Consider the following 53622-nt stretch of genomic DNA (forward strand, 5'->3'; position numbering starts at 1 on the left):
CTCAAAGTAAATGGCACTAAAGGTCCAGCATACAGCTGTCAGAAGTGATGCAATTTCGCCAACATGCGATTGGATTGACATAGGAGATGTAGTTCGTTAATCGGATTCTATAACAAATAGAGTGCAATGTCACTTAGGTTCTAAAGTTTTTATCAGTTGTTTAGCTGCGTCATCAATTGATTTCTCACTACCAAGAAGTGAGATAAACTTACTGCCTATGATAGCGCCTGAAGATTCGTGACAAGCAGATTCAAAAGTCTCTTTATTCGATATTCCAAAACCAATCAGTCTTGGATTCTTAAGCTGCATCTTATTCACTCTCCTGAAGTAAGCAAGATTTTCATCACTAAAACTATTCCTGGCTCCGGTTACTGATGCTGATGAAACCATATAGATAAATCCGGATGTATTCTGATCTATTAACCTTATCCTCTCTTCCGATGTTTCAGGTGTGATTAGCATAATAACATGCAGTCCATACTCTTCAGCCACCGATTTATAGGATTCCATATACTCGACATATGGCAGATCCGGAATTATCAGACCATCAATTCCGCAGTTTGCAGCCTGTTTACAATAGTTCTCAAACCCAAACTGAACAATTGGATTGAGGTAACTCATCAATACGAGTGGAATAGATACCGATTCCCTGACTGTAGATAATTGATTAAACAGCACACTCAAGCTCATACCATTCTTTAACGCTTGTGATCCTGATGATTGTATAACTGGTCCATCTGCCATCGGATCACTGAAAGGGACTCCAATTTCAAGTAAATCAACTCCAAATTTTTCAAGTGATTTAATTACTTTGACTGTATCATCCAGTTCAGGATAGCCTGCAGTAAAATATACTGACAATATATTTTTTCTCTTTTCCCTGAATAGCTTATCGATTCTGTTCATATAATTTATCTGCTTACTATTTTATTTTCAATTCTATCTTCTCTATCAACCTGCTAAATTTTCAGGCTCATCTTAATTTATCAATAAAGTTTTTTATTGCTTCAATATTTTTTATTCCCGGTTGGTGTTCAAAACGACTATTTATATCTATCCCTGCAAACTTTGGATGCTGTATTGATTTTATGGCATCTGCATCTTCAGGTGAGATACCTCCACTCAAAATAAAAGGGGTTTCGCCTTTATAATTCTCCAGACTACTCCAGTTGAATTTCTCACCTGACCCACCATGAAGTTCTGTTTTTGTATCAAAGAGATAATAGTCACATTTACCCTCATATGCATTTAATTGTGCATTTGGCAAGTGGCCATCTTTATCTATCCCAAAAGACTTAATTAACTTATACCCCTCTAAACGCAGATTGATGCAATACCATGGCGGTTCACTGCCATGAAGCTGAATAGCATACAGTTGATTATCTGCAGCACGTTCACGTATGACCTGTGGGTTCTGATCTACGAACACCCCTATTTTTTTTATTTTAGCAGGAAGATATTTCACTCTCTTTCCTGCAAATCGTGGTGAATCAGGATAGAATATGAATCCAATCCAATCGATATCCAGTTGTTCCAACTGCCGGATATTCTCTTCATCACGCATTCCGCAAACTTTTATAATCATATCAAATTAGTTTACTATAGTTTATAATATTAATATCCGAACTATATATTAAACACTATTTCTTTTTAATCTGTTGAATAAATTCGTTCAGACTTTTTCCTGGTGTTCCTGACTTCATAAAATATTCACCAATCAGAAATCCTTTGTAACCTGCGTCTCTTAGTTCTTTAACAATCCCTGCATCAGAAATGCCACTTTCTGAGATCCATAATGCATTTTTTGGAAGCAGATCAGACATTCGGAACGACTTCTCCAAATCGGTCACGAAACTTCCCAGGTTTCTGTTATTAACTCCTATCAGATTGTTTAAAGGGGTGACATAATCTGTCTCCTTTTCATCATGTAATTCCAACAGCACATCCAGCTGCAACTGCCCGGCAAGCGCTGTAAATCGTTTTGACTCCTCCTTAGTTATTGCAGCTGCAATTAATAAAATTGCACTTGCTCCTGCCAGCTTAGCCTCATATATCTGATACTCATCAATAATAAACTCTTTCCTCATTACTGGAATATGAACGTTTTTTGCTGCACTCATCAAATCAGCTAGCGTACCCCCAAAATATTTCTCGTCTGTAAGTACAGATAGTGCAGCTGCTCCTGATGACTCATACTCCTTTGTAATAATATTGACGTCTGCATCCTCATGTAACCATCCCTTGCTGGGTGAGCGTCGCTTAAATTCTGATATGATACCGGTTTCAGAACTTTCAAGTGACTCTTTCAAAGAGTAGAATGGAATTTCATCTGCCTGCATAAGTTGTCTCTCTATATCTCTTAAAGAGACCAGATCTTTTTGCTTTGCAACTTCAATTCTTTTATTATCAACTATTTCGCTTAATATATCTCTCATAATCAACTCCGAATTATTCAACTGTTAATCTCAATAAATTTCTCAAGAACTTTAAGAGCCTTCTTCCCATAAAGTGAATCACGAGCAATCTCTATACACTCCTCAATGGTTTTGGTCTGATCAACAGTCTGAATTCCAAAAGCTGCGTTAACCAAAACCGCATTAGTCTGAGCTTCAGTAGCACTGGCACTAAGTACATCCCGGAAAATCTTTGAAGCATCTTCTGGGGTATCACCACCATAAAGATCCTCCTGATTCAATCTCTTAAATCCAAGATCATCTGGCATAAACAGCTGTTCTCCTCGGTTGGAAACAACTTTAAACTGACTGGTCAGCGATATCTCATCATATCCATCCATACTGTGCACTATAGTGAATTTCTTGTTTTCCTCCTGATAGATATAGCTGTATAATCTTAACATTGCAAGGTCATACACCCCAAGCATCTGAAATTCCGGCTGAACAGGATTCACAAGCGGTCCCAGCACATTAAAGAAGTTTCGCACCCCAAGACTCTTTCGCACTGGTGCAACGGCTTTAAGTGCCGGACTAAAAAGCGGTGCGTGTAGGTATGCAATATTACATTTATCCAGGCTCTTTCTGAAAAGATCATTATCTGCATGGAATTTCACTCCCTGTTGCTCAATAACATTACTGGCACCACTAATTGAGGTGGCTCCGTAATTACCATGCTTGACAACATTATAACCGGCACCTGCAACAACGAAACATGCAGTTGTTGATATATTGAATGTATTTTTTCCATCCCCTCCTGTTCCTACAATATCCAGTGGTGAGTAGTCGGATAAGTCTACCATCACTCGCATTTCAAGAAGAGCATCTCTGAATCCAAGTATTTCATCAACAGATATACTCCTCATCAAAAATGAGGTTATTAGTGAAGCAATCTGAGTTTCAGGTACACCACCCTTAACTATATCAATTAATACCTGCTTAGCCTCATCACGGGTAAGATAATTGTAGTCGAATAATTTATAAAGTATATCCTTCATATTTAGCTGTCCTCATTCTAAGAAATTATTAATAATCTTTATCCCATCTGGTGTAAGTATAGATTCGGGATGAAACTGCACACCGTGAAGATCAAGAGTTCTGTGCTTGAGAGCCATAATATCACCACTGTTATCCACTGCCGTTATTACAAGATCGGCCGGGAAGTTCTCTTTTGATACTATCCAGGAGTGGTATCGGCCTGCAGCTATCTCTTCCGGCAATCCGTTAAAAATGTAGTCGTTGCCTACAATCTTTATTGGCGTCTGCACTCCATGGAATACATTTGGTATGTTGGTCAAACCAGCGCCAAACACCTGACCTATGGCTTGGTGACCAAGGCATACGCCCAAAATACTTTTGGTTTCGGCATACTCTTTAATCAGATCAAGCATAATACCGGCCTCCTCCGGAACGCCAGGTCCCGGTGAAAGTATAATCTTATCATACTGATTTACATCTGCTAATTCTATTTTATTATTGCGCTTAACATCCACTTCACTATATCCAAGCGATTTTATTGCATGAACTAAATTATAGGTGAATGAATCGTAATTATCGAAAAGAAGTATTTTTTTTGTTTTCATCATCTGATGTTAATTTATTGAGATCTTCTGTTATGAATTATAGAGTTCCGAAGCTTTGTCAATTGCTTGCTTAAGGGCTCCGAGCTTACTCTTTACTTCGTTTAGCTCATATTCATCGTCGCTCTGTGATACTACACCTGCTCCAGCCTGATACCATAATTGGTTGTTACGACTGACGAATGTGCGAATGGTTATTGCCTGATTCAGACTGCCGTTCATTCCTATAAATCCGATACAGCCTCCATAAGCACCGCGATTATGTGACTCTATTTCTGATATCAACTGCATGGCACGTACTTTTGGTGCACCTGACAATGTACCTGCAGGGAAGGTGTCGAAGAATGCCTTAATCGGGTCAGCATCATCATTAAGTATACCACTCACACGCGACACAAGGTGAATTACATGAGAGTAAAACTGAGGTTCTCTGAAAAACTCAACCTCAACGTTGTGGGCATTGCGACTCAAATCATTTCGTGCAAGGTCAACCAGCATTACATGCTCTGCATTTTCTTTAGGATCATTCAGCAGAAATTTAACTCCTTCCATATCCTGGTTATAATTGCCTGTACGCTTTGTTGTACCGGCTATAGGATCTATGCTGATTCGCTTTCCTTCAATCTTGCAATGCGTCTCAGGCGAAGAGCCAAATATCCTGTACCCCCCAAAATCAAAGTAGAAAAGATATGGCGAAGGGTTTATAGTACGCAGTGCACGATAAACTTTAAAATCATCACCAGAGAATGGTTGTACAAATCTCCTTGAAAGCACTATCTGAAACAGATCTCCTTTTTTGCAATGCTCAACACCAAGTCTTACATACTGCTTATACTCTTCATCTGAAATGGTACTGAACTCCTCTCCCTCAGTAAAAAAATTGTAATTGGCAAAGTTACGCTGATTGATAAGCGACTCAATCTTATGAAGGTTGCTAAGTTCGTTGTCCCTCTGCAACTCAATCAGTGTGATCTCATCTGTAAAATGGTTGAAAACCAGTATATACTTATAAATTATGTACAACATATCGGGAGCATCGTTACGCTCTTCTCTGCTCTCTTTAATATTGATGTTTTCTGTATATTTCACACAGTTAAAAGTGGTATAGCCAAACAGACCGATATTACCATTTTCACTGCCTGTCACATCAAACCTTTTGATAAAACCACTCAATGCATCTGATACGGTGAAATCTCCAGTTAGACTCCTGCTCTCTTCTGTTTCATCGGGAAACCTCATTGTGCAGACACCTCTGTTTACCTCTACCCGTGCCATTGGCTTGAGTGCTATATATGAGATACTATTTTCATTGACATGGAAATCGGAACTTTCGAGAAGAGCCGACTGGGGAAATGAATCTCTCACTTTAAGGTAAATGCTTACCGGTGTGTGAAGATCTCCCATGATTTTCTTGCTGTTTGTCTTATATCTGTATTGCATATGATTGTAATTATCTGTTTAGTATCAATTACCGATTTTATTAATAATGCCCCTCATATTTGAAGTAGGTCTCAAGATCTTTGTCCCCCCTGCCAGATAGAGTTAGAACTACAATATCATCAGGCATAAATGTCACTTTCTCCAATGCAGCTAATGCATGTGCCGATTCCAAAGCTGGGATTATTCCCTCTCTTCGTGTCAGTTCAAAAGCTGCTTTAAGCGCCTCATCATCATTAACAGCCAGTACCTCAGCACGCTTCTGTTTTGCAAGATTAGCATGAATTGGCCCGATTCCCGGATAATCCAGTCCTGCTGAAATTGAGTATGGCTCAGTAATTTGTCCATCTTCTGTCTGCATTAACAATGTTCTGCATCCATGTAAAACACCTGCTGTACCTAAATGTATTGTAGCAGCTGATTCACCACTCTCAACACCTTTTCCTCCTGCTTCTGCAAGAATTATCTTAACATTGTCATTGTCAAGATATTCATAAATGGTACCTGCAGCATTACTGCCTCCACCAACACATGCAACCAGATAGTCCGGATAATCCCTGCCCTCTTTTTCGGTAAGCTGAACTTTTATCTCTTTGCTGATAACAGATTGCAAACGGGCTACCATATCGGGGTATGGGTGTGGACCAATTGTTGACCCAATTATATAATGTGTGTCTGAGGGGTGACTGCACCAGTCTCTTATGGCCTCATTTGTGGCATCTTTAAGTGTCATATTACCTGAGGTTACCGGTACAACAGTGGCACCTAACATCTCCATTTTCTTAACATTTACCTGCTGACGCTTAACATCTGTCTCACCCATATAAACAGTACAAGGCATCTGCATCAGCGCACAAACTGTTGCTGTTGCAACACCATGCTGTCCTGCACCTGTTTCAGCAATAATGCGCGTTTTCCCCATTTCGCGGGCAATCAGAATCTGACCAATTGTATTGTTAATCTTATGAGCACCTGTATGATTAAGGTCCTCACGTTTAAGATATATCTTTGCACCAAACCGTTCTGACAGTTGTCGTGAAAGGTATAATGGAGAAGGTCGTCCCACATAATCTTGTAATAGCTTATTAAAATCTTGCTGAAATTTACTGCTTTCCATTATTGGCAGATATGCTTTTTTAAGGTCAGTAACACACTTATGAAGAATTTCGGGAATAAATGCTCCTCCAAACTCACCGTAATAACCTCTCTCATCTACTGAATACTGTTTCATATTGTTTTATTTTTTTCTTTCTGCTTAAAATCTGAATACTCTCCTTTTACAATGATCCTGATCTTTTTGTTCTATAAAATGACAAAATAATATTTTAGCTTATGTATAGTGATGCCCCTAAAACTTAAAAAGCCCGTCGCAGGATTGCGACAGGCTCTTTAAATTATATTGTTTAAACTTAATTCAAGACATAGTTGCTTCTCCTTACGACTTTTTGAGTTGTAAGTTACGCCACCAATATCCGTTTAGAAGTAAATTCATAATTTCGCTATTATATCGTTGCAAAGAAATGGAATTAAATTTCAATATGCAAATATTATTTCGATTTTAACTGTTTTGATCTTTCTAAGATATTAAAACAGTTATTTTTCTTAAACAGACCAACTATTGATCCCCAAAAACGCTCCAAACCTCAACAGGATAGTCAGACTCAATAATATCCGGCTTATATACCGAGTTTTCCACCTCTCTCAAATAAGCTGCCATTCTCTGTTCCGTTGTTCTGAGTCTGTCGTGTGTAGGAGCAAAAGAAACCATGCATCTTACACCATTTGCATGCAGTTTTTCTACAATATGCCTGTTTGATTCATTAATGCTCTGACCAACATAGGCAATCATATTTTCCCATGGTACACCTGATATGTCAATATCTTCATACTCTGCTTCATTTCTGACAGCTACTGAAAGCATAATACCAGGCAGCCTGTCGTGGTAGTACCTTGCCTGTGCGCCGGTGTGAACTGTAAGCATTACATATTTCTCAGCTTTATGCTTCTGAATAAGATCCACAATCATTTGATGCGGCACATCTTTCCTGTCAAGGTTTACTACACTCTTACCTTTACACCACTCGAACACTTCTTCCAGTTTAGGTATCATTGAAGCAGTAATATTGCCTTCATGATCTTTGAGCCTGATTGATAATAGCTCCTCGTATGTGTAGTCAGACAATTTACCTGATGCATTTGTTGTTCTGTCGATAGTCTCATCATGCATCAGCACAATAACGCTATCTTTGGTTAGTCGCGGATCAACTTCAAAAAAGAGGGGAACTCTGCTCAGCGCTTGTTGAAAGCCCTCTATACTATTCTCAGGATACCCTTCCTCTTTGGTGCCTCTGTGACCACTTATAAGCAATGTGCTATCTGCTTTATAAGCAAAATACTCATGTGTATCACTAATCTTTTTGAACTTTAGATAGTTCTCCTTACCCTCTTTGGATCCACAGCCGGCAGCTGATAAAAGAAGGGCTAAAACAGCTACTGATAAGTATAATATTTTGATCACATTATCACTTTTTGAGTTCATAAATCTTTTACTTTTTTGAATCTTATAAATCATTTGTCAACTTATGCCATTACTTGCTGCAAGCATTTCTGCAACTTACTGCAGAATTATATTACAGATTATATTGCTTCAGCTTCAAATCCTGTTCTTTTAACCGTTTTCACTATATCATCGGTTGTTAAATCATCTGAATCAACAGTCAATATCTTATCCGGATTATCAATATCTACGCTCCACAACTCCTTTCCAACCTTCTTATCGAGAAATGGGGTTACTTTAGCTAAACAGTTTGAACAATTTATGTTTGTTTTAAATTTCATTGTTTTCATAATTAATTCAGTTTCTATTTATAGTGTACAGAATAATTTCAATAATTCAAATATAACATTTACTGAACGATTTTACCCAATCATCGCTGATATAATTTATCATTGGAAGAATAATCCTGTTAAGATTTATGTAAAGAAATGTAATATGGTGTAGTAAAATATGAATATTCAGATTAATTTTGATCTTAACAGTTAACAGACAGATTTATTATTTAATCGGCAATATGGCAAAAAGAGCAGACAAAAGAGGCCAGAGGCTTAAGAGCAGAAGAGAGAAAAAGAAATTGATACGACTGCTGATCATCACATTAGCAGCCATTTTAGTGATTGCACTATTCAGTCGCACCCCCACTCTTTCAGAATGGTACATTCAGAATGTTTACCCTTTTATATCCACAGCTCTTTCCTCAGTCTCAGGATTAATCCCATTTTCTGTATATGATCTGTTTATAGTAGTGGCTCTACTCTATTTACTTAAACTGATCCTATTTCTGATTATCAGACAAACAAGCTTTAAAAAATTTCTATACTTACTTTTACGATTAACGGTTGTATTGGTACTATGGTTCTATTTCGGCTGGGGAATATCATATTTCAGAAAGGATTATTATAGTCGCACCGACAATCAACAGTCACAGTACAATGCCGAAAATCTTCTGAATTTCACAAATCGTTTTATTGCTGATGCAAATAATTCATATGTTGAATTTGATGTACTGGAGAAAGAGGGGGTAAGACTTGATCTGGAAAACTCGTACAACAAGCTTAGTGAATCACTCTCCATCAACTACCCAAATGGAAAAAGAGTCCCTAAAAAGATGATATTTGAACCACTTTATTCCAAGATGGGTGTTTCCGGATACTTTGGACCATTCTTCAATGAGATCCATGTAAACAACTATGGTCTCAATTTCACATACCCTTTTACGCTGGCGCATGAGATGTCGCATCAGTTTGGCATAGCCAGTGAATCTGAGGCAAATCTTTACGCTTTCCTGGTATGTATTAACAGCGATGACGAAAGAATACGATACAGTGCTTATGTATCTATTATAGGCTATTTACTTAATGATATCTATACTCATCTGCCCGAGCAATATGAAACAATCATCAACTCTATTCGTCCCGAAATCATTGCAGACCTGCAACGCAACCGTAAACATTGGTTAGCTGCAAGAAATGCGACTCTGTCATCTGCTCAGGACAGAGCTTACAATGCATACCTCAAGAGCAACAGGGTAAGCTCGGGGACAGAGAATTATTCTGAAGTTGTAGGATTGCTTATTTCAAGTTATGATAAAATCTAAAATTAGTTGATGATTATATCCGGCCGGATGTGATCTGTACTACTCTTATTTTGGACTTATATTGTTCTTACCTCGGTCTTATGTTCTTCTTTCAGAACAGAAGAATACAAGAATAAATAAGGACAAAAGTCGCTCTCAGTTGTTATTTAATATAGAGGAAGTTGTATTAAATAAACAAAAAAGAGAATTATGAAAAAGTTACTTATTCTGATTTCTGCTTTTTCATTTTTGATAAACTGCTATGGTCCCAAAGGAGTGGTAATGATTGAACCAAACAGTAATGAAATTTCACAGGATATCGCTTCAATGGAGTTAGATACCCTCGAATATGAACTGATTGTTTTAGATCCGGGATTTGATACTTGGTATATGTTACAAAATTCACCGTCAAGATACCGTTCACAGCAATATTACGAAGGTTGGAATTTTCAATATGTAACAGCCTGGAACTCCCTGGCAAGAAGTTCGGGAAGAGGCTCTTTTTTTCAAACTATAATCGTTTATGATCCAAATACTGATTACGGTTTTGAGCTAAACCACAAACTGTTTTACTACTTTCAATATGTAGAACATAAACTGGGAATTCCAGTTTTGAGCAACCGCCCTATGGGTGTGGTATTTTAAACATCGCGTGTGATAAATCAAATCTTTTTGGTTTTTAATCTGAGACTGTTTGTAACAACACTCACGGAGCTGAGAGCCATAGCGGCACCGGCAATCATCGGATTAAGCATAAATCCGGTAAGCGGATATAGCACACCCGCTGCAACAGGGATGCCAATAACGTTGTATATAAATGCCCAGAAGAGATTTTGACGTATTGTTCTAACTGTTGCATGTGAAAGATGTATAGCCTTGGGAATCTTATTCAGGTCGGATGAGATTATAGTCATTTTTGCCACATCCATAGCAATGTCACTCCCTGCACCCATTGCAATACTTACATCAGACTGAGCAAGTGCTCCACTATCATTGATACCATCACCTACCATTGCAACCTTCCTGCCCTGTTGCTGTAAGGCTTTTACTAAGTCGGCCTTTTCCTCAGGCAAGACTCCACCTTTAAAATTTTTTATCCCAAGCTCTCCTGCAAGTGCGGCTGCCACTTTCTCATTATCGCCGGTATAAATTGCAACATCTATACCCATACTCTTTAGTGTACTTATTGCCTCTTTAGAAGTCGATTTAAGTTTATCAGTTATTCCAACCACTCCATAAGCCTCTTTCTCATCAGCAATAATGGAAATCGTATGAGCCGCATTAAGTTCCTCTTCAATTTTTTCCTGCAACTCCTGAGATATACTAATCCCTTTAGAAGAGATATACTGCTCATTACCAATATAGTATGTTTTATCTTCATAGGTACCCTCTATCCCTTTACCACTTACCTGCTCTACCGACACATTCTCTAAAAGCGTGCTGCTATCACTGAGTTCTTTTGTTATGGCGTCTGCCAGGGGGTGTTCCGACTGATGTTCTATACTATATAGGATATCCTGGTGAATTGGGAGAGAGTTTCCACTCCATGTAATTGAGGTTACCTGAGGTTTACCTTCGGTAATTGTTCCTGTTTTATCAAGTACGACAATGTCAATTTCCCTGGCCATCTCCAGACTTTCAGCATCTTTGATCAGTATTCCCTCGTTGGCCCCTTTACCAATTGCAACCATAATAGCAGTTGGTGTTGCCAATCCCAAAGCACATGGACAGGCAATTACCAGCACAGTAACCATTGCCATTAGTCCGTACACAAATCCCTCTTCACCTCCAAAAATCAACCATATAAGGAAACTGAGCAGAGCTATGCCAATAACCACGGGTACAAATATTCCGGCTATCTTGTCGACCAGTCCCTGAACAGGTGCCTTGCTCCCCTGCGCCTCGTCAACTGTTTTAATAATTTGCGCAAGAAGTGTATCCTTACCCACTTTTTTTGCTTTAAACCGGAAACTGCCTTTCTGATTGATAGTACCTGCAAAAACCTTTTCGCCCGGTTTCTTTTCTACATGAATCGGTTCACCGGAAATCATGCTTTCATCTACGAAAGAGTTACCCTCCAGCACCTCACCATCAACAGCTATTTTATCACCTGGTTTAACAAGTACTATATCATCAATTGCAACATCTGCTATTGCAATCTCTACAGGTTCTCCATCACGAAATACAACAACGGTTGAGGGTTGCAATCCCATCAGTTTTTTAATTGCATCGGAGGTGCTTCCCGTGGCTCTGGCCTCCATCAGTTTCCCAAGCAGGATAAATGCAACAATAACTCCGGCAGCTTCAAAGTAAACATGGGCTTCCAGACCTCTCATTTCCCAAAATTGGGGATAAATCATGTTGAAAAGACTAAACAGGTATGCGATACCTGTACTCAGGGCTACAAGTGTATCCATGTTAGCAGAACCATGACGGGCCTGTTTCAATGCACCTATAAAGAATCTTCTCCCGAAAATGAAAAGTATGGGAGTTGACAAGAGCAGCATAATCTCATTGGCGAATGGAATATCCATAAAGAACATCCCAATTATTGTAAGTGGTATTGCAAGTATTATTGCCCAGATTGTGTGAAGTCGCAGTTTTTTATATTTCTCCCTTTTAATATGCTCAACATTTTCAAATGATGACTCCTCTTCATCAATAAGAAGATCATAACCTATCTCCTGAAGTGAACTCTTCATATCAGAAGGTGCTGCAATTCCGGGAAGGAATTCAATATTCCCTTTACCGTTTCCGTAATTCACAGAAACGGTTATAACACCCGGAACAAATGATAAAATATTCTGTGTACTTGATGCACAAGCAGCACAGGTCATATTCAGCACTGGCTGAGAAATTTTTTCTGTTACCACCTCACCTCCTGAGTTACGTATTTCCGAAACTACATTTTGCAGTATCTCAGCAGCATCATCTTCAAGTTTCTCATCAATTGTAACAGAGACAGTATGATCCCTTTTATTATATTCTACTGAAGTGATCCCTTTTATATTTTCAATTGAACTTTTAGGCGGCAATTCCTTGCCTTTTAATTCTATTTTGTACCTATTGTTGTATATCATTACATTTACCCCTGTATTTTCATTTAAAATGTAGCTCTACGCTTTATTAAAACAGCTATTTGACATGTTATGTTTGAAAAATTTGTACTTTTGTTAATTGTACGTTAATTTTATCGATAAGAGTTTATAAAATCTATTTACATAACCGGAAAATCAAAGTTAGCCGGTAAAAAATAATTAAATTGATTATGAGTAAATCTTTCTTTCTGACAATTAGTCTACTGTTAATCACCTTTGCCATTTATTCTCAGAAAAAACAACTCGATCACTCAGTCTATGATGGATGGAAAAGTCTTTCCGATATCACCATAAGTAATGATGGCAAAATTGTCAGTTCATTAATTTCACCTCAGGAAGGTGACACTGCTCTCTTTATAAAGAATAGTGTTAATAAGATTGCTCTCACCTTCGATAGAGTCAGAAGTTATAAACTTTCGACAGATGGCAGGTGGACGGTTGGACTTCTTAAAGCTCCATTTGCTGATCGCCGCCAAGCCCGCATCGATAAAAAAACAAAGGAAGAGATGCCGGAAGACTCTCTTCTGATTATTGACAATCTAACATTTAATACTGAAAAGATCCCTGGTGTGAGGTCGTATAAAACCGCTCAGGATATGATTGTTAATGTTGCATACACAGTTGCTCTTCCTAAAGATACTACCAACAAAAAGGATGCCAGAGAAAAAGAAGTATTGATTCTCAGAAATCTGCTGACTCAAAAGGAGGATACTTTCAGAAATGCAAAAGAGTATGTCTTCAATAGGTTCGACACCAGCTTTGCTGTATCAATTCAGCCGGAAAATAAGGACACAACTGATTTTGCTCGTGTTGAACTTGTCGAAATTAGTAAGAATATAAAAAAGATTATTTCGGGTGAAGATGTAGAATATAAATCATTGACTTTTGATGAAGCGGGTGAACAAATTGTATATATCGCTACAGGTGATACTTCTAAAACTGAACAAAAGATATACGATCTGAGGTATTATAAATCCGGCCTTGACTCTGCGCTAGTTTTTGCTGATAAATCAATCACCGGAATGCCTGAACACTGGATATTCAATGAATATGCATCACCCCGCTTTAGTAAGGATGGCAGTCGTATTCTGATTGGAGCAGCTCCAAGGAAAGAGCCTAAGGATACTACCATAGTAGATTTTGAAATGGCTGAACTGGATATCTGGCACTGGAAGGATCCGATTATACAACCACAGCAGCTTGCTGAAAAAAGAAGAAGAGAAAGAGAAACCTTTACAGGAATAATTTATACAGATAATTTGAATAACTTCATACCCCTGGCAGATGAATTGAGGCCTTATGCATCAGTTTCTGATGAGGGTAATGGGCGATATGTCCTTCTCACATCTAACCTGCCATATTTGATTGAGAGTCAGTGGGACCTTTCGCCCAAGTATGATGTCTGGGTTATGGATTTAACTGACAATAGCCTGCATGAGGTTGCAAAAGCACTGAATGGCTACACTACCCTTTCTCCTAAGGGAAATTATATCTACTGGTGGGATGAAGAGAATAGGAACTGGTTTGCATATAACAACAGTAATAAGTCACTGGTAAATATGACAAAGGATATTCCGGTCAATTTCTGGGATGAAGAGAATGATGTTCCGCGACCACCAAGATCTTATGGTATAGCTGCCTGGGGAGAAAACGACGAATATATTCTTGTTAATGACATGTTTGACATATGGAAAATTGATCCTGATGGTGTAAAAAAAGCTGTTAACATAACACAGAATAGTGGTCGCAACGACTCCATAACATTCAGATATATAAACACTGATCCTGATAAACGTTTTATAGAGGCTGATGATATTTTACTACTTTCAGCTTTTAACAATGTTAGTAAAGAGTCCGGATATTACACTCTCAAACAGAAAGGACGCAATCCTCTCCAGAAAAGAGTTATGGATGGCTACACATTTTCAGGACAGATGAAAGCTAAAAATGCAGATATATTTGTATATCAGAAAAGCAATTTCAATACATCACCTGACCTCTATTTAACTAGCGACTACTGGAAGAAATCGGAAAAACTGACCGATATCAATCCTCAGATGAAGGATTATAACTGGGGTACAGCTGAAATGTTTTCATGGACATCATATACAGGTATTCCTCTGCAGGGTATTGTATATAAACCAGAGGATTTTGATCCTGAAAAAAAATATCCTGTGATTATATATTTTTATGAGAAACATTCTGATGATCTCTATTCATACTTTCCACCTGCACCCAGTCGCTCTATCATAAACATTCCTTTTTTCGTGAGTCGTGGCTATATTGTGTTCACACCCGACATACATTATACAGTTGGACAACCGGGTATGGACTCATATAATGCAGTTGTTTCGGGAGCAGAAGCACTTGCAAAAAATAGCTGGGTGGATGCAGAAAACATGGCAATTCAGGGACAAAGCTGGGGTGGATATCAGGTGGCTTATATAGTTACTCAGACTGATATGTTTAAAGCTGCAGGAGCAGGTGCACCTGTATCAAATATGACAAGTGCTTATGGTGGTATCCGATGGGAAACAGGTAGGAGCAGGCAATATCAGTATGAACAGACACAGTCACGTTTAGGTGCAACGATGAACGACTCACTACATCTCTATATAAAGAATTCACCTGTATTTTACACAGAGAATATAAAAACACCACTATTAATTATGCATAACGACAAGGATGGGGCAGTTCCCTGGTATCAGGGTATTGAGCTGTTTATGTCGATGCGTCGCCTTGGTAAACCGGTATGGTTGCTTCAGTATAATAACGAAGCACATAATCTGGTAAATCGCAGGAATAGCAAAGATCTGTCAATTCGTTTACAGCAATTCTTTGATCATTACCTTAAAGGGGATCCTGCACCTATTTGGATAAAAAGAGGATTGCCTGCTACAGAGAAAGGTAAAACCTGGGGATATGATATAGAATAGATTACTTATTTAAAGCCTCTTTGCCGTTTAGCCTCGAAAGTAATCACGGCAGTAGAAACCGAAACATTGAGCGAGTCAATCTTTCCTAACATTGGAATTTTGATTCGCTCTGTTGCATTATTTATCCAGAAGTCTGTTAACCCATCAGCCTCTGTTCCCATCACAATTGCTGATGATTTTCGGAAGTCAATATTTTGATAATACTCTGCAGCTTCAAGTTCTGCTGCATAAATATTGATTTTTTTTCTCTTAAGCCATTCTAAAGCCTCTCCTGAAGAGCATACAGCTGTTTGAACAGTAAATAGTCCACCTACCCCCGATCTAATGACATTAGGATTATAAAGATCTGTTTGAGGGTCGCATACAATAACTGCATCTACTGCCGCTGCATCTGCAGTACGAAGCACAGCACCCAGATTGCCCGGTTTTTCTACTGACTCCAACAGTATAATAAACGGAGTTTCTGAAAGTTTAAGATCTTCCAGTCTATGTGATTTCGGTCGAGCTAGTGCAACCAGTCCATCTGAATTTTCTCTGTAGGCTATCTTTTCAAAAACAGCAGGTGAGATGTCGAATAGAATGTTATCATGTAAAGAGTTAAGAACATTTGGGTATTTCGTATCTGCAAATTTCTCACGACAAACATACACAGTTTCGATCTTATAACTGCTCTGAATTGCCAGAGAGAGCTCACGTGCTCCCTCTATGACGAAAAGTTGCTGATCGCGCCTCTCTTTACTCTTGGATAGCTTTACAATATTTTTAATTGCAGGATTTTGCAGACTGGTTATCATAGATCAAATAAATTCTCTGGATCACAAGCTGGACTTTTTACTTTCCTTGAGCAGGAAAGTGTCTATAACTTCCTTGAAAGACTTTTTGGGAAGGGCGCCCATCCCCATTTGTGGTTGTTCATCCATAGGTATAAAAAGGAAAGTGGGTATGCTCCTAACACCGAACATACGTGCCAGTTCGGGCTCTTTATCTACATCAATCTTATAAATATAGACCTCCCCTCCATACTCTGCAGCCAGATCCTTAAGTATTGGAGATGTAACTCTGCAAGGACCACACCATGTAGCATAGAAGTCAACAATGGCAGGTTTATCACCATTGTATTTCCATGTATCAGGATTTTTTTCATAATCGAAAACCTTCTCAAGAAATGTGGCTTTTGTAAGCTCAATAGGCTTTGCAGTCTCTTTGATTACCGGTTCTGATGCATAAGCGGATACCACAATAAAAAGTGATATTACTATTGTTGTAAGTTTATTCATTCTTATTTAAATAATTAGTAATAGTACTGCATTTATAAACAGCCTGAAAGGAAAAATGTTTTAATATTAATATAGCATAAGAGTTGAAGTTAAAATATTACTCTGTCCTTATACTTTATTGCTTTTACTCCGGGTACTCCATACTCTCTTGCAGATATATCCTCAATCTCAACCTTCCATATCTTAACATTCTTAACAGATGGTTCGGAGTATTTAAACTCCCTTTCAGAATACTGTTGCATAATTATGTCAAGGGCCTTTACTTTTTCATCATAATCCTCTTCAAATACGACCTTACCATTGCAAATTATACTTTCTGAACGTACGCGATAACTGCAAGCCACCTCTTCATTCTGCCACACAAGTTCCGGCTCAGTACAGAAGGTTACACATACAATAGGATTATTTTTAAGTATACTTATTGATTTACCTTCCTGTGCGGAGTGCAGATATATGACATTTTCGTGAAAGCCGAAATTCATTGGCAGTACATATGGTATCCCTTCATTATCGGACATACCAACATAGCATACTTTGCATTTTTTTATAATACCTTCTATCTGCTCCTGTTCTTCCAGTGTGATGGTTCTCATATCAATAATTTAAAATTCTTTTTCATGTGTAGAAGGTCCGTCAACAATTAGACGCCCCAGTTCATCAATCCACATCTCATCTATAAACACCACTCTCTCGCTGCCTGTTTTTTCTGTTCTACCATGATATACACAGTACATTTTACTATTATCTTTTGAACGGAATACCATATTATGACCGGTTCCGGTAACCTCACCACCTTTTGAGATGTTTTTTTCAAGTACAGGATTTTCTTTCGCTTTAACAAAAGGGCCAAGAGGATTGTCCGATATAGCATATCCTACTGCATAATGTTCACCTCCAAAGTAGTTGGCAGAGTACATCATATATATTTTCCCTTTATGTTCAAAGGCAAAAGAACCCTCAGTCCATCTGCGATTAACCTCACCGTTGGTAACGGAACGACTCTCCCACTCTGTCTGAGGATTGCTCATCTCATATGGTGGTTGTAACAACAATACTGGTTCACCAATTACAGTAGTAAAGTCATTAGAAATCTCAACACCATATACCCAGCTCTCCTCTACCTCATTGAAAAGACCAACTGTACGAGCCCAGTCGGCCACTTCACTTTTTACAGGGTGTTTATAGCAGCAGCGAGAATAATAAAGATATGTCCTTCCTTCATGTCTGAGTATGTTTGCATCAATTATTGGATAACCCGGATCAAACAAAGGTTTATCGGAAACCTCTTTAAAAGGACCGGCTGGACTATCTGAAACTGCAACACCTATGCGAAAATTCTCCAGCTCATTAGTTGGATTAACCTTCCAGTCTGCACTAAAAAACATATAATACTTATTATCAATCTCATAAACTTCAGGAGCCCAATAATTTTTCAATGTCCATGAATCCGGTTCACTGCCATCATAAACCTGACCTACAAGTGTCCAGTCGGCCAGATTCTCCGAACTATAAGCAACAAATCCCTTGTCAGTACCTCCTGTACCATACATGTAGTATTTACCATCAGAAGCAGATAATATAAAAGGATCGCCAAACTCCACAGGTAATGGATTTTTGTATACTGTTGAAACCGATTTCTTGCCTGAAGCTGAATTACATCCTGTTAGTAATAAAGAAAAAATAAGTGCGAGACTTATTCTGTTAAATAATTTTCTTGTCAACATACTTTATTAATATTATCAATGTTTTTTACAAAGATAGCATTGAAATCCTCAATTTTTGCATATAAAAACAAAAAAGGAAAAATCATCAGATGATTCTTCCTTTCTGTTTCTATTCAGCAGTTGCTGATTTTATTTTACCTTATCAACAATTGCTTTAAAAGCTTCCGGATGATTCATTGCCAAATCGGCAAGAACTTTGCGGTTGATATCGATTTCATTTTTATGAAGCGCACCCATCAGGCGTGAATAAGACATACCGTTTTCACGAGCAGCAGCATTAATACGCTGTATCCATAGAGCTCTGAAGTTGCGTTTTTTGTTTTTGCGGTCACGATAGGCATAAGTAAGACCTTTTTCCCACGTGTTTTTGGCTACTGTCCACACATTCTTGCGTGCACCTATATAGCCTCTAGTTAATTTTAGGATTTTTTTCCTTCTGTTGCGCGATGCAACATGATTTACTGATCTTGGCATAATGTTACTTGTTTTGAATGATAGCGTTCCCTCTGTAAGGAGACTCTTTAGAGCTATGCATCCTGTTAATAAATCTCGTTTTGGGAAGCGTCAGAACTGACGTTTATTTCAAAGCTAATAGTGTTTTAATACTGTTTAGGTCAGCTTTGTTTACAAGGCCTGTTTTAGTAAGATTTCTCTTACGCTTCTTGCTTTTTTTAGTCAGAATGTGACTTTTAAAAGCATGCTTCCTCTTGATTTTTCCTGATCCGGTAAGGGCGAACCTCTTTTTGGCACCGGAGTTAGTCTTCATTTTTGGCATTTTGCTGTCTTGAATTTTAATTTATAACTAATTTTCGTTTTTTGTATACGAAAAAGTTTGCAAAAGTAATGATTTTATTTTCCTTACACAAGTAAAAACAGGTATTTTTATTTTAGTATTTGAATCATAACTAAAAACTTATAATAATTTTAGTCGTATGAACTAGAGCATATTAATGAATAATAACTACATTTGCTTCAAAACACAAAACTAATTAATTACCTAATTCATATAAAAACAGTCATGATGAACAGAAGAAATTTTATCAGAAATGTATCTGCACTGTCTACTCTAACCATCCTAAAGCCAAACATCGTATTTGCCTCAAATAACAATTCTGCCGTAAGAGTTGGACTCGTGGGCTGTGGATCACGTGCAAGAGGTATTCTTGGAAGTATGGCAGCAAATACAAACATTCAGATTACAGCTCTTGCTGATATTTTTGAAGACAAAGTGACCAACTGGCTTAGTTTTGCCAACGAACTTAATAGCAACAATGGTTTTGCTGCTGTTGATAAAAAGAGTTGCTACATAGGCTATGACTCTTACATGCGGTTACTTGAAAATAAAAACATTGATGCTGTAATAATAGCTTCCCCGGCTTACACACACCCTAAAATTACTGAAGATGCAGTAAAAGCTGGAAGGCATCTCTATTGCGAAAAACCAATATCGATAGATGCTGAAGGGTGTAAGCAGGTAATACGTACAGGAAAAAATATAAATGGAAGACTCTCTGCTTTTGATGGATTTCAGATTCGCTATGCTACTCCATACGTTGAGATGGCAAAGAGAATTAAGAGGGGCGACATTGGAGATATAGTTTCTGTTCAATTATACTATTTTTCATCTGGTGCCGAAATCTTACCTCATGAAGGCATGTCGTATGACGAATTGCGAATCAGAAATCATTACCATTTTCATGAAATATCAGGAGGATGTTACCTGGATCAGGCAATTCATATGATTGATGTATGCAATTGGATTTTAGGCACAAATCCTTTATACGCTATTGGTTTAGGTGGAAGAAAAGGAGGTCCTGATTTTGGAAATGCATGGACAAACTATCAGGTTATATATAAATACCCCAACGACATAAATGTTAATGTTCAATCATCAAAATTTGGGAATTACTTTGGAGATGTTTGTGCTAAATTTATTGGGACAGAAGGATACGCTGAAGCTCATTACAGCGGAGGAGTTTTTATTAATGGCAAGAACAGCTGGGACTCGGGCATTGTAAGATCTGCAAGTGATCTGACACCTGAATCTATTGCCAGGGGTGCAAGTTCCTCGTCACTGGACACAGCAGATCTCAACAAAGGCAAAGCCTTTATTGAGAGTATAGTTAGTGGGAATTATATTAATCAGCTTGAATCAGGTAGCAATTCTACTTTAACTGCTATACTTGGTAGAGAAGCCGCATCACGTCAGGAGAAGATTACATGGGATGAGCTGTTATACTCAGCACAAGAGATAGATCATGGCTTGAACTTAAAACAATTTACCGCAAAATAAAATATACCGGGGAGGTTACTCCTTCCCGGTATTCTCTTTTTTAGTACTGGATGATCCTTTTTTAGGAGTTAACATAATAGACATTCTTTTGCCTTCCATTATTGGCATATGTTCTACTTTTGCATAATCCTCAAGTTCATTGGCAAAACGCAGAAGTAACACCTCTCCCTGTTCTTTGAAAAGAATAGATCGTCCTCTGAAGAACACAAAAGCCTTAACTTTAGAACCCTCACTCAAGAAGTTCTTTGCATGTTTTAATTTAAAGTTATAATCATGATCATCTGTTTGTGGTCCAAACCTTATCTCTTTTACAGTAACCTTTACAGATTTAGCTTTTTGTTCTTTCTGCTTTTTCTTTTGTTGATATATAAACTTCTGATAATCGATTATTCTGCATACCGGAGGTTTGGCCATCGGAGCAATTTCAACAAGATCCAATTCCTGTTCATCTGCTATCCTCATTGCTTCTTTTGTGGGATAAATGCCTTCAGTTACATTTTCACCAACTAACCTGACTTCAGGTACTCTTATTCGTTCATTAATTCGATGTAGATCTTTTGAGTTATTTCTCATTCAGTACTTTTAATTTTTTCTGTTACTTAATTTTTCTTTAATAATTTATTAATCTGTTGTAGAATAAAACTTTACTCGGCGGCCCTGCCGGAATTCATCATATCTCTTACCTCTGCGAGTACTTCCTCGGCAAATGTACTTATTTTTACTGTACCTTTAACTTCACCTCCCTGTTTTCTCACTGAAACTTCCTCATTTTCTGCCTCTTTCTCACCTACAATAAGCAGATAAGGAATTCTTTTGAGCTCATTATCGCGGATTTTACGCCCTACCTTTTCGTTTCGGTCATCCACCTCAGCACGAATATCAAGTTTCTTAAGATCTTTAGCGATCTTATATGCATAGTCGTTGAACTTCTCACTAACAGGCAATACAACCGCCTGTGTTGGCGCCAGCCAGATTGGGAATTTACCAGCAGTATGCTCAATAAGCAGTGCAACAAACCTTTCCATAGAACCAAACGGAGCTCTGTGAATCATCACTGGACGATGCTTCTGGTTATCGGCGCCTGTATATTCCAGTTCAAAACGTTCGGGTAAATTATAGTCGACCTGGATAGTACCTAACTGCCAGCGTCTTCCTAAAGCATCTTTTACCATAAAGTCAAGTTTTGGACCATAGAAAGCGGCTTCACCAAGTTCAATCTTTGTTTTTAGTCCCTTTTCCTCACAAGCTTCAATAATTGCACGCTCTGCTTTTTCCCAGTTCTCATCTGTTCCTATATATTTATCTCTATTATTAGGGTCACGAAGAGATATCTGTGCTTCAAAATCTTTGAAATTTAGAGCATTAAAGATAATGAAAATAATATCAACTACCTTAAGAAACTCATCTTTTACCTGATCCGGTGTACAGAATATATGTGCATCATCCTGTGTAAAACCACGCACGCGTGTTAATCCGTGAAGCTCTCCACTCTGCTCATAACGATAAACTGTACCAAATTCAGCAAGTCGCAAAGGCAAATCTTTATATGAATGAGGAAATGTTTTATAAATTTCGCAATGATGAGGACAGTTCATTGGTTTAAGCAAGAACTCCTCTCCCTCTTCAGGTGTCTGAATAGGCTTAAATGAATCCTGACCATATTTTGCGTAGTGACCCGATGTTACATATAGCTGTTTATGACCAATATGTGGTGTTATTACCTGATCATAATCAAAATCACGCTGTATTTTTTTAAGGAAATCCTCAAGACGCAGCCTCAACTGAGTACCTTTAGGCAACCAGAGAGGAAGTCCGGAACCAACAGTTTGTGAGAATGTGAAAAGCTGCAATTCTTTGCCAATCTTTCTGTGATCACGCTTCTTAGCCTCCTCAAGTAAAACCAGATATTCATCCAGCAATTTCTTCTTGGGAAAAGTGATACCATAAAGTCGGGTCAACTGAGGACGTTTCTCATCACCACGCCAGTATGCTCCTGCTGCTGATAATACTTTTACCGCTTTAATATATGAAGTGTTAGGAAGATGTGGTCCCCTGCACAGGTCAGTAAAACTTCCCTGCGTATATGTAGTTATGGTTCCATCTTCAAGCTCATTTATCAATTCAACCTTATAGTTCTCATCACGTTCTGAGAACATTTTTACTGCCTCTGTTTTTGAGATACTCTTTCTTACTATATCCTCTTTCGCAGCAATAAGTTCCATCATCTTTTTCTCGATAATAGGAAAGTCTGCCTCCTTGATAGATACACCTTCTCCAGGATCAACATCGTAGTAGAATCCATTTTCTATTGCCGGACCAATTCCAAACTTAATCCCGGGATATAGCTCCTGAAGTGCTTCAGCCATAAGGTGAGCCGATGAGTGCCAGTACGCATGCTTGCCCTCTGCATCATCCCATGTTAAAATATTAACTTCAGAGTCATTTTCAATAGGGCGCGTCAGATCCCATGTTTCACCATTAACGCTTACTGCAAGTGCGTCCTGAGCCAGGCGACGACTAATACTCTGAGCTATCTCTAAACCTGTAATACCTTTTTCATATTCCCTTACCGAAGCATCAGGAAATGTAATCTTTATCATCTTGTTTAATTCTTATTCTTTTTTATAATACAAAAGTAGTTATTTTGTTGAAATTAATTCTATTGCATACGCTTTATTATGCTATATGATTGCACGATACCCAATTCTCCCGCTTTTCGAAGATCGTCAAGACCATTTGAAGTTTCACCAATAGCCAGTCTTGAAATACCACGATTGAAATAGGCTTCAGCAAACTGCGGTTCAATCTCTATAGCTTTTGTATAGTCGGCTATTGCAGCCCTATAATCTTTTTCTATTGTAAATATCTCTGCACGATTATAGTATGCATAAATAAAAATGGGATCTATTCTTAGAATCTCCTCATAATCTCTTAGAATTTCATCATAATGCACCGACCTCACCGATATTTCAGGTAATTTTGGTTTTCCTGTAATATCATTCAAAGCCTTTATTTGGTTATTACCGGCAACATCAGTAAAAGCAGATGATCCAGATAACTGATAATCATATTCTAGTTGCTCAGTACGTAACACTGCACGGGTAAAATATCCGATCAGCAGACCGGGATTCAACTCTAATGCCTTGCCAATATCTTTTATTGCATTTTCATAATCCTGAATCTGCATGAAATCCATTCCTCTTGCAAAGTAGAGAGAGTAATTCTCAGGATCTTTTTCAATTCTTGCAGAATAATCCTGTATGGACCTGAAATGTGTCTGTATCTGCACTTCATTTAAAGGAGCTTCATTATTGGTAGCTTTCAGGATCCAGTCAAGATTGAGACTGTTGTTAGACTTCTCAATAGACTCTGAGTAGTATACAGGACGACGAACATCGTGACTTCTCTCATAGTATGTAATCACAAATTTCGGTTCCAGTTCAACAGGAACATTCAGGTTTTGTACCCTGCCCCTGCTTTGTCTCTGATACTGGGTTGATTGTGATTTCTCCTCTCTGGATGTAACCAATAGGTTAAATTTCTCAATATCCAGATCTGTCTGATCTCGCGTCTCTTTCTTTTCTGGACCATCTGCTGATGCTGTATGTGCATTAGCCTCAAGTCTTCTCGCAAGATTGTAATCACTCTCAGCCCCTCTGAGATCATTTAACTCACGCTTAAGCTGCGAACGCATATAATAACCTGTAAAAAACTCCGGGTGAGTCTCCAAAACTATATTTAGATCATTAAGAGAACCGTCAATATTACCTATCTCGTTATTCAGAATAGCCCTGTTAAGGTAGGCAATAGTATTATCAGGCTGCAACTCAATCACCTTATCAAAATCTCTGATAGCACGATTATTATCAGCCACTTGTGCTCTCAGCAAACCTCTATTGAAACGTGCAATAAGATTATTTTCATCAAGCTCAATAACCCTATCATAATCAGCCATTGCTCCTCTCAAATCGTTCAGATAGTATTTGACCAATCCTCTGTTTATATAATTTCCTTCAAAGTAAGGATCAAGCCTTATAGCCTCATCTAAATCTGCAAGAGCCATATTATACTCCTCTTTGTGGAAGTATAGTAACCCACGTGCAGAAAAAGTCTGAGATGTATAAGGATCTATCTCGATAGCTTTATTCAGATCAGCAAGAGCTCTGGTAGTGTCGTTCATCTCCAGGTACATTTGTGAACGTGCCTGGTATCCGGGCGTATAATCAGGAAACCGACGCAGTAAAGCCTCAAAGAATTTCTCAGCAATATCATACTGCTTCATCTCAATATTTACAATACCCATATTAACCAGAGTTATCCTGTCTTCAGGAAAAAACTCCAAGCTTCGCTGGTAGTCAACCGCAGCACCTTCATAATCCTCCTGATTTTGTCTTGCAGCCCCCCTTAACTGATATGCAGCAGTATAATATGGGTTGCGAGCCAGACAAGAAGTTGCATCTGTTTCCGCTCCCTTGAAATCATCAAGCATAAATTTTGATACTGCTCTGAAATAATAAGGCTCAGCCAGGTATGGTTTTGCTGTTATAACCTGATTAAAATATTGAATTGCCAAAACATAATCTTCAAAATAGAGTGCATTTTTACCAATAATCATTACACGGTCGGTATCCACCTGCGCAATAGAAGAAAATGATGAAATCGCTAATATTAAAGCTATAAGATATTTTTTCATTCTAAAATATTTGTAATACTAATATACAATATATTATCTGATTAGATTATAGTTTTGATTCAATATGAGTGCAAAAATTCTTTTTCGTTTAAAACAGGGTATTAGATTTATCTACATTTCATCAATCATCCTGCTGCCATCTTCCGTTTCCTGTATTGAAACTCTGACAGTATTTTCAGGCAAAAGCGACTCTACCAGCTCAGGCCACTCTATCAAGCATAAATTTCCACTATAGAAGTAATCCTCGTAGCCAAAATCATACACCTCTTCAAGTTTATTTATACGATAGAAATCGAAATGATATATTGGCAAACCATTACCCCCTCTGTATTCATTAATTATTGCAAAGGTTGGACTACCCACTGTTTCTGTCACCCCAAGCTCTTCACATAGGGCTTTTATAAAAGTTGTCTTACCGGCTCCCATACTCCCATAAAAGGCGAAAACCCTGTTCTCTCCCATAATCTTCAGAAACTCACGGGCAGCAGTACTGATCTCATCTAAATTCTTTATTACAATTTTCACAATAGTCTATTTTGGTTTTAATAAAATAAAAGGCACCATCATCTCTTCCAGTGAAACTCCTCCATGTTGAAAACTGTTCTCAAAATGGGTCTCAATTTGATTATAATTATTTGGATAAACAAAAAAATCCCGATTTAGTGCAAAGATATACCTTGTACTAATATTTGGTTCAGGTAATCCATAATTGGACGGATGAATTATATCAAATACTCTCTTGGGATCATAAGCCAGATTCTTTCCAAACTTATATCTTAAATTGGTGTTTGTCTCTCTGTCACCTACCACTTTTAATCCATTCTTGACCCGTATTGAGCCATGGTCAGTTGTAAGCACAGCCTTATAACCGGCACTTGAAATTTTTTTAAGTAACGACACTATAGGAGAATGCATAAACCACGATCTTGTAAGTGAGCGATAAGATGCCTCATCAAAAGTCAACTCCTTAATCATTTTTAGTTCACTCCTGGCATGAGAAAGCAGGTCTATAAAATTATAGACGATAACATTAAGATCATACTTCTCAAGCTCCCTGAATTTATCTGATAATTTACTTCCTTCTCTTATAGTATTTACTTTGTGATAAGAAAATGAGCTTGTTAGCCCACCCCTATGTAACTGAGATTCTATAAGCAGATCCTCATAACCGTTCTTGGTGTTATCATCCGACTCATCTATCCAAAAGTCGGGGTATCTCTCTGAAATTTGTTTAGGCAGTAGCCCTGAAAAGATACTATTTCTTGCATAAGGCGTAGCAGTAGGTAAAATACTGAAATAGAGATTTTCCTCACAATCGAAATTTTCATAAACTATATCCTTAATTACCTCCCACTGGTCGAAACGGAAATTATCAATAAGTATAAAAAACAATTTCTCCCCTTTATCAAGGATAGGGAAGACATATTTTTCAAACAGGTCAGGACTGATAACCGGTCCTTCCTCACTCCCCTCTTTTTCACTTAACCACCTGTTTATCCATCGTTTGTAGTTTTCTCTTACAAACTTTGCAAATGCTATATTAGCTTCCGATTTTTGCATTTCCGGGAGCTCTTTTACAGGATAATCATATCGCTCTAGTTCAATCTCCCAGAAGACTAGTTTTCTGTACAATTCTATCCAGTCGCTGTCAGTTCTACTGCTCTTAATTGCCTCATCCAGGAGATTATATTCCTTTCTGTAGGTCTCTGAAACAGTCTCAGAAACAAGCTTCTTTTTGTCCAGTATTTTCTTGATTGAAGTAAGTACCTGAGTAGGGTTAACCGGTTTTATCAGATAGTCGGCAATTTTTTTACCAATTGCTTTATCCATAATACCCTCATCCTCACTTTTTGTAATCATTACAACAGGTACATTTGGAGACCTCTCTTTAATCTCAGCAAGAGTTTCCAATCCCGTCAACCCTGGCATGTGTTCATCCAGGAAAATCAGATCATATGACTTAGATTTGCACTTATTGATGGCGTCATGCCCATTGGTAACACATTCCGTGGTATACCCCTTTTCTTCTAAAAAAAGTATATGAGGCTTCAGGAGGTCTATTTCATCATCGACCCATAGAAATTGTGCTTTATTCATTTTTTGTTATCCCCTGGAATGCATGCATACTCATTTGGGACAAATTTATGCATTTCCAAACTTTCTCACAATCTTTTTCAGAATTTTAGTAGAGCTTCTCTTAACAGACTGATGTTTACAGGTTAACTTTTGAATCAACAGATTGAACTGTTGAATTTAATCCCTATCATTATTAATTGTAAATAAAAAGTGTATTTTTGTAAAGAGTAGTGATAAAAAAGATCTGGAGTTAATCCAACAGAAGAGCATAATCCAAAAAAGAATTCAATTAATATTACTTACTTATGAAATTATTAAACCTTTATGCAGCTTTTTTATTTTTAGCAATCTTTTTAACAGCCTGCACACAAAAATCGAATGAAATTTTTAATGGCAAAGACCTGTCAAACTGGGAGTTTGTAGTTGAAAACAATGCTGTTCATGCTGAAGAGGTCTTTTCTTTAAATGATGGCATTATCAAAATTAAAGGTGAACCATTTGGTTACATGTATACTAAAGAGAAGTATGCAGATTTCACTTTGGACCTGGAATACAGATGGGTAGGCGAAGCAACCAACAGTGGTGTTTTCTTTCTGATAGAAGAGACTAATAATCCATTCCCTAAAGGTGTTGAATGTCAACTTATGGCAGGTAAGGCAGGTGATCTGGTATTGCTCTCCGGAGCTGATTTGAATGAGTATGTACTGCCCGAAGGTGTTGAGGAGAGACCAGCATTTCCTGTAATTGAAAAACAAAATCCATCGAGTGAAAACGCTACGGGAGAGTGGAACAAGGTTCAGATAACTGTAAAAGATGGCAATATTACCGTAAAAGTAAACGGAGTACTGCAAAATATTGCTTCAAGCAATGTTAAAGAAGGGCATATCGGACTGCAAAGCGAAGGTAAAGCTATAGAATTCAGAAACCTGGTTATCAGCTAGAAGTTCTATATTCAAATTATACCAGGTGTTTTATTGTGTGAAACTAATTATTCGAGAATATGATAATATCAACACTGTCAAAGAAATATATCGATCAGGAAGAAAAATATGGTGCTCACAATTATCACCCGTTACCGGTAGTATTGGCAAGTGGAAAAGGATGCTATGTCTGGGATGTTGATGGGAAAAAGTATTATGATTTTCTATCAGCATATTCAGCAGTGAACCAGGGACATTGCCATCCCAAAATAGTTAATGCACTGAAAGAACAAGCTGAAACACTCTGCCTCACCTCACGTGCATTTTATAATGACACGCTTGGTCCATACGAAGAATATATTCATGAATACTTTGGATATGATAAAGTATTACCGATGAATACCGGTGCAGAAGGGGTTGAAACAGCTCTTAAACTGGCTCGTAAATGGGGGTATTTAAAAAAAGGGATACCCAAGAACGAAGCAATTATTGTTGTTTGTGAAGGCAATTTTCACGGCAGAACAATTACGATTGTCTCATTGTCAACCGATCCAGATGCTCGTGCGGATTATGGACCTTATACTCCCGGGATTGAAGTTATTCCATACAATAACAGTGAAGCACTCTCATCGATATTTCAGGAAAAAGGAGAGTCAATTGCCGGTTTTCTTGTAGAACCAATACAGGGTGAAGCCGGGGTGTTTGTCCCTGATGAAGGTTATCTGAAAGAGTGCTATAATCTTTGCAAAAAACATAATATCCTTTTTATTGCTGATGAAGTGCAGACTGGAATTGCTCGCACAGGCAGATTATTATGCTGTGATCATGAAGGTATCAGACCTGACATTGTAATTCTGGGTAAAGCCATTTCAGGTGGAGTATTGCCAGTCTCTGCTGTATTGGCTGATGATGATATCATGCTTACGATAGAACCTGGTCAGCATGGCTCCACTTTTGGAGGATTCCCATTAGCCTGCAAAGTTGCTACTGCCGCACTTGAAGTTGTGAAAGAGGAAAATCTTGCAGAAAAAGCTGAATATTTAGGCAGGATATTTCGACAAGAGCTTGGTAAGATAAAAAGTCCCTTTATTAAAGAGATTAGAGGAAAAGGTCTGCTCAACGCCATTGTAATTGAACCTCATAATGGAAAAGAGGCGTGGGATGTATGTTTGAAAATGGCAGAGAATGGGTTGCTTGCAAAACCAACACATGGACATATCATACGTTTTGCACCCCCTCTCATAATTACAGAAGAGGAATTAAATGATGCTATTGGAATAATAGCAAAATCATTAAAATTGCTTGAATAATAACCAGTTACTTCTCATATATATATAGATTCAATATGCAGACAACATCAAAGATTCTTATGGTACGCCCTGCACGTTTTGCCTTTAATGAAGAAACAGCAGAGAACAACTACTTTCAGATACGATCCGAGTTATCAGATCAGGAATCTGAAAAGGAAAGAATTGCAGAGGAGGCAATTAAAGAGTTTGATGCTTTCGTTAATCTACTTAGAGCAAATGATGTTGATGTCACAGTTGTACAGGACACTCCTGATCCGTATACACCTGATTCAATATTCCCGAACAACTGGTTTTCGTCTCATTTCTCTGGAGAATTGGTACTCTATCCAATGTTCGCCCCAAACCGCAGGCTGGAGCGAAAGCCACACATCATAGAACTGCTTAAAAGAAATATGAACCACAGGAAAGTGGTAGATTTTACTTTTTGGGAGAATGAAGGTGAGTATCTTGAGGGCACTGGAAGTATGGTATTTGACAGACGTAAGAAAATTGCATATTGTTGTCGTTCACCACGTACATCAGAGAAAGTACTGGCCGATTTCTGCTCCAGAATGAATTTCCAGCCTGTTATTTTTGATGCAGTTGATAAAAACAATAACAATATTTATCACACAAATGTGATGATGGCAATAGGTATGCAGGTTGCTGTAATATGTCTTGAATCGATTAAAGATGAGGATGAGCGAAAAAAAGTTATTTCACAGTTAAACTCAACAGGTAAAATAATTGTTGATATTTCATTAGAACAGGTTTCACAATTTGCCGGAAATATGATAGAAGTAAAAAGTAGAAATGGCAGTCCACTGATGATCATGTCAGCTTCTGCGCATAATTCCTTAACATCATCGCAGGAAAATATTATATCAACATATAACAGAATTGTATCTGCAGAACTAGGTACAATAGAGAAAAATGGCGGTGGTTCAGCACGTTGTATGATTGCCGAAATCTTTTATTAAGAACAACTATTTTTATTTTAAGACCTTAACAACATATATTAGAATATTTTTACTTTCTTTGCTATAAAGAGTATACAACCCTATTAATCAAAAGAACTATGTCATTTAAATCAGAACTAAAAGAATTTTTAATGCGCGGCAGTGTCGTAGATATGGCCGTGGGTATTGTAATTGGAGGAGCATTCGGAAAGATTGTTACTTCTTTTGTGAATGATATTTTAATGCCGCCACTGGGTTTACTAGGAGGACAAGGACAATTTGCCGACTTTAAACTAGTTTTAAAACAGGCTGTTATGGAAGGATCGGAAGTGATTACGCCTGCTGTAACATGGAACTATGGCTCGTTTATTCAGTCAGTTGTGGACTTTGCAATTATCGGAACAGCTATCTTCCTGGTTATTAAAGCTATGAATTCGCTAAAGAGGAAGAAAGTAGAGGAACCTGCTCCTGAAACCCCACCTGAACCTACCAAAGAAGAAGTACTTCTTACAGAGATTCGAGATTTACTAAAGAATAAATAATTATTTTGGTAAACCGCTAGAAGTCTATCGATCACAAAAAAATTTATTTAGTCCCGGCCTTTCAGTTCGGGACTATTTATATATAAACTCAAATGCACATCACGGATACATAATCCAAGGCCTCCTAATAAAAATATGTGGTAGATATGAAGATAATAGAAAAAATAGAAAGTCAGAAAAATATTTTGTTATTTTTGTAACCAATCCATCAGTGGATGAGTCCTATTTACGAAAACAAAAATATTTACATTTTAAAACAAATAATTATGGATGGTTTATGGATACCGATTGTTGCAATCATATGTACAATTGGATTGCCTATCGTTACAGGTTTAGTATTAGGATTAAGATGGATGCAGACAAGGAACGAAGAACGAATGGGGTTAATTAATCAGGGAATCATTCCTCCCGATACACCCAGAAGAAAATCAGATCCAAATAAGATGGTTTCACTCAGAAACGGAATTGTTCTAATTGCACTTGGTATTGGAATAATTGTTGGATTCTTGTGCTCAGAGTATATGGTTATAGGTATGGGTAATGAGTTTTGGGTCACCGGCGCAAGCGTGGTATTTTTCCTTGGTATAGGTTATCTGGCATATTTTATGGTAACACAGAAAATGTCAGTGAAGAATCAAAGAGAAGAGCAAGAACAGGAATAACACTTTTCAATGAACGAGAATCATTGTGTGCAACAAGTACTTTCAGGCAACACTTCCGCATTCTCTTACTTTGTTGAAACTTATCAGGATATGGCAATCACAATAGCCTATCGGATTTGTGGCAATATGCAGGATGCGGAAGATGTGGTGCAGGAGAGTTATGTAAAAGCTTATAGAAACCTGCACAGTTTTCGCTCAGAGAGTAAGTTCTCAACCTGGTTCTATCGTATAGTCTACAATACAGCTGTTTCACATACAAAATCACAGATGTGGCTCAGTACAAAGGAAACAGAGATTGAGAATGCTGTACAGATAGGTTATGATGCACTTGATATTAAGATAGAAGATGTTGAACGCAATGAAATGGTTGCCGACATCATGCAAAAGATTCCAAAAGGTGATGCACTCCTGCTAACTTTATACTACATGGAAGATAATCCTGTAAAAGAGATAGCAGGCATTACCGGATTGAATGAATCTAATGTAAAAGTGAAACTGTTCCGTGCCAGGAAATTGTTTAAGGAGTTGCTATTAAAGCATTACCGGGATGAGACGGAGAATGTGATTGTAAATTAAATAATGAAGAATGTTATAATGGAAAATAATGATAAAAATAATGCAGAAGAGATAATCAAAAAGATGATTGAATCTTCAAAAATAAAGGCTCCTGAGAATCTGAAATACAGGATTATGCATCAGATTGAGACTGAGAAAGCATTTTCTACACAAAAGATTAATGAGCAGGCATCTGATAAAAAAGCTACAGGAAATGTTTTAAAGGATCTTGCTTCTATTTTCGGGACTATGTATGCTGTTTTGGCTGTAATTATTGCAACAGCTTATTTTATAAAAGGAAGCGAATTCCTGTTTTCTATTCAGTTTTGGGGATCAATAGTTTTTGTAGCATCGATATTTAGCCTTTTATGGTTAATATCCAGACTGGATGCAAATTTAAAAGAGAAAAGATCTTCTGAAAATCTGCATGAGAAAAACAGTACTTATTAATTAAATTATACTGTTTAGTTCACTATTCGTTTTCTAACCTTACCTTCGCTTTCTCCAAAATCTCTGGTGATTCTGCTGGAGGGTAATGCAGGTCTAGTGATTTAAACAGCTCAAGTATTATTTCGCCAACAGCAACACGTGTAAAAAACTTTTTATCTGCCGGAATTACATACCATGGAGCATACTGTTTTGAAGTTTTACTAAGCATCTCTTCATAAGCGGCAGTATAGTCGTCCCACTGCGACCGTGCCTGCAAATCAGCAGAACTAAACTTCCAGTTCTTATCAGGTTCATTGATACGGTCAAGAAACCTTTGTTTTTGTTCCTCTTTTGAAATATTCAGGAAGAATTTCAATATCCTCATTCCATTATTATAGAGATGTTTCTCTATAGCGTTTATACTCTCATATCTATTATCCCAGAAGCTCTGATCTATTTTATCTACTGATCCATATCCCGGAATACGTTCATTAAGAATCCACTGTGGGTTAACTTTAGTAGCAAGTACATTTTCGTAGTGCGATCTATTGAAAATTTCTATCATTCCCCTCTGTGGTAATTCTCTGTAATGGCGCCAGAAGTAATCATGCTCAAGTTCATTTTTTGTTGGTGTCTTAAAGCTATGAACCATGCAGCCTTGTGGGTTTATACCCGACATAACATGACGAATCACTCCATCCTTTCCAGCAGCATCTCGGGCTTGCAAAATTATTAAGAGCGAGTACCTGTCATCAGCATAGAACATCTCCTGAAATTTCTTCAATTCCTTAATATTGTTCTTTATCTCCTCTTTTGCAGTTTTCTTATTATATCCACCATCCTCGAGAGTTGGGAAGTTGCTGAGCACCACCCTACTATCCTCTTTTACAAGAAGTTTGCTGTAGTTGTAATTCATCTCTTAATGTTTTGGTTAAAAAAATTCATTGGTAATATACTTATCTAAATCAGCTAATCAACCAATAGATTAATCAGCTGTTAAACTTTATACCCCTTGCAGCAACTGGTTGTAGAGCTTCTCATCAGAAATTATCTTCAGTCCTTCCAGGTAGATATCATTTTCATCATTTATAATTCTGAAGAAAGCAGATGAGTCATACAGATCTCTTGCCATCAAGGCTTTCAGTTGTACAAATATAAGATTCTGAGATTTTAAATATTCATCTTCATTCCACTCAACATCAACTTCAGCTGCAACAGTTTTTAACCTGTTTAACAAGTCATCAGAAATGTGGTACCCTTTATTAAATTCTTCTACATCAGAAAATTTACTTAAAAGAGATTTGCGGTTATTGTCAACCTCCCCAATTGCAACCCTGTTAATTACACCCCTTGCGTTTAGATTTGCATGGAACATTGTTCCGGAAGTTGTATCTATAGGTACATAATAGTCAGGCATTATACCACCCCCTCCATATACCGTACGCTCATTTATAAGAGTTTTATATTTAAGTGAATCAGGGAAATGAATACTGTCCACTTCAAACAATTCACCCTGATTATATCTGTTAATAAAATCCTGATTATATGCTTCAATGTTACCCTCCTCATATGGTTTCTGAATGCTCCTTCCCGAAGGAGTATAATATCTTGCAACAGTAAGGCGAATCATTGTTCCGTCAGGCAGTGGCAGTTGTCGCTGTACTAATCCCTTCCCAAAAGTTCTTCTACCTACAATAACCCCTCTGTCCCAATCCTGAATAGCACCAGCCAGAATTTCACTTGCAGAGGCAGAAGAGCCATTTACTAAAATTACCAGTTTTCCACCATTCAATTCATCAGTCCCAGTGGCATTCATTGTATATCTTGGCTGATTTTTACCTTCAGTATAAACAATAACTTTTCCCTCACCAAGAAACTCATCAGCAATTTCGTTGGCAGTCTGCAATATTCCTCCACCGTTATCTGTAAGATCCAACAAGAGATGCTTCATACCTTGCGATCTGAGTTTACTTTCAGCAGCTTTAAACTCATCAGCAGAGGAAATCCCAAACCTGCTCAGTCTGATGTAACCAATATTTTCTGACACCATGTATGCAGCGTCGATGCTGGTGATTGGAATCTTATCCCTAACTATCCTGAACTCAATCAAATCCTTTGACCCTCGCCTCAAGACCTTTACATTTACCGTAGTACCTTTAGGACCACGAAGCATCTTAACAACATCCTGGTTATTCATCTCAACCCCTGCAATCAGAGTATCTCCCACATATATAATCTTATCACCGGGCAATATCCCTACTTTCTGAGAAGGTCCACCTGCGATAACCTCCATCACATAAAGCGTATCTGTGAGCATATTAAATGATATACCAATACCATCAAAATTGCCCTGCAGTGGTTCATTCATTGCTTTAACCTCCTCTTCATTAAGATAGCTTGAGTGAGGGTCCAGCTCTCTCAACATAGCACGTACTGCAGATTCGGTAAGTTCTTTCGAATCAACATCATCCACATAAAGGTTTTTAATAAGTTGCAGTGTTCGCTCAAGTTTTATACCTTCTGGACTTGGTCTGAACTGTGCTGATGCACCAACAGAGGAAAGTAGAATACAAAGGAAAAGTCCGGTTATTTTTTTTAGCATCAATATGTCAAATTTTGTTGAGTAATACTACTCTATGTAAATGCAAGTTGTTATTTTATCACTTAATCAAATAATTTCATCCCTTTAGGTATAAAGCCAGTGATGTCGCGACCATACCTTAAAAGCTCCCTTACATGCGAGGAACTAATATGAGTCAGAGCCGGTTCTGTGAATAATACAAACGTTTCTATTCCGGAAATAGTTCGGTTCATATCCGCAATAGTTTTCTCATATTCAAAGTCAATTACCGATCTTATTCCCCTCAAAATATAGCGTGCTCCTACTTTCTCGGCAAATTCAATAGTTAAGGTATCATAGCTTTGCACGCTTACTCGAGGTTCATCTTTATATAATTCGCTTATCATTTCAATACGCTGCTGTAGCGAAAAATATGATTTTTTGGACTCATTGACCCCAATTGCTATTATAATCTTGTCCATCAGCTGCAGTCCCCTTCGCACAAGTGATTCATGTCCAATTGTAAATGGATCAAACGTACCTGGGAAAACAGCAATTCTGATATTATCCTGTGCCAGGTTTTCTGCTACTATTTCACTCATAATGCAAGATAATAATTAAGCTACAACATCCTCCTCTACAACAAGATTATCTATAATAAAAGCTTGTCTTTCCGGAGTATTTTTACCCATATAAAATTCGAGCAGCTCCTTTAGAAGGTCCTCTTTCTTCATTGTCACTTTATCGAGTCGGATATCTTCTCCAATGAAGTTTCTGAATTCATCAGGTGATATCTCTCCCAACCCCTTAAACCTTGTAATTTCCGGGTTAGGCCCAAGTTCATCAATAGCATTTATACGCTCTTCTTCTGAATAGCAATATATAGTTTTTTTCTTATTCCTAACCCTGAAAAGCGGAGTTTGAAAAATATAGACATGCCCCTTCTTGATCAAATCAGGGAAGAACTGAAGAAAGAATGTAAGCAAAAGAAGTCTGATATGCATACCATCGGTATCAGCATCTGTTGCAATAATAACCTTATTATATCGCAGACCATCCATATTTTCTTCAATATTCAGCGCAGCCTGAAGCAGGTTAAACTCCTCATTCTCGTATACGATCTTCTTTGTCAGACCAAAGCAGTTTAGAGGTTTGCCTCGCAGACTAAAAACAGCCTGTAGATTTGGATCTCTACTTTTAGTAATAGACCCGCTTGCCGAATCTCCCTCTGTTATAAAAATTGCCGTCTGATCACGCTGATCACCCTTTGGATCATTGTAATGAATTCTGCAATCACGAAGTTTCTTGTTATGCAGATTTGCTTTTTTTGCCCTTTCGCGAGCAAGTTTAGTAACACCTGCAATAGCTTTTCTCTCTTTCTCAGAATCCTGTATTTTTTTCTGCAGGATCTCTGCAGTATCCGGATTCTTATGAAGATAGTTATCAAGATCTCTTTTTAGGAAGTCGTTGATATACTTATTAATAGTAACACCATTAGGTTCCATATCTTTAGAACCTAGTTTGGTTTTTGTCTGCGACTCAAAAACCGGTTCTTCAACCTTTACACTAATAGCTGCTACGATACCGTTTCTTATATCTGAAAATTCATAGTTACGGTCGTAGAACTCCTTAATAACTCGTGCAGTAGCCTCACGAAAAGCTGCAAGGTGAGTACCACCCTGAGTTGTATGCTGACCATTTACAAAAGAGTAATACTCTTCGCCATATTGATTTGTATGTGTAATTGCTACCTCTATATCCTCTCCGAAAAGATGAATAATAGGATAAAGCTCCTCTGAAGTAAGATTTTCGTTAAGAAGATCCTCCAGTCCATTTTTAGAACTGTAATTTTTCCCGTTGAAGTTGATTGTGAGACCAATATTCAGGAAAACATAATTTTTTAGAAGAGGCTCAATATGTTCATCCCTATAATGATAATCTCCAAAAATTGCTCTGTCAGGTGTAAATTCCACCCTGGTGCCACTAGAGTTATTTGATGGTTCCAACTCACCGTCACTTAAAAGAGTTCCCTGTGAGAATGTTACAGTTTTGGACTGTCCATCCCTTGTGCTCACCATTGAGAAACTGGATGATAGTGCATTTACTGCTTTAATACCTACACCATTAAGACCCACAGATCTCTTAAATGACTTAGAATCGTACTTAGCTCCGGTATTCATTTTAGAACAAACATCCTTTACCTTACCAAGCGGAACCCCTCGCCCATGGTCCTGTACCATAACAGTATCGTTCTCTATAACAACATCAATAGTTTTTCCAAACCCTGTCATAAACTCATCAATTGAGTTATCGAGAACCTCTTTTAGAAGAACATATATACCATCGTCGGCCGATGATCCGTCACCCAGCTTTCCGATATACATTCCTGGTCGACGGCGGATATGCTCTTTCCACTCAAGTGTGACTATATTTTCTTCCTGATAATTATCCTGTAAAATCTTTAATTCTTTTTCTGCTTCGTTCACTTTTTACTCTCCCTTAAATATTTTTTATAAAGGCTCTTCTTCTCTTGTGCTGCTCATACTCTAAACCATTCCACATAGAATGAACTTTGCTGTTATCTTCAAGTTCAATATTACTTTCAGCCTTAGTCATTCCCAGTTTATTTGCAGCAGGTATAAATTCATTAAACATTAATGCATTAACACCTTTTCCCTGGTATTCCGGATCAACTGCTATCATAAGCAGATCGAGCACTCCATTATGCCCATTCCCTTTAAGAGCTTTGTAGAGATGATACCATCCATTGGGAAGGAATCTTCCCTTAGCCTTTCTCAAAGCATCAGACATACTTGGTAATCCAATTCCTACACCAACAAGTTTATTGTCATTCTGCCTCAGTACCAAGGTTACAAAATCAAGTCGTATCATCGGGATATACATATCCACATAATAATCTATCTGCTTGTCGCTTAATTCTACGTAACCATAAAGATCCTTATATGCATTGTTTATAAGGATGAACATCTCTCTTGCATATGGATAAACATCCTGTTTTCTCTGCAGGTGTTTAACTGTCAGTCCAAATCTTTTCTTTACAATCTCTCCCATTCTGGAGAATCGTTCGGGGACCTCTGGCGGGATCTGAATTAAGAACTCCACCCAATCTTTATCCTTTACATATCCCATTCTTTCCATATGCTTCTGGTAATAAGGATAATTGTATATGGTGGCCATTGTTCCCATTCTGTCGAAACCCTCAATGAGCATACCTTCATGATCGAGATCGGTGAATCCTAATGGACCATGAATTTTCTCCATACCTCTTGAGCGAGCCCAGCTTTCTGCTGCACCAAACAATGAATCAACTACATCTTCATCATCAATAAAGTCTACGAAACCAAATCGCGCATGCTTTTGATTCCATCTTTCATTAGATTTATAATTAATGATTACTGCTATTCTGCCCACTATTTCACCATCTCTGTATGCAAGAAAATAGGTGGCATCACAGTGGTCGAATGCCGGGTTCTTACTCCTGTTAAGAGTAGCTCTCTCATCATAAATTAAAGGTGGTACAAAATATTCATTTCCTTTATAGAGATCTATACCAAACTGGATGAACTTCATTAGGTCATCCTTAGAAGTGACTTTCTTAATTATGACTGACATATTTGATTATTTCTATTGGTTACACTCTTTGATACAATCACAAAGATAATGATTTTTTCATTTAACGATAATTCAAAAAATTATTCTTTAACCCTCTGCATGTAATGTTCCCATCTACTAACAACATCAATAACATAGTTCACTGTTTCATCCCCTCTGAAGTAGCCATTTTTACAGACAGGATCATTGTAATACTGCTCAAGTCGTTTCAATTGTATATATCTTTCCACGTTTCCAGCCCACACATCAGGATCAGCGCCATACTTCTCTGCCAGCGCCCTTGCATCAAAGATATGTCCTATTCCTCCATTATAGGCAGCCAACGCCATTTTTAACTGCTCTTTTGAATCATTTATTGGACTAAATACATTTAAAAGCATTTTCAGGTATTCCGAGCCTGCTCGAATATTTGTTTCAGGGTCAAAAATCTGATCTGCATCTACACCTAAAGATGATGCTGTTGAAGGCATCAGCCCCATTAACCCGGAAGCCCCTGCCCAAGAGTTTACACCACTGTCAAAAGTTGACTCCTGATATGAAATAGATGCCAGTAAACGCCAGTCGATTCCTGTCTGTTCACCATACCGCCTGAAATATATATCATATGGCGAAATCACCCCAAGTTCCAGATTCTCATTTATCGAAAACTGCCTTATTTCGGTATATCCTTTAGCCTCTTCGAAATAACGTTTTTCAATTCTAAGGTAAGCAGGTTCAGCTCTGGTTCTTTCAAACCAGCTATTAAGTGAATCTGCAAGTATGGGACTATTTTTTCTGACTGCCCATGAAGACCTCTGATCAAAGCTTATTTGAAGATGAACATCAAGGTTTCTGAAATAGGTTTGATTTAATTTTGCAAGATCATCATCAGATACTGTGAACTCAATTTCACCTCTCGAAACCATCCGAATCAGATCTTCCGTAACCAGTGAATCTCTATCAGCCCTGTCAATGATAATGCCACCACCCAGCTCTTTGTCCAGATTCATTAATCTGTCAAAATGCTTTGAATTATCAATTACCGTAACCTCCTTACCAATAAGTTCCACAACATCAGTGAGCATAGAATCCACCTGTCTCACTCTCTGCACCAGAACCTGGTGAGATGTTTGCATGAATCCTGCATAAAGAAAAGAGTCCTTCATCTGATTTGTTACCGGCAGATTATATGCAATTACATCACCCTTACCATTCTGAAGCATTCTAATCATTTCGTCCATATTCTCTGCCACAATTACATGAGGTGTGATTCCATGTTCCCTGCAGAAGTTGGATATCATATCATAATGATATCCCATTTCCTGATCGCGATAAATGAAATATGAGGTTGACGTATTTAGCGTAAGTACATGCAGCGTATCATTTTGTAATATTTGAGGAAAGTCGATGACTTCATTATGCTTACCTAATTCCCCGCATGAAAAAGAGAGGAAAATGATTATTAATGAGGCTAATATGTCTTTTAACATGATTACTTTAGAATTAAAACAGTCGTAAATTTACATGTTTTTATCTTTATATGCTCCAATTAACTGAGATAAAGCAAAAAAACAGGATGTCTTTATAAAAAACATCCTGTAATAAAGAGTAAAACATTAAACATTAATACTATTCGTATGCTATTTCTCCATGTTCAGAAATATCAAGACCTATAGACTCTTCGATTTCGCTGACTCTTATACCAACAAGTTTATCTACCAGATTGAAAAGCACCCAAGTCATTAACGCACTAAATGCAATTGTTGCAACTGTAGCTATAAACTGAATCCACAATTGATTCCAGTCACCATAAAGTGCCCCTTTTGCCCCACCTTCGCCTGTAATCTCCTGAGTGGCAAAAACCCCAATCAGAATTGAACCTATGATTCCTCCAACACCATGTACACCAAAAGCATCTAAGGAGTCATCATACCCAAACCTGAATTTTACATGAGCAACCATCCAGAAGCATATCAGACCAGAAGCAACTCCAATAACAATGCCCCCAAACACACCTGTAGAACCAGCAGCTGGAGTTATGGCCACCAAACCTGCAATAACACCTGTACAGAAACCAACTACAGTTGGCTTCTTATTAATAATTTGATCGAGAAGTGACCAGGTTAATGCTGCAGCAGCTGCCGCTAAATTTGTAACCAATATTGCATTAGCTGATATTCCATCAGCAGCTAATCCGCTTCCTCCGTTAAACCCTAACCAACCCATCCAGAGCAGAGCTGTACCTATTACTACAAATGGAATATTGTGAGGAGTAATTGGAGCTTCACCAGGAGTGTTCCACCCTTTTCGTCTTCCTAAAAGTACAGCCATCATCAGAGCTGAAACTCCGGCATTGATATGAACTACAGTACCACCTGCAAAATCTATGGCACCTAATTCACCAATCCATCCTCCACCCCATACCCAGTGAGCTAATGGATTATATACCAGTAATGCCCAAAATACTGAGAACAGAATGAACCCTTTAAACTTAATACGTTCTGCAAAAGCTCCAATTATTAAGGCAGGAGTTATTACTGCAAACATTCCCTGAAATGAGACAAACAATAACTCTGGAATTGAATATCCCTCAAGTATATCATTAACACCAACAGCGCTAAGAAATATTTTATCAAATCCTCCGATAAATAGATTTGCAGAACCGCCACTTGAAGTAAAAGCGAGACTATATCCTATAATAACCCACTCTATAATTATTACTGCAGTAAGTATAAGACACTGCATCAATACACTTAAAATATTCTTGCGTCTTACCAGTCCACCATAAAAAAGTGCTAATCCTGGAATTGTCATCATCAGTACAAGGATGGTTGCGACAACGATCCATGCTGTATTTCCACTATCTAAAACTGATTCCACTACCTGTTCTGTCATATATAATTCTTCACTCATAAATTACAATTTTTAATATTTTTACTTTTGCTTGTCATATAATGATTCATCACCTCTATCGCCTGTTCTGATACGTATGGACTGATCGATAGTGGAAACAAAGATCCTTCCGTCTCCACTTTCACCAGTATAGGCAGATTCAAGAATAGCATCAATTGATTTCTGAACATTAATTTCCCGGACTACAAAAGAGATAAAAATACGGTCTATGGCATTTACATCATATGCAATACCTCTGAAGATAAGACCTTGAGTTGCGGTTCCCTGTCCTTTCACCTCCCACCAGGAGAGGAAGTCAATATCAGCATTATGCAATGCTTTTCGGACCTCATCGAACTTCGACTTACGAATAATTGCTTCAATTTTTTTCATATTATTTTATTTATAGTGCATTATTAAAACTTCATTCCAAAAAGTAGGAAAACGTCCTTAGAATCAGGATTAAGAACTGCCTGAGTATAAACAGGAATTGAAAATGAGTCACTTAAAGATATCTCTTTAGTTGCCTTAATAGCAGTAACCACAACAGCAAAACCATCTGAATAATACCCCGCTGCAGGAGTAGCACCTAATATCAGATCTATATCGACAAAAGATGTGGGGATAGAGTAACTTGCTTCAAAATAACTAGAGTAGTCATCATCACCTATAAAATTAGTATTCCATACAAAAGATAGCGGGACAGACTCTCCTAGAGAGAAGCCTAAAGTTGCTTCTACAACATGTTTAGAGAAATCAAAATAACTGATCTTCTCTATAGCAGGGAGATCATGCGGCAAAAAATAATCAGTTATAAAAAAATTAAAATTACCTATTGAATAGCTGGCAAAGAGGTCAAACTCTCTCCATGAAGCATTGAAGCTGGAAGAGCCCCAGACACCCAATGTAAAACCTCCCGAAGAGAGCGATATGCCTGGTTGAACTGAAGCAGGGCCAACATATAAACCTCGCCAGATATAAGAGCTTACAATATCTGCCTCAGCATTTACAGTTAACTCCTGTGACTTTACTAAACTAATTGATATAAAAATGGTAAGCAGTAAAACAAATAATCTATTCATACATAATTTTATTAAGTGAATAACCCAATTTCAATCTTATTGTAAATAATTAGCTGCAATAAATATTAAATAGACAGTAAAAGGACGTCCGCTGTGTCTTTTTGATTATATTATGCTGCAAATATAATCATTTAGATTTTATTTCAAAATATTTATGAACATTTTATTCATTATTTGTTAGTTTTTCAATCATTTTGTAATGCTGAACCTTATAAATCCTGCCATTTTGCACTGTTCCCTAAAAACCGAAATATTTGATTTTTTGATGTTTAACTGATATATTTGAGAAAATTGACTTAATAAAAATGAAAATCACGATATATTCTATTTTTTTGATATTCTATTTATTTACATTTAAAGTGGCTGGTCAAAATGAAAATTGGCGTGAATATTTGTCTCAATTGGCAGAAGAAGAGATTGAAAACTCTGTAGTAATTGAGAACATGTATGAAGAACTTTTAAACTTGGAAACAAACCCTTTAAACCTTAATACTGTAAAGAAAGAAGAGCTGGAGAGTATACCCTTATTAAGCAGTGAAGAGGTAAATATGATTTTTGATTTCCTTAAGCACAACCGCCCTGTAATGACAGTTTATGAGTTGAGGAATGTAAAAAAATTAAGCTATAGAACGATACAACTAATAATACCATTCTTTTATGTTGGGGAAGAAGATTCAGACAGTAACAGAGAGTATAAATTCAGTCAGCATGATATCCAGATAAGGTTTGACAAAACCCTGACACCAAGGGCAGGATATGGGAGTTTCTCCGACAGCATACTTGAACGATACCCCAATCGTAAGTATAGAGGTGAAGACTTTTACAATTCAGTAAGATATTCTTTGAAATACAGAGAAAAAATTCAAATGGGAATTACTGCTGAAAAAGATGCCGGAGAACCGCTTCTCAAACAGGGCTATAAAAAAGGATATGACCATTATGGATTTCATTTCATAATTAATAATTCAGGTAGACTTAAAACTTTGGCAATAGGAGATTATAGAATCTCTTTTGGACAAGGGCTGATTCTTAATAATGACTTTCCCGGAAGCAAATCATGGAGCATTGACAATGTTGCTAGACGTACAACTGGTCCAAAGAGGCATTTCTCTACTACAGAATATGGCTTCTTCAGAGGTGGTGCAGCTATGTTTGAATTTAACAATGTATCGTTAACAGCATTCTATTCAAACAGACTAATTGATACTAACATATCAGACAGTGGTGAAATTACATCATTTAAAACCGATGGTCTACATCGCACTCCACTGGAGATAAGTAAAAAGAAAAATACACGAGAACAGGTTATAGGAACAAATATAAATTACAGATACAATCGTTTCCAGACAGGTATTAGCGGTGTATATCACATTTATAATAAAATGTATAATCCTGTATTAAGAGACTACAATAAGTATTATTTAAGAGATCAGTCAAACCTTAATGCGAGTATAGATTACTCATATCAGCTTCCAGGTTTTATTCTTGCCGGAGAAACAGCTATTGCAAAGAATGGAGCAGTTGCAACAATAAACTCGTTACAATATCGGCCTGTGACAGATATCTCTTTCACATTACTTTATCGCAAATACCCCATCACATACAATGCATTACATGCTCAGGCATTTTCAGAAGGAAGCAGGGTTCAGAATGAGAATGGCATATTTATAGCTACTGCCTTCAAACCAGTTAAAAGGTTAACTGTAAACTCATACCTGGACCTGGTAAGATTTCCGTGGAAGAAGTATGGTGTTAATGGACCTTCAAAAGCAATGGACCTATATTTTAAAAGCAGCTATACCTTTTCTGAGCATTCTTATATTGAAGCAAGATATAAGTTTAAAAGGAAGGAGAAGAATCTGGACAACCCCGAACTTGAAGAAAAGTCTGTATTGCCATACATTACTAATAAACTTCGTTTAAGGTATTCTCAGGAAAACAGCAGTGGGTGGAATTTTAGATCAACAGTAGATTTTGCCCGATACTATGCCAAATATCAATCTCATGAGAGAGGTGTGATGATCTCTCAAAACATTGGATTCAGAGGTGGAAAAGGCATAAATGTTGACTCATATTTAGCCTGGTTCAACTCTGACACTTATAACTCCAGGCTTTATTCATATGAAAGAAATATTTTAAGCACATTCTATATGCCATCTTTTTATGGAAAAGGGATCAGATTGGCGCTATCGGCCAAATTTGAGATTACTCCTCAGCTTACACTTTCTGCAAAAGCAGGGTATACAAATTACTTCAACCGAGATATAATTGGCTCCGGTACAGAGCAGATTAACGGTAACAGCAGAACTGATCTCTATACATACCTAAGATGGAGATTCTGATTGTTTTTTGTATTTTTGCAATCAAATTCTTTTATATATGCCCAATCCATTACTTCAAATTGACTCACTTACAAAAAGCTTTGGAGATCTTTTACTCTTCAAAGATATCTCTTTCGGAATAGCTGAAGGAGATAAGATCGGACTGATTGCAGCTAATGGTTCGGGTAAAACAACCCTGTTGAATATCATATCAGGGAAAGAACCATACGATAGTGGTAGAGTGGTATTCCGGAATGATATCAGGGTAGATTATCTTGAGCAGTCTCCGGAATTCAACCCTGATCTAACAGTACTGGAGGCATGCTTTAGCGCTGACAATGACATAGTAAGACTGATTGCAAGGTATGAAGATATAATCGCCTCGGATAATCAGAATGAACTGTCTCACATACTGGCAGAAATGGATCTGCATAATGCATGGGATTATGAGCAGAGGATTAAAAACATTTTATCTCAGCTAAAGATATACGACTTCCATCAAAAGATAGGTGAGCTGTCCGGTGGGCAGGTCAAGCGTGTTGCGCTGGCAAACGTATTGATCAGTGAGCCGGAACTGATTATACTTGATGAGCCTACCAACCACCTTGATCTGGATATGGTTGAATGGCTGGAAGAGTATCTTTCCAGGAATAACATCAGTTTGCTGATGGTTACACATGATCGCTATTTTCTGGATCGGGTATGTTCGCAGATAATTGAAATTGATGATAAACAGGTATACTCCTACAAAGGCAACTACTCATATTATCTTGAAAAACGGGATGAGCGAATCCTGGCTCAGAACAGTGAGGTGTCGAGGGCTCAGAATCTAATGAGAAAAGAGCTTGACTGGATGAGACGACAGCCCCAGGCCAGAGGTACAAAATCAAAATCAAGAATTGATGCATTCTACACACTTGAGGAGAAAGCCAAAAAGCAGCGTGAGGAAAAAAGTATCCAGCTAAACTCTATAAATTCATATATAGGTAAAAAAATATTTGAGGCTAAGCATGTAACGAAAAGCTTTGGTGATATTAAAATTACGGATGATTTTAATTACAACTTTACCAGGTATGAAAAAATGGGTATTGTCGGCAATAACGGAACAGGCAAATCTACCTTTATAAAAATGCTATTGGGAGTAGAAAAACCTGACGAAGGATACTTCGAAATTGGTGAAACAGTAAATTTTGGATATTATAGTCAGGACGGCCTCCAGTTCGACGATCAGAAAAAAGTAATTGATGTTGTAACAGATATTGCCGAAGTTATTGATCAGGGTGATGGAAAAAAACTTACCGCCTCCCAGTTTCTTCAACACTTCATGTTCCCTCCTGAGAAACAGCACAACTATGTTTATAAGTTGAGCGGAGGAGAAAAAAGGCGACTATATCTGTGCACTGTACTTATAACCAATCCTAACTTCCTTGTACTAGATGAACCTACAAACGATCTGGATATTATAACATTGAATATTCTGGAGGAGTATCTTGCTTCATTCAAAGGGTGTCTGATTGTAATTTCTCACGACAGATATTTTATGGATAAAGTTGTGGATCACCTGCTTGTATTCCATGGAAATGCAAAAATTCAAAACTACCCGGGTAACTATACTCAATACAGAGAGTGGAAAGCTGAGGAAGACAAGAGACAGAGCGAAGTAGCTAAAATTGTTAAAACTGAGTCTGAGCCTGCTGACAGCAGAAAAAAAGAGGAAGTTAAAACTAAACTGACCTTCAAGGAGAAGCGCGAATTTGAATCACTGGAGAAGGAAATTGAAGAATTGGAAGAAGAAAAGAAGCTACTGAGTGAAGAGATTTCATCCGGAAAACTAAATACTGATGAATTACTGAGCAAATCTAACCGACTAACAGAACTACTAAACCTGATAGATGAAAAAACCATGCGATGGCTTGAACTGAGTGAGATTTAGAATCATTCCAAATAACTGACCGTGAGTCTTCTATTTTTTATTTAAGTACATAAATTATTATTTTTGTATTTAAATATTGATGTAATGTAAAATTACAAACAATTTAGCCCAAACATCATTTTTTATATCCAGCCATTAACAACAATCGAGTGAACTTTATAACAAATAATAAAATACAAATATGAAAAGTTTAAAAGGAACACAGACTGAAAAGAATCTTATGACTTCTTTTGCAGGTGAATCACAGGCACGCATGCGTTATACCTATTTCGCTAAACAGGCTAAAAAAGAGGGATTTGAACAAATTGCAGCAATCTTCCAGGAAACTGCCAACCAGGAGCAGGAACATGCAAAAAGAATGTTTAAATATCTGGAAGGTGGCATGTTAGAGATCACTGCTACTTTTCCTGCAGGGGTTATCGGAACTACAGCTGAAAACCTGAAAGCTGCAGCAGAAGGTGAAAACGAGGAGTGGACAGATATGTATCCAAAGTTTGCAGAAATTGCAGAAGAGGAAGGGTTCAAAGAAATAGCCACCATGTACAGAATGATTGCTAAAGCAGAATCAATACATGAAGAACAGTATAATAAATTATACGAACGTGTTGTTGAAGGTAAAGTATTCGAGCGTGAAGAGGAGATTGAGTGGCAATGCCGTAACTGCGGTTATGTAATTACCAGCAAAAAAGCTCCAAAGAAATGTCCTGCATGTCTTCACGATCAGGCTTATTTTGAACCTAAAAACGATAAATATTATTAATCAATTTCGAGATACTCTTTTTTATTAGCACATTCTTAACGGGATGTGCTTTTTTTTATGCCTTACAGATATTAATTTTGCAGATTATTTAAAATTTATGGAGTACAACGAACTATTTGCCCGCACCGAATTATTGATAGGTTCTGACGCTATGCAACAGATAATTGCTAAAAAAGTCATACTGTTTGGAGTTGGCGGAGTTGGCAGCTGGTGTGCTGAAGCACTAATAAGGAGCGGGATTATGAATCTTACAATAGTCGATTCTGACCGCGTAGCTGCGGCAAATATCAACAGACAGCTTCCTGCAACTACAAATACTGTGGGTGAGCTAAAAGTGGAGGTGCTGCAAAAGCGACTGCAAGAGATCAACCCTTCTGCGGTGATAAAATCAATACCCGAAATTTATGATCCTGAATCTTCCGCATCGTTTCATCTTGAGGATTATGATTATATAATAGATGCTATAGACTCTCTGTCAAACAAGGCCCATCTTCTTGTCGCTGCCTCAAAAACAGATGCTGTAACCTTCTCTTCTATGGGAGCAGCACTAAAGCTTGACCCTCAGAAAATAAGAGTGGCTGAGTTTTGGAAAGTGAGGGGTTGCAAACTTGGTGCTGCACTAAGAGAGAAAATAAGAAAGGGTGAGAGAACAGAAAAACCAATTCTCTGTGTATATAGCGAGGAAATTCAAAGAAACAGAGGTGAAAATGCACTTGCAAATGCTAATGAGAACGGTAGTTTCAGGAAAGCTCAAACAAACGGTACAATGGTCCAGGTAACCGCTGTGTTCGGGTTCATGCTTTCAAGTCTGGTAATTCAGGATATTATTAACAAAACCAACACTATAGTAACCTCTGAAAAAAATATCAAAAACAATTCTGTAAATCCCATTTAGAAAACAGTTTATCTGTTACTCCATAAAAAATTCTTAACTTTGCATAATTGGTAAGCAAAATCATCATTATGAATATAGAAAATCTCCTTCAGGAAGCCATTATAGGTGCAATAAAGATATTATACAATGCAGAAGTTGATGAGTCTCAAATCACTCTGCAGAAGACCAAAAAAGAGTTCAAAGGGCATTATACCCTTGTCACGTTTCCTCTTCTTAAGATATCAAGAAAAAAACCTGAGGATACAGCTGAGGAGATTGGAAAATATCTCTCTGAAAAAACAACCGTCATTACAGAATACAATGTTATAAAAGGGTTTCTTAACCTTAGCATTGCACCATCGGTATGGGTGGAATTGCTTGAGAATATTAATTCTAACCCCGAATATGGGTTTACTCCTGTTAGCGAAGACTCACCGCTATTCATGGTAGAATATTCATCACCTAATACAAATAAGCCTCTGCACCTTGGTCATGTCAGGAACAATCTACTTGGCCATGCTCTTAGCGAAGTGCTTAAAGCAAATGGTAAACGTGTTGTTAAAACAAATATTGTAAACGATCGCGGTATACATATCTGTAAATCAATGCTGGCATGGCAGAAATGGGGAAATGGAGAGACACCGGTTTCCTCTGGGAAGAAAGGTGATCATCTGATTGGAGATTATTATGTTAAGTTCGACCAGCATTATAAAAAAGAGATTGCTGAATTGCAGGAAAAAGGATTTTCGAAAGAGGAGGCGGAAGAGAAATCTCTGCTTATGAGTGAGGCTCGTGAACTTCTTAGAAAATGGGAGGCTAATGATACTGAAACTGTCAATCTATGGAAGATGATGAACGACTGGGTATATGCTGGATTTGATGAAACTTATAGTCAGATGGGTGTCACCTTTGATAAGATCTATTATGAATCACAGACCTATATCCCCGGTAAGGAAGAGGTATTACGTGGATTAAGTGAGGGACTCTTTTATCAAAAAGAGGATGGTTCTGTATGGGCTGATCTTACTCCGTATGGCTTGGACCACAAGCTGCTTTTGCGTGCTGACGGTACATCTGTTTATATGACACAGGATATTGGAACTGCAAAGATGCGTTTTGATGACTACCCTATCGACAAAATGATTTATGTTGTTGGCAATGAGCAGAATTATCACTTTCAGGTACTATCAATACTGCTTGACATGCTTGGATTTGAGTTCGGCAAAGGACTTGTTCACTTCTCATATGGAATGGTTGAGCTACCTGAGGGAAAAATGAAGTCACGCGAAGGAACTGTTGTTGATGCAGATGACCTGATGGCAGAGATGATTGAAACAGCACACGAAACTTCTCAGGAACTTGGTAAGCTGGATGATGTGACAACTGAAGAAGCAGAAGCTATTTCACGTATGGTTGGACTGGGTGCTCTCAAATATTTCATTCTGAAAGTTGACCCTAAGAAAAACATGACCTTTAACCCCAAAGAGTCTATCGATTTCAACGGGAATACAGGTCCTTTTATTCAATACACACATGCACGTATACAATCGGTTATCAGAAAAGCAGAAGCTCAGGGTATTGAAGTAACTGAAAACCTCAGCAACTCAATTTCTTTATCAGAAAAGGAGGAGGGACTTGTACAGCTGCTTAGTGAGTTTGACCGTATAGTGAAACAGGCAGGCACAGAGTATAATGTATCTCTGATAGCCAACTACATCTACGATCTGGCAAAAGAGTATAATCAGTTCTATCACGATTTTACAATCCTTCGTGAGGAGAATAGCCAGCTTCGTGATTTCCGCCTTCTGCTATCCAGGAATGTGGCTCTTACAATTAAAAAAGGTATGGCTTTATTCGGAATTGATGTACCTGATAGGATGTAGTCATTTCATCTTCATAATTTAATTTGCAACTATAACATTTTACAATTTATAGTCTTGCACATACAAAAGGTTTAAAAACTCTAAGGTATTCCCTAAGATTTTCATTTCCTTCTATATTCTAAATTTGGTAAATTTGTGAAAATCATTAAAAGAGGGCTTTCAGATGCTTATTTCTAATCCATATGAATGTGCAATGGAGTTTGCTGTCAACACAGACAGAGATATTTTTATTACTGGTAAGGCAGGAACCGGTAAAACTACATTCTTGCATAAATTTCGCGAAGAAACAGCCAAACAGGTAGCTATTGTAGCACCTACGGGAGTTGCAGCAATTAATGCAGGTGGAACAACTATACACTCCTTTTTTCAACTCCCGTTTACACCCTTTGCTCCTACCCCGGAAGGCAGATCATCTCTCATCTCCCGTATAAAGATGAACAAGAGGCGGCGCTCTGTAATCAGAGAGCTTGAAGTACTTGTTATTGATGAAATCAGTATGGTACGTGCTGATGTGCTTGATGCTATTGATGCTGTGCTCAGATCCATACGCAACAGGCGAGAAGAACCTTTTGGCGGTGTACAAATGATTTTTATTGGTGATATGCATCAGCTTTCGCCTGTAGCAAAAACAGATGAGTGGAGTATCATATCTGACTACTATGACAGTGTCTATTTTTTTAGCAGTCATGTTATTCAAAAATATCCACCAACCTATATTGAGTTTGATAGAATATTCCGACAATCAGATAATCAGTTTATTAATGTATTAAACGAGGTTCGTAATAACTCACTCTCATCAGAAGGTATTAGTCTGCTTAAGAGCAGATATTTTCCCGAGTTTATACCACAAGCAGAGGAGAACTACATCACTTTGACAACTCACAATTACAGCGCTGATAGCATAAATAATACTGAACTTGATAAGCTAAAGTCTCCAATCCATGAATTTCATGCAGTAATAAAAGGCAATTTCCCTGAAAATGCTTATCCAATTGACGAGGTTCTGGAATTAAAAGAGGGGGCCAAAGTGATGTTTATAAAAAATGACATTGAGACACCCCGCAGGTTTTATAACGGAAAAATAGGTGTAATTATCTCTATTGATGGTGATCAGATTACAGTAGAATGCCCCGGCGACAGAGATGAAATAATTGTCACCCCATTAATCTGGGAAAACATCCAATATAACACCAATCCTGAAAATAACACTATTGAGGAAAAGATAATCGGTACTTTTGAACAGATACCTTTACGTTTAGCTTGGGCTATAACAATTCATAAAAGTCAGGGACTAACATTTGATAAAGCAATAATTGATGCCGGCAATGCTTTCTCGCCCGGTCAGGTATACGTTGCATTGAGTCGCTGCAGATCTTTGGAAGGAATCGTTTTAAAAAGCAGGGTAAACTACGAAAGCATACGTGTAGACGATCAGGTTGTTCAATTTTCCTCATATAAACAAGACCATAAATCTATCATTAACGAATTGGATCTTGCCAAGAGTAAGTTTAGAACAAGCTTATTATTACAGCTGTACAATTTCAGTTCACTATGCAATGATGCACAATCCTGGTTAAATATCACTAAAGGAGAGGAACCATCTTTCAACGAAGAGACCATCCCCTTTGCTGAAAGTATATTCAAACAGCTGAATGAGATTGAGAACGTAGCAGAAAAGTTCAGAGTGCAGTTAGAGAGAATTGTCAGTAGGGAAATAGTAGACACAGAGTTTCTGTCGGAGCGACTAAACTCTTCTTCTGATTACTTTGCAGAAAAACTTGACTATCTGATGGCATCACTAAAGAGATCACCCGCCACAACTGATAGTAAGGCTGTTGCAAAATCCTATGATGAATCATTATCTATGATATACAATTCTGCAGCTCTCAAAATGCATATGATAAAACATACTGCATGCAATTTCAGTGTTGAGACCTATTATAGTGCACGAAATAGTTTCATTAAGCCCGATTTTAATATTAAATCATATAGTCGTGGCAAGTCAACTGTTCAACTTAAATCGAAACATCCTGATCTTCTGAATGAGCTTGTTCAAATACGAAATTATATTAGTGAAAACGAGAACCTACCACCTTATATTGTTGCTTCAACAAAAACGCTAGTACAAATGGCTGATTATATGCCTGAAACTGAAAAAGATCTTTTAAAAATTTATGGATTTGGCAAAAAGAAGCTAGCACGTTTTGGCGCACAGTTTCTGGAGGTAATAAACGACTACATAGCAGAAAATGATCTGCAATCTGAGATGATTCATTTCGAAAAACATAAGAGTTAACTGATTAAGAATTTAAAAGCACTAACATTATTCTTTATGAAAAACTTAATTCTCAAGATCCTGTTTGTTATGTTTATCTTTTCGATTATCACTCTTGAGATAATTGCACAAGATCAAAAAGAGTACCCTGCAAATTATGCCACATCACCCAGGTTCAAGGCACTTGTATATTACACTGAGCATGCTGAAAAAGCACATGTAGAATTTGCCCTGCAGGCATTAGAGTTTTTTCACAGATGCAACTCAAAAACTTCTCTTTATAAACGCTTTCCGGTGGGTACTGAGCAGCGATAAAAAAGGGAACCCCTTTGATCGATAATTGTCCATCTCCCGCTTATCATCCGCTTATATACGGC

The 53622-nt window shown here is 37.6% G+C and carries 48 protein-coding genes; 18 read left to right on the top strand and 30 right to left on the bottom strand.

All coding sequences use genetic code 11. The annotated features are described in order from the left end of the window. Nucleotides 1-129: 129 nt before the first annotated feature. The 9 genes from trpA to PHO43_RS03705 all read right to left on the bottom strand — a co-directional run bounded on the left by trpA (nucleotide 130) and on the right by PHO43_RS03705 (nucleotide 8314). A complete protein-coding gene (gene trpA / locus PHO43_RS03665) occupies nucleotides 130-906 on the bottom strand; it encodes a tryptophan synthase subunit alpha (RefSeq protein WP_045090465.1) in 777 nt (258 codons plus the stop codon). A gap of 67 nt (nucleotides 907-973) precedes the next feature. Continuing rightward, nucleotides 974-1585: a phosphoribosylanthranilate isomerase gene (locus PHO43_RS03670; protein WP_045090466.1), complete on the bottom strand. Its 612-nt coding sequence runs from the start codon at nucleotides 1583-1585 to the stop codon at nucleotides 974-976. A gap of 55 nt (nucleotides 1586-1640) precedes the next feature. After that, nucleotides 1641-2435, bottom strand: coding sequence for an indole-3-glycerol phosphate synthase TrpC (gene trpC / locus PHO43_RS03675; protein WP_045090467.1), 795 nt, complete (start codon nucleotides 2433-2435; stop codon nucleotides 1641-1643). Nucleotides 2436-2452: 17 nt separating this feature from the next. Further along, complete coding sequence (gene trpD / locus PHO43_RS03680) at nucleotides 2453-3448, bottom strand: anthranilate phosphoribosyltransferase (protein ID WP_045090468.1); 996 nt, start codon at nucleotides 3446-3448, stop codon at nucleotides 2453-2455. Between the two features lie 12 nt (nucleotides 3449-3460). Continuing rightward, entirely contained in the window at nucleotides 3461-4036 is a 576-nt protein-coding gene (locus PHO43_RS03685) for an anthranilate synthase component II (RefSeq protein ID WP_045090469.1), read from the bottom strand. 27 nt (nucleotides 4037-4063) lie between these two features. Next, nucleotides 4064-5470 carry an anthranilate synthase component I family protein gene (locus PHO43_RS03690; protein WP_045090470.1) on the bottom strand — a complete coding sequence of 469 codons (1407 nt, stop codon included), beginning with the start codon at nucleotides 5468-5470 and terminating at the stop codon, nucleotides 4064-4066. 40 nt (nucleotides 5471-5510) lie between these two features. Next, nucleotides 5511-6698, bottom strand: a complete 1188-nt coding sequence (trpB, locus tag PHO43_RS03695) for a tryptophan synthase subunit beta (RefSeq protein WP_288008899.1) — start codon at nucleotides 6696-6698, stop codon at nucleotides 5511-5513. A 384-nt stretch (nucleotides 6699-7082) separates the two neighbouring features. Beyond that, entirely contained in the window at nucleotides 7083-8006 is a 924-nt protein-coding gene (locus PHO43_RS03700; protein ID WP_045091017.1) for a glycerophosphodiester phosphodiesterase family protein, read from the bottom strand. A gap of 98 nt (nucleotides 8007-8104) precedes the next feature. After that, nucleotides 8105-8314 carry a heavy-metal-associated domain-containing protein gene (locus PHO43_RS03705; protein WP_053827127.1) on the bottom strand — a complete coding sequence of 70 codons (210 nt, stop codon included), beginning with the start codon at nucleotides 8312-8314 and terminating at the stop codon, nucleotides 8105-8107. 224 nt (nucleotides 8315-8538) lie between these two features. On the opposite strand from PHO43_RS03705, the gene PHO43_RS03710 reads away from it, so the two are divergent. Together PHO43_RS03710 and PHO43_RS03715 are read left to right on the top strand one after the other, a co-directional pair. Continuing rightward, nucleotides 8539-9621, top strand: coding sequence for a DUF3810 domain-containing protein (locus PHO43_RS03710; protein WP_053827126.1), 1083 nt, complete (start codon nucleotides 8539-8541; stop codon nucleotides 9619-9621). A 189-nt stretch (nucleotides 9622-9810) separates the two neighbouring features. Next, nucleotides 9811-10245, top strand: coding sequence for a DUF6146 family protein (locus PHO43_RS03715; RefSeq protein ID WP_288011337.1), 435 nt, complete (start codon nucleotides 9811-9813; stop codon nucleotides 10243-10245). Between the two features lie 17 nt (nucleotides 10246-10262). Here PHO43_RS03715 and PHO43_RS03720 read toward each other — a convergent pair whose 3' ends face one another. Then, nucleotides 10263-12680 carry a heavy metal translocating P-type ATPase gene (locus PHO43_RS03720; protein ID WP_288008904.1) on the bottom strand — a complete coding sequence of 806 codons (2418 nt, stop codon included), beginning with the start codon at nucleotides 12678-12680 and terminating at the stop codon, nucleotides 10263-10265. Nucleotides 12681-12868: 188 nt separating this feature from the next. Here PHO43_RS03720 and PHO43_RS03725 point away from each other — a divergent pair, with 188 nt between their 5' ends. After that, nucleotides 12869-15634 carry an alpha/beta hydrolase family protein gene (locus PHO43_RS03725; RefSeq protein ID WP_288008906.1) on the top strand — a complete coding sequence of 922 codons (2766 nt, stop codon included), beginning with the start codon at nucleotides 12869-12871 and terminating at the stop codon, nucleotides 15632-15634. A gap of 5 nt (nucleotides 15635-15639) precedes the next feature. On the opposite strand, the gene PHO43_RS03730 is transcribed toward PHO43_RS03725, so the two are convergent. The 6 genes from PHO43_RS03730 to rpmI all read right to left on the bottom strand — a co-directional run bounded on the left by PHO43_RS03730 (nucleotide 15640) and on the right by rpmI (nucleotide 19410). Continuing rightward, a complete protein-coding gene (locus PHO43_RS03730) occupies nucleotides 15640-16428 on the bottom strand; it encodes a TrmH family RNA methyltransferase (RefSeq protein ID WP_045090476.1) in 789 nt (262 codons plus the stop codon). Between the two features lie 21 nt (nucleotides 16429-16449). Further along, the gene (trxA, locus tag PHO43_RS03735) at nucleotides 16450-16911 is read right to left on the bottom strand and encodes a thioredoxin (RefSeq protein ID WP_288011339.1); all 462 of its coding nucleotides are present in this window, start codon (nucleotides 16909-16911) and stop codon (nucleotides 16450-16452) included. 89 nt (nucleotides 16912-17000) lie between these two features. Further along, nucleotides 17001-17504 (bottom strand): pyridoxamine 5'-phosphate oxidase family protein, encoded by a 504-nt coding sequence (locus tag PHO43_RS03740; RefSeq protein WP_045090478.1) that lies wholly within the window; start codon nucleotides 17502-17504, stop codon nucleotides 17001-17003. 9 nt (nucleotides 17505-17513) lie between these two features. Beyond that, nucleotides 17514-18635, bottom strand: a complete 1122-nt coding sequence (locus tag PHO43_RS03745) for a glycoside hydrolase family 43 protein (protein WP_288011342.1) — start codon at nucleotides 18633-18635, stop codon at nucleotides 17514-17516. 129 nt (nucleotides 18636-18764) lie between these two features. Continuing rightward, entirely contained in the window at nucleotides 18765-19109 is a 345-nt protein-coding gene (gene rplT, locus PHO43_RS03750) for a 50S ribosomal protein L20 (protein WP_045090480.1), read from the bottom strand. Nucleotides 19110-19212: 103 nt separating this feature from the next. Beyond that, entirely contained in the window at nucleotides 19213-19410 is a 198-nt protein-coding gene (gene rpmI / locus PHO43_RS03755; protein ID WP_045090481.1) for a 50S ribosomal protein L35, read from the bottom strand. A gap of 243 nt (nucleotides 19411-19653) precedes the next feature. On the opposite strand from rpmI, the gene PHO43_RS03760 reads away from it, so the two are divergent. Beyond that, nucleotides 19654-20928, top strand: coding sequence for a Gfo/Idh/MocA family protein (locus PHO43_RS03760; RefSeq protein WP_288011345.1), 1275 nt, complete (start codon nucleotides 19654-19656; stop codon nucleotides 20926-20928). Nucleotides 20929-20943: 15 nt separating this feature from the next. Here PHO43_RS03760 and infC read toward each other — a convergent pair whose 3' ends face one another. The 5 genes from infC to porX form a co-directional block, all read right to left on the bottom strand. Beyond that, nucleotides 20944-21501, bottom strand: a complete 558-nt coding sequence (infC, locus tag PHO43_RS03765) for a translation initiation factor IF-3 (RefSeq protein WP_053827120.1) — start codon at nucleotides 21499-21501, stop codon at nucleotides 20944-20946. Between the two features lie 71 nt (nucleotides 21502-21572). Further along, on the bottom strand, nucleotides 21573-23528 hold the full coding sequence (gene thrS / locus PHO43_RS03770) for a threonine--tRNA ligase (RefSeq protein WP_053827119.1): 1956 nt from the start codon (nucleotides 23526-23528) through the stop codon (nucleotides 21573-21575). A gap of 59 nt (nucleotides 23529-23587) precedes the next feature. After that, a complete protein-coding gene (locus PHO43_RS03775) occupies nucleotides 23588-25621 on the bottom strand; it encodes a tetratricopeptide repeat protein (protein WP_288011349.1) in 2034 nt (677 codons plus the stop codon). A gap of 111 nt (nucleotides 25622-25732) precedes the next feature. Further along, a complete protein-coding gene (tsaE, locus tag PHO43_RS03780) occupies nucleotides 25733-26146 on the bottom strand; it encodes a tRNA (adenosine(37)-N6)-threonylcarbamoyltransferase complex ATPase subunit type 1 TsaE (protein ID WP_053827117.1) in 414 nt (137 codons plus the stop codon). A gap of 6 nt (nucleotides 26147-26152) precedes the next feature. Then, nucleotides 26153-27718: a T9SS response regulator signal transducer PorX gene (gene porX, locus PHO43_RS03785; protein ID WP_045090487.1), complete on the bottom strand. Its 1566-nt coding sequence runs from the start codon at nucleotides 27716-27718 to the stop codon at nucleotides 26153-26155. A gap of 284 nt (nucleotides 27719-28002) precedes the next feature. Between porX and PHO43_RS03790 the strand changes: the two genes are divergently transcribed. From PHO43_RS03790 to PHO43_RS03820, 7 genes are all read left to right on the top strand, one after another. Then, entirely contained in the window at nucleotides 28003-28638 is a 636-nt protein-coding gene (locus tag PHO43_RS03790; protein WP_045090488.1) for a 3-keto-disaccharide hydrolase, read from the top strand. A 59-nt stretch (nucleotides 28639-28697) separates the two neighbouring features. Continuing rightward, nucleotides 28698-29927, top strand: coding sequence for an ornithine--oxo-acid transaminase (gene rocD, locus PHO43_RS03795; RefSeq protein ID WP_053827114.1), 1230 nt, complete (start codon nucleotides 28698-28700; stop codon nucleotides 29925-29927). Nucleotides 29928-29962: 35 nt separating this feature from the next. Then, nucleotides 29963-30886, top strand: coding sequence for a citrulline utilization hydrolase CtlX (gene ctlX, locus PHO43_RS03800; protein WP_053827113.1), 924 nt, complete (start codon nucleotides 29963-29965; stop codon nucleotides 30884-30886). Between the two features lie 98 nt (nucleotides 30887-30984). Further along, the gene (gene mscL, locus PHO43_RS03805; RefSeq protein ID WP_045090491.1) at nucleotides 30985-31407 is read left to right on the top strand and encodes a large-conductance mechanosensitive channel protein MscL; all 423 of its coding nucleotides are present in this window, start codon (nucleotides 30985-30987) and stop codon (nucleotides 31405-31407) included. 266 nt (nucleotides 31408-31673) lie between these two features. Next, entirely contained in the window at nucleotides 31674-32069 is a 396-nt protein-coding gene (locus PHO43_RS03810; protein ID WP_074010797.1) for a DUF6249 domain-containing protein, read from the top strand. A 9-nt stretch (nucleotides 32070-32078) separates the two neighbouring features. Beyond that, nucleotides 32079-32645: an RNA polymerase sigma factor gene (locus PHO43_RS03815; protein ID WP_045090492.1), complete on the top strand. Its 567-nt coding sequence runs from the start codon at nucleotides 32079-32081 to the stop codon at nucleotides 32643-32645. 3 nt (nucleotides 32646-32648) lie between these two features. Then, nucleotides 32649-33074 (top strand): hypothetical protein, encoded by a 426-nt coding sequence (locus tag PHO43_RS03820; protein ID WP_045090493.1) that lies wholly within the window; start codon nucleotides 32649-32651, stop codon nucleotides 33072-33074. Nucleotides 33075-33096: 22 nt separating this feature from the next. On the opposite strand, the gene PHO43_RS03825 is transcribed toward PHO43_RS03820, so the two are convergent. The 9 genes from PHO43_RS03825 to PHO43_RS03865 form a co-directional block, all read right to left on the bottom strand. Then, nucleotides 33097-33969 (bottom strand): polyphosphate kinase 2 family protein, encoded by an 873-nt coding sequence (locus tag PHO43_RS03825; RefSeq protein ID WP_045090494.1) that lies wholly within the window; start codon nucleotides 33967-33969, stop codon nucleotides 33097-33099. Nucleotides 33970-34056: 87 nt separating this feature from the next. Next, entirely contained in the window at nucleotides 34057-35655 is a 1599-nt protein-coding gene (locus PHO43_RS03830; RefSeq protein ID WP_045090495.1) for a S41 family peptidase, read from the bottom strand. A 62-nt stretch (nucleotides 35656-35717) separates the two neighbouring features. Beyond that, complete coding sequence (gene coaD / locus PHO43_RS03835) at nucleotides 35718-36215, bottom strand: pantetheine-phosphate adenylyltransferase (RefSeq protein ID WP_045090496.1); 498 nt, start codon at nucleotides 36213-36215, stop codon at nucleotides 35718-35720. Nucleotides 36216-36230: 15 nt separating this feature from the next. Beyond that, nucleotides 36231-38099: a DNA topoisomerase IV subunit B gene (locus tag PHO43_RS03840; RefSeq protein WP_045090497.1), complete on the bottom strand. Its 1869-nt coding sequence runs from the start codon at nucleotides 38097-38099 to the stop codon at nucleotides 36231-36233. 13 nt (nucleotides 38100-38112) lie between these two features. Next, on the bottom strand, nucleotides 38113-39246 hold the full coding sequence (locus PHO43_RS03845) for an N-acetyltransferase (protein WP_045090498.1): 1134 nt from the start codon (nucleotides 39244-39246) through the stop codon (nucleotides 38113-38115). A gap of 80 nt (nucleotides 39247-39326) precedes the next feature. Continuing rightward, nucleotides 39327-40715, bottom strand: coding sequence for an MltF family protein (locus PHO43_RS03850; RefSeq protein WP_053827109.1), 1389 nt, complete (start codon nucleotides 40713-40715; stop codon nucleotides 39327-39329). A 139-nt stretch (nucleotides 40716-40854) separates the two neighbouring features. Beyond that, on the bottom strand, nucleotides 40855-42138 hold the full coding sequence (locus tag PHO43_RS03855; protein WP_288008936.1) for an ammonium transporter: 1284 nt from the start codon (nucleotides 42136-42138) through the stop codon (nucleotides 40855-40857). A 21-nt stretch (nucleotides 42139-42159) separates the two neighbouring features. Then, a complete protein-coding gene (locus PHO43_RS03860; protein ID WP_045090500.1) occupies nucleotides 42160-42510 on the bottom strand; it encodes a P-II family nitrogen regulator in 351 nt (116 codons plus the stop codon). Nucleotides 42511-42533: 23 nt separating this feature from the next. Next, nucleotides 42534-43199: a TorF family putative porin gene (locus PHO43_RS03865; RefSeq protein ID WP_288011358.1), complete on the bottom strand. Its 666-nt coding sequence runs from the start codon at nucleotides 43197-43199 to the stop codon at nucleotides 42534-42536. Between the two features lie 359 nt (nucleotides 43200-43558). Here PHO43_RS03865 and PHO43_RS03870 point away from each other — a divergent pair, with 359 nt between their 5' ends. The 7 genes from PHO43_RS03870 (at nucleotide 43559) to PHO43_RS03900 (ending at nucleotide 53560) form a co-directional block, all read left to right on the top strand. Continuing rightward, a complete protein-coding gene (locus tag PHO43_RS03870; protein WP_288008939.1) occupies nucleotides 43559-45541 on the top strand; it encodes a ComEA family DNA-binding protein in 1983 nt (660 codons plus the stop codon). Between the two features lie 37 nt (nucleotides 45542-45578). Next, nucleotides 45579-47453: an ABC-F family ATP-binding cassette domain-containing protein gene (locus PHO43_RS03875; RefSeq protein ID WP_288011361.1), complete on the top strand. Its 1875-nt coding sequence runs from the start codon at nucleotides 45579-45581 to the stop codon at nucleotides 47451-47453. A 181-nt stretch (nucleotides 47454-47634) separates the two neighbouring features. Then, nucleotides 47635-48213 carry a rubrerythrin gene (gene rbr / locus PHO43_RS03880; protein WP_045090513.1) on the top strand — a complete coding sequence of 193 codons (579 nt, stop codon included), beginning with the start codon at nucleotides 47635-47637 and terminating at the stop codon, nucleotides 48211-48213. 97 nt (nucleotides 48214-48310) lie between these two features. Further along, the gene (locus PHO43_RS03885; protein ID WP_045090514.1) at nucleotides 48311-49108 is read left to right on the top strand and encodes a tRNA threonylcarbamoyladenosine dehydratase; all 798 of its coding nucleotides are present in this window, start codon (nucleotides 48311-48313) and stop codon (nucleotides 49106-49108) included. Between the two features lie 68 nt (nucleotides 49109-49176). After that, nucleotides 49177-50970 (top strand): arginine--tRNA ligase, encoded by a 1794-nt coding sequence (argS, locus tag PHO43_RS03890; protein WP_045090515.1) that lies wholly within the window; start codon nucleotides 49177-49179, stop codon nucleotides 50968-50970. A gap of 163 nt (nucleotides 50971-51133) precedes the next feature. Continuing rightward, nucleotides 51134-53266, top strand: a complete 2133-nt coding sequence (locus PHO43_RS03895; RefSeq protein WP_288008945.1) for an HRDC domain-containing protein — start codon at nucleotides 51134-51136, stop codon at nucleotides 53264-53266. A gap of 36 nt (nucleotides 53267-53302) precedes the next feature. After that, on the top strand, nucleotides 53303-53560 hold the full coding sequence (locus PHO43_RS03900; protein ID WP_288008946.1) for a hypothetical protein: 258 nt from the start codon (nucleotides 53303-53305) through the stop codon (nucleotides 53558-53560). The last annotated feature ends 62 nt before the right edge of the window (nucleotides 53561-53622 follow it).

This window comes from Lascolabacillus sp. (genome assembly GCF_028696275.1).
Classification (GTDB): Bacteria; Bacteroidota; Bacteroidia; order Bacteroidales; family Dysgonomonadaceae; genus Proteiniphilum; species Proteiniphilum massiliensis.

What these genes read in the sequence shown, in the direction of transcription:
- PHO43_RS03700 (WP_045091017.1), bottom strand. Translation starts at nt 8,006, where the DNA reads ATGAACTCAAAAAGTGATAATGTGATCAAAATATTATACTTATCAGTA.
- PHO43_RS03885 (WP_045090514.1), top strand. Translation starts at nt 48,311, where the DNA reads ATGGAGTACAACGAACTATTTGCCCGCACCGAATTATTGATAGGTTCT.
- PHO43_RS03825 (WP_045090494.1), bottom strand. Translation starts at nt 33,969, where the DNA reads ATGAATTACAACTACAGCAAACTTCTTGTAAAAGAGGATAGTAGGGTG.
- trpD (WP_045090468.1), bottom strand. Translation starts at nt 3,448, where the DNA reads ATGAAGGATATACTTTATAAATTATTCGACTACAATTATCTTACCCGT.
- PHO43_RS03725 (WP_288008906.1), top strand. Translation starts at nt 12,869, where the DNA reads ATGAGTAAATCTTTCTTTCTGACAATTAGTCTACTGTTAATCACCTTT.
- PHO43_RS03715 (WP_288011337.1), top strand. Translation starts at nt 9,811, where the DNA reads ATGAAAAAGTTACTTATTCTGATTTCTGCTTTTTCATTTTTGATAAAC.
- PHO43_RS03745 (WP_288011342.1), bottom strand. Translation starts at nt 18,635, where the DNA reads ATGTTGACAAGAAAATTATTTAACAGAATAAGTCTCGCACTTATTTTT.
- PHO43_RS03720 (WP_288008904.1), bottom strand. Translation starts at nt 12,680, where the DNA reads ATGATATACAACAATAGGTACAAAATAGAATTAAAAGGCAAGGAATTG.
- rpmI (WP_045090481.1), bottom strand. Translation starts at nt 19,410, where the DNA reads ATGCCAAAAATGAAGACTAACTCCGGTGCCAAAAAGAGGTTCGCCCTT.
- trxA (WP_288011339.1), bottom strand. Translation starts at nt 16,911, where the DNA reads ATGAATAAACTTACAACAATAGTAATATCACTTTTTATTGTGGTATCC.
- PHO43_RS03845 (WP_045090498.1), bottom strand. Translation starts at nt 39,246, where the DNA reads ATGTCAGTCATAATTAAGAAAGTCACTTCTAAGGATGACCTAATGAAG.
- rocD (WP_053827114.1), top strand. Translation starts at nt 28,698, where the DNA reads ATGATAATATCAACACTGTCAAAGAAATATATCGATCAGGAAGAAAAA.
- PHO43_RS03775 (WP_288011349.1), bottom strand. Translation starts at nt 25,621, where the DNA reads ATGAAAAAATATCTTATAGCTTTAATATTAGCGATTTCATCATTTTCT.
- PHO43_RS03705 (WP_053827127.1), bottom strand. Translation starts at nt 8,314, where the DNA reads ATGAAAACAATGAAATTTAAAACAAACATAAATTGTTCAAACTGTTTA.
- PHO43_RS03740 (WP_045090478.1), bottom strand. Translation starts at nt 17,504, where the DNA reads ATGAGAACCATCACACTGGAAGAACAGGAGCAGATAGAAGGTATTATA.
- PHO43_RS03810 (WP_074010797.1), top strand. Translation starts at nt 31,674, where the DNA reads ATGGATGGTTTATGGATACCGATTGTTGCAATCATATGTACAATTGGA.
- trpB (WP_288008899.1), bottom strand. Translation starts at nt 6,698, where the DNA reads ATGAAACAGTATTCAGTAGATGAGAGAGGTTATTACGGTGAGTTTGGA.
- infC (WP_053827120.1), bottom strand. Translation starts at nt 21,501, where the DNA reads ATGAGAAATAACTCAAAAGATCTACATCGAATTAATGAACGAATAAGA.
- PHO43_RS03690 (WP_045090470.1), bottom strand. Translation starts at nt 5,470, where the DNA reads ATGCAATACAGATATAAGACAAACAGCAAGAAAATCATGGGAGATCTT.
- PHO43_RS03850 (WP_053827109.1), bottom strand. Translation starts at nt 40,715, where the DNA reads ATGTTAAAAGACATATTAGCCTCATTAATAATCATTTTCCTCTCTTTT.
- rplT (WP_045090480.1), bottom strand. Translation starts at nt 19,109, where the DNA reads ATGCCAAGATCAGTAAATCATGTTGCATCGCGCAACAGAAGGAAAAAA.
- mscL (WP_045090491.1), top strand. Translation starts at nt 30,985, where the DNA reads ATGTCATTTAAATCAGAACTAAAAGAATTTTTAATGCGCGGCAGTGTC.
- ctlX (WP_053827113.1), top strand. Translation starts at nt 29,963, where the DNA reads ATGCAGACAACATCAAAGATTCTTATGGTACGCCCTGCACGTTTTGCC.
- trpA (WP_045090465.1), bottom strand. Translation starts at nt 906, where the DNA reads ATGAACAGAATCGATAAGCTATTCAGGGAAAAGAGAAAAAATATATTG.
- PHO43_RS03760 (WP_288011345.1), top strand. Translation starts at nt 19,654, where the DNA reads ATGATGAACAGAAGAAATTTTATCAGAAATGTATCTGCACTGTCTACT.
- PHO43_RS03820 (WP_045090493.1), top strand. Translation starts at nt 32,649, where the DNA reads ATGAAGAATGTTATAATGGAAAATAATGATAAAAATAATGCAGAAGAG.
- PHO43_RS03730 (WP_045090476.1), bottom strand. Translation starts at nt 16,428, where the DNA reads ATGATAACCAGTCTGCAAAATCCTGCAATTAAAAATATTGTAAAGCTA.
- PHO43_RS03670 (WP_045090466.1), bottom strand. Translation starts at nt 1,585, where the DNA reads ATGATTATAAAAGTTTGCGGAATGCGTGATGAAGAGAATATCCGGCAG.
- porX (WP_045090487.1), bottom strand. Translation starts at nt 27,718, where the DNA reads ATGAATAAAGCACAATTTCTATGGGTCGATGATGAAATAGACCTCCTG.
- PHO43_RS03895 (WP_288008945.1), top strand. Translation starts at nt 51,134, where the DNA reads ATGCTTATTTCTAATCCATATGAATGTGCAATGGAGTTTGCTGTCAAC.
- PHO43_RS03865 (WP_288011358.1), bottom strand. Translation starts at nt 43,199, where the DNA reads ATGAATAGATTATTTGTTTTACTGCTTACCATTTTTATATCAATTAGT.
- PHO43_RS03815 (WP_045090492.1), top strand. Translation starts at nt 32,079, where the DNA reads ATGAACGAGAATCATTGTGTGCAACAAGTACTTTCAGGCAACACTTCC.
- PHO43_RS03830 (WP_045090495.1), bottom strand. Translation starts at nt 35,655, where the DNA reads ATGCTAAAAAAAATAACCGGACTTTTCCTTTGTATTCTACTTTCCTCT.
- PHO43_RS03710 (WP_053827126.1), top strand. Translation starts at nt 8,539, where the DNA reads ATGGCAAAAAGAGCAGACAAAAGAGGCCAGAGGCTTAAGAGCAGAAGA.
- PHO43_RS03900 (WP_288008946.1), top strand. Translation starts at nt 53,303, where the DNA reads ATGAAAAACTTAATTCTCAAGATCCTGTTTGTTATGTTTATCTTTTCG.
- coaD (WP_045090496.1), bottom strand. Translation starts at nt 36,215, where the DNA reads ATGAGTGAAATAGTAGCAGAAAACCTGGCACAGGATAATATCAGAATT.
- thrS (WP_053827119.1), bottom strand. Translation starts at nt 23,528, where the DNA reads ATGATAAAGATTACATTTCCTGATGCTTCGGTAAGGGAATATGAAAAA.
- PHO43_RS03685 (WP_045090469.1), bottom strand. Translation starts at nt 4,036, where the DNA reads ATGATGAAAACAAAAAAAATACTTCTTTTCGATAATTACGATTCATTC.
- PHO43_RS03875 (WP_288011361.1), top strand. Translation starts at nt 45,579, where the DNA reads ATGCCCAATCCATTACTTCAAATTGACTCACTTACAAAAAGCTTTGGA.
- PHO43_RS03860 (WP_045090500.1), bottom strand. Translation starts at nt 42,510, where the DNA reads ATGAAAAAAATTGAAGCAATTATTCGTAAGTCGAAGTTCGATGAGGTC.
- rbr (WP_045090513.1), top strand. Translation starts at nt 47,635, where the DNA reads ATGAAAAGTTTAAAAGGAACACAGACTGAAAAGAATCTTATGACTTCT.
- PHO43_RS03790 (WP_045090488.1), top strand. Translation starts at nt 28,003, where the DNA reads ATGAAATTATTAAACCTTTATGCAGCTTTTTTATTTTTAGCAATCTTT.
- trpC (WP_045090467.1), bottom strand. Translation starts at nt 2,435, where the DNA reads ATGAGAGATATATTAAGCGAAATAGTTGATAATAAAAGAATTGAAGTT.
- argS (WP_045090515.1), top strand. Translation starts at nt 49,177, where the DNA reads ATGAATATAGAAAATCTCCTTCAGGAAGCCATTATAGGTGCAATAAAG.
- PHO43_RS03855 (WP_288008936.1), bottom strand. Translation starts at nt 42,138, where the DNA reads ATGAGTGAAGAATTATATATGACAGAACAGGTAGTGGAATCAGTTTTA.